The sequence below is a fragment of the Achromobacter sp. 77 genome (assembly GCF_020541125.1).
In the GTDB taxonomy this organism is placed as follows: Bacteria; Pseudomonadota; Gammaproteobacteria; order Burkholderiales; family Burkholderiaceae_B; genus Achromobacter; species Achromobacter mucicolens.
Window position 1 is genome coordinate 3,504,073 of record NZ_CP059848.1, and the last position, 55,988, is coordinate 3,560,060.

Consider the following 55,988-nt stretch of genomic DNA (forward strand, 5'->3'; position numbering starts at 1 on the left):
TGCACGGCATCGGCCAGCGGCGTGTTGCCATGCGGCTCCGCGGCGTCGCCATCGACCGGCGCCCCCAGGGCCAGCAGGCGCCGCACCGTCTGCGCATCGCCGCGCTGTGCGGCCAGGTTCATGATGGGCCGGTTGCCCATCTCGGGTTTGGCGAAGAGCAGACCGTCTGAGCCCACCTGCGGGCCGCGTTGCGCAAAGGGCATGTCCGCGCGCAGCAGCAACCCGGCGGCCTCCGGGTGCCCGCCTTCGACCGCCGCCTGCGCCGCGTCCAGCCACACATCGCGTTCCCCGCTCTCGCCCCACCCCGTGGCGGGGATCGTGCGCGGTCCCTGCTCCATTAAGAACGACACCGCCTGCGCATCACCCCGGTAGGCGGCGAACGCCAGCGCGGTCAGCTCCTCTTCATAAGCGGGACGGCTGCCCGAGGCGGCCAACGCGCGCAGCGCTTCTGCCCCTTCGGTCAATTCCACCAACGGGAGCCAGCACAGGAAGTCGGCCGCCGGCCGCACCCGGCCTTGTCCGTCCGTTATCGCGCTCGACGCGGCGGCCTTGTCCGCGGCGTCCAGCGCCGCATAGGGACGGCTGGCGCCGGCGCCGAACAAGGCAACCACCATCCGCGTCATGTTCTTGCGATCGACAAGGCGCGGCAGGTAGGTCATGCGCACCGCATATTCGAAATCGCGGTTCAGCAGGAATTCCAGGGGCGTGTCGTTGGCGTCGCCGCGCTGGTCCGGGTTGGCGCCCGCGGCCAGCAGCGCCTCCATCGTCTCTGGCGAGCCGTACAGCAGGGCCAGGTGCAGCGGCGGGCGCCGCGACTCGTACGTGATGTCATCCAGCGCGGGTTTGGTGGCCAGCAATGCCGCCAGCATCCGCGCGCGGGCCGGCAGGCCGGCCTCGTGAGTCTGACGCAGTCGCGCGGAATCTTCCGGCGTCAGGTCCCAATACACGTACTGCGATCGCAGGCCGCGGGGCGGCATCAGCAAAGCGTGCAGCAACGGCACGCCGTTCAAGGCATAGTCGCCAGGGCGATCCACCTGCGCCAGCGCGGCCAGAAACGCCGCCTCATCGTTGCGGCTGACTGCCGCGAACAGCGCCTCGGTCTGCGGGGTGTCGGCGTTTTTATACTCGCGGTACGGCGACGCACAGTTGCAATCGGCGGCTGCGGCTGCGGGCGGCGTGACCGAAGGCGCGGTGGCTGCGGGCGCTGCCGCCGCCGCCACGGAGCCAACCCCCGTTGCCCATATCGCCGCGGCCAGACCGGTAGCCGCCCATTTCAGATTTCTGTCTTGGAACATCCTGCCGCCAGGGTTTGCGTGGAAAGGATTTGCGGCGCGGAAAGATCAGCTTGGGTCGCGCGTGGAACGCGTGGATTGCACCTGGACCTGCGCGCCGCCCTGCGCGAAGTTCAGGTCCAGCGGCTGGCCCGCCGATAGCGCGGCCGCGTCGCGAACAATGCGGCCCTGCTCGTCTCGGGCAATCGCGTATCCGCGCGCCAGCGTGTTCCCCGGATCCAACGCGCGCAACTGCGCGGATGCGGCGGCAAGCCGGTTGCGACGCTCGACGAGCAATCGCGCCTGGGCCTGGCCCAGACGGCGCACGGCGCCGGCCAGGCGTTCCGCCGCCCGGCCCGTGTCGGGCACGCGATGAGTGAGGCGCTGGGCCAGCAGATTGACCCGCGCGGTGCGCCGTCCTTGCGGCGCCGACCAGGCCGAGGCCAGGCGGTACTGCAGGCTGTTCAAGCGTTCGCGCTGGTGCTGCAAGCGCTGCGCCGGGGAAACGAGCTGCGCGGTGGCGCGATCCAGGCGCTGCGCCGCCCGCTCCAGCCGCCGTTGCTGGCCCCGCACCATCGTTTGCAGGGTCTGCATGACGCGGCCGAGCAATTCGGCGCGCGGCGCGCATGCCAATTCGGCCGCGGCAGTGGGCGTGGGCGCCCGCAGGTCGGATACGAAGTCCACGATGGTGAAGTCGGTCTCGTGGCCCACGCCGCTGATGACGGGGATCTCGCTGACCGCCACCTGGCGCGCCAGGTCCTCGTCGTTGAAGCTCCAGAGGTCTTCGATGCTGCCGCCGCCGCGCACGAGCAGCAGCGTGTCCACTTCGGCTCGTTCATTGGCCAGACGCAATTGGGCGGCCAGCTTGCTCGCCGCGTCCGCACCCTGAACCGGGGCCGGATAGATGATGACCGGAACCTGCGGCGCCCGCCGGGCCAGCGCCGAGAGCACGTCGCGCAGGGCCGCCGCATGCAGCGAGGTGATCACGCCGATCGCGCGGGGCAGCCGGACCGGCTCGCGCTTGCGGGCCGGATCGAACAGCCCCTCGGAAGCAAGCTGCTCTTTCAGTCGCAAAAAGGCCTCGTACAGATTGCCTAATCCTGCCCGTCGCATGGCGTCAGCCTGCAGCTGATAGTCGCCCCGCGGCTCGTACAGGGAAACCCGGGCGCGGATCTCGACCTGGTCGCCCGCCCGGGGCACGAAACCCACGGCGCTGGCGCGGCTGCGGAACATGACCGCCCGCACGGCGGCCCGGCTGTCCTTGAGCGTGAAGTACCAATGCCCGGATGCCGCCTGCGTGAAGTTGGAAATCTCTCCACGCACCCACAGCGCCGGGATGCTGCGCTCCAACAACTGCCCCACCGCTTGGTTCAACTGGGCAACTGTAAGGATTTCCCGCGCAAATGCGTTGTTTGTGACTGGGAGTTCAATTGTCATGGGGCTTTCCGATGCGAACCTGTCCACAGGGCAGGCGGAGCGGGCCGCAATGATACCGCGTCCCCAGGAATTTGCAGCAACGGCCCAGAAACGCAGCAAATTCGGAGTAAGTGCATGATTTATATATTCTTTTATGCGATAAGACGCTGCGCTCAATTGAAGCAAACAAGCGCAAGCCCTGTGCCCATAAGCCTTCTGGCTGAGTTCTACACAGAATTATCCACAGATTCTGTGGATAGTTTGGGATCGCCCCGCCTTGCCACAGGCGCGCCGCGCCGTTACAGTTTCGGCTTGTTCAGACGCCACGACGCGCCCCATCCGGCGCCTTCGGCTTCTCAGGAGTTGACGCTTTGCTTTCCATTCTGCGCGAGGCCGGCTGGCCCATCTGGCCCCTGCTGGCGACATCCGTGCTGGGCTTGGCGCTGATCTTCGAGCGCTTCCTGTCCCTGCGCCGAAGCCTGGTGATGCCGCGCGGCCTGAACGATCAGGTCGCCGATATGCTGCGCAATCACCAGGACACACCCGAATCGATCCACCGGCTGGAACGCAATTCGCCGCTGGGCCGCGTGCTGGCCGAAGTGATGCGTCATCGTCACCTGCCCCGCGAAGAGCTGCGCAACGTGGTCGAAGACACGGGCCGCGCCGTCGCGCATGATCTCTCCCGCTACATTTCCGCCATCGGCACCATCGCCGTGGTCGCGCCGCTGATGGGCCTGTTCGGCACCGTCGTCGGCATGATCGAAATCTTCGGCTCCTACACCCCCGGCGGCGGCGATCCGGCCCAATTGGCGCGCGGCATCTCGATCGCCCTGTACAACACCGGTTTCGGCATTCTTATCGCCATTCCCGCCATGATCGCGCACCGCTACCTGCGCGGCCGCGTCGACAACTACCTCAATGCGATGGAACAGGCCGCCTCGCGCCTGATCCGCGCCCTCGCGCCGGCGCGCGCCCCCCGCGAGGCCCGTCCATGAATTTCCGCGGATCCCGGGGCGATCGCGATGAGCTGGACATCAACCTGATCCCGCTCATCGACGTCCTGCTGGTCATCCTGATCTTCCTGGCGGCCACCACCTCGTTCACGCGCTTCACGCAGTTGAAGGTGACGCTGCCGCAGGCGTCCTCCGAACAGGACACGCCGCCCGCGCTGGAAGTCGCGGTCAGCCAGGATGGCCGCTACGCCCTGAACGGCACCCTGATCGACGTCTCGACCCCGCCCGAAATCGCCGAGGCCCTGCGCCAGGCCGCGGCCGGCAAGACCGAGCCGCTCATCATCATCAACGCCGACGCCCAGGCCACCCACCAGTCCGTGATCAACATCATGGAAGCCGCCCGCCTCGCCGGCATCGGCCGCGTCAATTTCGCTGCCCAGACCAACCGTTGAAAACCAGACGCGCATCACTGCTGGCCCGCCAATGGCAGCGCGGCGGCTGGCTGTCCACCGCCCTGCGGCCCCTATCCGCGCTGACCGCCTGGGCGGTGACGCGCAAGCGCGAACGCTACACCAGCGGCGCCAAGGTGGCGTACCGCGCCCCTGTGCCGGTGGTCGTGATCGGCAACATCTACGTCGGCGGCACGGGCAAGACGCCGATGGTGATCGCCACGGTCGAGAACCTGCGGGCGCGCGGCTACACGCCGGGCGTGGTCAGCCGGGGCTACGGGGTCAAGGTCGGCCCCCACCCCCGCGTGGGACTGGGCGACCTGGAAGCCGCCCGCTTCGGCGACGAACCGGCGTTGATCGCCCGCGCCACGGGTGCGCCGGTGTCCATCCACCCCAGGCGCGCCCTTGCCGCGCAGGCCTTGCTCGACGCCCATCCACGGGTGGACGTCATCGTCTCGGACGACGGCCTGCAACACCTGGCGCTGGCGCGCGACATCGAAATCGTGGTGCAGGACCAGCGCGGGGTGGGCAACCGGCGCCTGCTGCCCGCCGGCCCGCTGCGCGAGCCCGCCAGCCGGCTGGCCGACGTGGACGCCGTGGTGACCAATATCGGCACGCCCGACGCCGGTCCTGCGGTGTCCCTATCGGTGTCAGACACCGACAGCCCCCTCCCGCGCCAGGTCCAGATGTGGCTCGAACCCGGCCTGGCGCGCCATATCGGGGGACGCGACACGCAGCCGCTGTCCGCCTTTGCCGGCCAGCCCCGCGTCGCGGCCGCTGCCGGTATCGGGAATCCGGAGCGCTTTTTCACCACGCTGCGGGCAGCCGGCATCACGCTGTCCGCGACGCTCGCGCTACCCGACCACCACGACTACGCCACGTCGCCGTTCCAGGCGCTGGACGCCGACGTCATCCTCGTCACCGCCAAGGACGCCATCAAATGCGGCGCCCTGAACGATCCCCGGTTGTGGGAAGTGCCCGTGCAAGCCGCGTTCTCCGACCCGGCGCTCTTTGACTGGCTGGCCGACGCGCTGCGCGCCCGAAAAGCGCGCCCAGGCGGCGGCCAGAACGGCGGGGCCAAAAACCGGGGCCACAACCCAACGGCGTAACCGGCGGCTTGCCGCAAGCCCGACGAACCGCGCGCTGTCCGGCGGCAAAACTGTTTTAGAATCCCGGTCATGGAATCCCGCCTTCTCGACATCCTCGTTTGCCCCTTGTGCAAGGGCCGCCTCGAACACGACCGCCAGCAGGCCGAGCTGATCTGCCGTGCGGATCGCCTGGCCTTCCCGATCCGCGACGGCATTCCGGTCATGCTGGAGTCCGAAGCGCGCGCGCTGGACGACGCCGCAGCCCCCCGCTGACCGCCGCATCGTGAGCTTCATCGCCATCATTCCGGCGCGCGCCGCCTCGACCCGCCTGCCCGACAAGCCGCTTGCCGACATCGCCGGCAAACCCATGGTCGTGCGCACCGCGGATCGCGCCGCGCTGTCGGGCGCCTCGCAGATCTTCATCGCGACCGATGACCTGCGCGTGCAGCAGGCGGTGCAGGCGCACGGGCTGCGCGCCCTGATGACCCGCGGCGACCACCCCACCGGCACGGACCGATTGGCCGAGGCGGTCGAGCAACTGGCCCTGCCCGACGATGCGATCGTCGTGAACGTGCAAGGCGACGAGCCCCTCATCGAACCCGAACTCATCGACGCAGTCGCCGCCAAGCTGCAGGCCTATCCGCAGGCGGACATCGCCACCTGCGCGTGCCCGCTGGCCGACGCCGAGGCGCTGTTCAATCCCAACGTCGTCAAGCTCGTCTGCGCCGCGGACGATCGCGCGCTGTACTTTTCGCGCGCCCCCATTCCGTGGGCGCGCGACGCGCTGGCCGGCGGCGCACGCGTGCTGGCCGACGGCCTGCCCGCGTGGCATCACATCGGCCTGTACGCCTACCGCGCCTCGTTCCTGCGCCGGTTCCCCACGCTGCCGCAAGGCACGCTGGAACGCTTCGAATCGCTGGAACAACTGCGCGCCATGGAGCATGGGCACACGATCGTCGTCCATCGGGCGTCGACGCCTCCTGCGGGCGGGGTAGATACCCCGGCCGACCTGGAGCGCGTCCGCTTGATCTACAGCAAACCGATATAAGGGTTATTTCGCATGGCGCAGCCCCGCATTGGCTGCTGCGTTGCGGCATAATCCCCCGGATCACAAAAAATAAACCCCTTCAGGAGCACTCATGCGTCTCATCTTGCTCGGACCCCCCGGCGCCGGCAAAGGCACCCAGGCTGCGTTTCTAACGCAGCACTTCGGCATTCCCCAAATTTCCACCGGCGACATGCTGCGCGCCGCCGTGAAAGCGGGCACCCCGCTGGGTATTGAAGCCAAGAAGGTCATGGACGCCGGCGGCCTGGTTTCCGACGAGATCATCATCGGCCTGGTGCAAGACCGCCTGACGCAGCCCGACTGCGCCAACGGTTACCTGTTCGACGGTTTCCCCCGCACGATCCCGCAGGCCGACGCGCTCAAGAGCGCCGGCGTCAAGCTGGACTACGTCGTGGAAATCGCCGTTCCCGAAGAAGACATCATCGAACGCATGAGCGGCCGCCGCGTGCACCAGCCCAGCGGCCGCAGCTACCACGTGCGCTTCAACCCGCCCAAGACCGAAGGCAAGGACGACGTCACTGGTGAAGACCTGGTCCAGCGCGACGACGACCGCGAGGAAACCGTGCGCCACCGCCTGTCGGTCTATCGCGAACAGACCCGTCCCCTGGTCGACTACTACTCGGCCTGGGCGCAGCAGGATCCCGCCGCCGCCCCCAAGTACCGCAAGATCTCCGGCGTGGGCGCGGTCGATGAAATCAAGTCGCGCCTGTTCGAAGCCGTTCAAAGCTGATCGGCGCCTCGACGGCCCAAAGGCCTTCGGCGCCGGCCGGACGCACCGCGTTCCGGCCCTGGCCCGAAGGCCTTGTCGCATCCGGCGCCCGGCGCGCCGCCTTCCTTCCCTTGAACTGATCTGGTGGTACACACATGGAAATCGCGAACAAGGTATTCATCGTTACCGGCGGCGCATCCGGCCTGGGCGCCGGCACCGCCCGCATGCTGGTTGAAAACGGCGCCAAGGTCGTCATTGCCGACCTGCAGGACGAGCCCGGCGAAGCCCTCGCCAAGGAACTCGGCCAGCGCTACGTGCATTGCGACGTGACGCAGGAAGCCGACGGCAAGAAGGTCGTGGCCGCCGCGCTGGAACTGGGCTCGCTGTTCGGTCTGGTGAACTGCGCGGGCGTTGCCCCCGCCGCCAAGATCGTCGGCAAGAACGGCGCGCATCCGCTGGACCTGTTCCAGAAGGTCGTGTCGATCAACCTGATCGGCAGCTTCAACATGATGCGCCTGGCCGCCGAGGCCATGAGCGCCAATACGCCCGAACCCACCGGCGAGCGCGGCGTGATGATCAACACGGCGTCGGTCGCCGCGTTTGACGGCCAGATCGGTCAGGCGGCCTATGCCGCCTCCAAGGCGGGCGTGGCCGGCATGACGCTGCCCATCGCGCGCGACCTGGCCAAGACCGGCATCCGCTGCATGACCATCGCCCCGGGCATTTTCGGCACCCCGATGATCTTCGGCATGCCGCAGGACGTGCAGGATTCGCTGGCCGCCAGCATCCCCTTCCCCGCACGCCTGGGCCGGCCCGAAGACTACGCCAAGCTGGTCCACAGCATCATCACCAACGACATGCTCAACGGCGAAACGATCCGTCTGGACGGCGCCATCCGCATGCCGCCGAAGTAATCCAGCGCAATGGCCGGCCCGCCTGGGCCGGCCGTGCTGGCGGCCGGCATTCCGTCCCCATCCTCCGCGGCGATCCGGCCCGCATTCTCTTCAGTAGTCATCCATGAGCCTGTTCCGTTCGGCCGCCACGGTCAGCAGTTTCACGTTGCTGTCCCGCATTTCCGGCCTGGTCCGCGACATCCTGGTGGCCCGCGCCTTTGGCGCCGGCCCCATTACCGACGCGTTCTGGGTTGCCTTCCGCATTCCCAACCTGCTGCGCCGCCTGTTCGCCGAAGGCGCCTTCGCCCAGGCGTTCGTGCCCATCCTGGGCGCCGCGCGCAACAACCGCTCCGAAGAAGAAGTCCGCACGCTGCTGGACCGCGTCGCCCTGCTGCTGACCGCCGCATTGATGCTGGTCACGCTGATCGGCATCATCGCGGCGCCCTGGGTGGTGTCGGCGATGGCCAGCGGCCTGCGCGGCGCGGCGCGCGACACCGAATTCGGCGCGGCGGTCTGGATGACGCGGATGATGTTCCCCTACATCCTCTGCATGTCCCTGATCGCCTTCGCGTCGGGCGTGCTCAACACGTGGCGCCGCTTCGCGGTCCCGGCCTTCACGCCCGTGCTGCTGAATCTGTCCATGATCGGCGCCTGCATCTGGCTTGCGCCGCGCATGGACGTGCCGGTGTATGCGCTGGCGGTCGGCGTCATGATCGGCGGCGTGGCGCAACTGGCCGTTCAGTGGGTGGCGCTGGCGCGCCTGGGACTCACGCCGCGGTTTTCGCTGCGCTTTGGCCAGGCCTGGGCCGATCCCACCGTGCAGCGCATCCTCAAGCAGATGGCGCCCGCCACGCTGGGCGTATCCGTCGCGCAGATCTCGCTGCTCATCAACACCAATATCGCGACGTGGCTGACGCCCGGCAGCGTGACGTGGCTGTCGTTCGCCGACCGCCTGATGGAATTTCCCACGGCGCTCCTGGGCGTGGCGTTGGGCACCGTCCTGTTGCCAAGCCTGTCCGCCGCGCACGCCCGCGACGATCACGGCGGCTACAGCGCGCTGCTCGACTGGGGACTGCGCCTGGTCCTGCTCTTGGGCCTGCCCGCCGCCGTCGGCATGGCGCTGCTGTCCGATGGGCTGGTCGCCACGCTGTTCCATTACGGCGCCTTCGACGCGCAGGACGTCTTGCAGACGCGCTTGGCGGTGATCTCCTACTCGGCGGGATTGATCGGCCTGCTTGCGGTCAAGATCCTGGCCCCCGGGTTTTACGCCAAACAGGACATCCGCACGCCCGTGAAGATCGCCATCGCCGTGCTGGTGGTAACGCAGCTGCTGAACGTGGCGCTGGTCCCCACGCTGGCACATGCCGGACTTGCCCTGGCGATCGGCCTGGGCGCGTGCCTGAATGCCCTGGCGCTGTTGATCGGCCTTCGCCGCCGCGGCGTCTACCAGCCGGGCGCCGGCTGGACGGCGTTTGCCCTGCGCCTGGTGCCCGCCCTGGCGGGGCTGGCCGCGCTGCTCTGGTATGCGGACACCCGAATCGATTGGATCGCCCTGCAGGCGCATGCCGGCCAGCGCGCGCTCCTTTTGGCCGGCGTTCTGGCGGCCAGCGGCGTCGTGTATTTCGGCATGTTGTTACTGTTTGGATTTCGTCCCAGGGACTTCGGACGACGCCCGAAGCCGTAATTCCCCCTGTTTGGGCTACATTGCCATCCAAAAGCCGGCCAAACGCCGGCTTTTCGCACTAAATTCGTCAAGAATTGACAAGCCGGCCGTAATCTTTGGTAAAAAACCTTTATGATTTAAAAATTGCGACTGAGAGGACCCCCTGCTGGCCCCGGCTGGCGGGAATATGAAGTGAAGTACGCCCAAGGACAACCCATGGCGGACCAGGTGATCAATTGGCTGTTACTGCTGCGCTCTGGCAAAGCAACGGCCCAGGACTACAACGACTTCCTGGCGTGGCGAGCGGCCGACCCTGTCCATGAGAACGCCTGGCAGCAATTGACGGGCACCCTGGCGGGATCGTCGTTCGGCCGGCTTGGCGATGTTTACGCCACCGGCAGCGGCGGCGGCGTCTCGGGCGCTGCCCCCTCGCTGATCCCTCCCCCGCCCGCGGCCATCATGCCGCCCCGCCGCCGATTCCTGACTGGTGCGCTTGCGCTCGCCGGTACGGGCGCGGCCGCCGCTTACGTCGGCAACGCCTTCTACCCGCTGAACAACGTCGCCGCCGACGCAGCCACGGCAACCGGTGAACGCCGCCGCTACCTGCTGTCCGACGGCAGCCAGCTTCTGCTCGACGCCCGCAGCCGCGTCGACCTGGATTTCACAGCCGCGTACCGCCAGGTCCGTCTTCTCGATGGCGCGGTCACCGTGTCCGTCGCGCCGGACGCCCGCCGTCCGTTCCTGGTCCAGACGGCGCAGGGCACAGTCCGCGCACTGGGCACCCGCTACATGGTGCGCCAGCAGGCGCAGCGCACGGTCGTGGTCGTGCACGAGCACGAAGTCGAAGTCGAGACCATGTCGGGCGCTCACGGCACCATCCGCGCCGGCACCGGCGCCCGCTTCGACAATGCCCGCATGGACACCCCGCGCGCCGAGCTGATGGCCGAAGCCGCCTGGGAGTCCGGGTGGGTCGAAGCCCGCGGCCGCCCGCTGGCGGAAGTCATCGCCGCGCTGCGCCCCTATCGCAGCGGCACCCTGCGCGTGTCGATGGCCGCCGGGGGCCTGCCCGTGTCGGGCCACTTCCCCCTGGACGACACCGACGCCGCGCTGGACAGCCTGCAGGACCTGATGCCGATCCAGGTGCGCCGGTTCACGCCCTGGTTCGTGTCCATCAGCGTCGCGGCCTGACAACGACGGCCACGAAGGTCTGCCGGGCGCGGCGCTTTCCGTTGTATACTACGCACCGTGTTTTTATCCAGTAGGCGCCGCGAATTTTCCTCGCGTTTTCAAGAGGATCACTCGCAAGGGTTCTCCAACCCGGGAATTCTTCCCAGCAGCGCCCTCCCGCCCGGTTGACGGGCGCTCCATCGGTTAAAGCGACATTAAAAGCTTGCATTCCCCACGGGGCTTGCTACAATGTTCGACTTTGCCGAATTCAACTTACAAAGCAACATGGCCAATACCGCCCAAGCCCGCAAGCGCGCTCGCCAATCCGTTGAGCGCAACAAGCACAATTCCAGCCTGCGCTCGATGCTGCGCACCGCCATCAAGCGCGTTCGCCAATCCATCGCCGCTGGCGACAAGGCTGCGGCTGGCGAAGTGTTCCAGAAGGCCACCAGCGTGATCGATCGCGTGGCTGACAAGAACATCATCCACAAGAACAAGGCCGCTCGCCACAAGAGCCGCCTGGCTGCCGCCATCAAGGCGCTGGCCTAAGCCATTCTGCCGCCCCGGTTTTCGGGGCGTCACGAATACGGCAAATGAAGAAGGATGCCCGCGGGCATCCTTTTTTGTTGGCTGCCGGTTTTCGCGGCGGCAAGACGCCACAGGCCACTGTCCCTGTTACGCGCCCTGCGCGGCAGCCAGCTTGGCCTCGATGGCGGCCGCGGCGTCGCGCAGCGTTTCCATGAAGGCGCCGACCAGCGGATTGCCGGGACGATGCTCCGGAAACACCACGTTGACGCGGAACGGAAACGACCGCGTCAGCGGCCGGATGTGCAGCCCCCGCCCCACGAAGTCCAGCGCCGTCAGCGGATTGACGATGGCCACGCCCAGCCCCTGACGCACGAACGTGCAAACCGACACCGCCGTGGGCGTTTCCACGATGGACCGGGGCAGCACGCCCGCCTGGGCGAATGCGTCGTCGATCTGGACGCGGTAGGGATCGTTGGCGGACAGGCTGACGAAGGACTGCCCTTCGAAATCGGCCAGGCCGAGGGCCGCGCGGGCCAGCAGCGGATGGCCGTCAGGCAGCACGCAGACCTCATCGACCTGAGTCAGCAATTCCAGCCGCGTGCCGGCGGGAGCCGAATCCTGCTCGGTCAGGCCCAGATCGTAGCGCTGCGCGGTCAGCCATTCTTCCAGCAGCGGCGACTCCTGCGTTTCGACCGATAGGCTCACCCCGGGGTGGCGGCCGTGAAAGCGCAGAAACGCATCGGGCAGGATCGAATGCGAGAACGCCGGCAGCGAAATCACCGAGAGCTGCCCTTCCCGGAACGCCCGCAGACGCGCGGCGGCGGACGCCACGCGCTCCAGGCCGGCGTAGGACTGCCGCACCTCTTCGAAGAGCGCCAGCGCGGGCCTGGTGGCGCGCAGACGCCCCGCGACGCGTTCAAACAGCGCGAAGCCGATGGTCTGTTCCATCCGCGCCAGCTCGCGGCTGACGGTTGGCTGCGACGTATTCAGAAATTCCGCCGCGCGGGTCACACTGCCGGCGATCATCACGGCACGGAAGACTTCGATGTGGCGATGCGTCAGCATCCCAACTCCATATCAGGAATGAATCGATCCCGAAAATCAAAGCATTTTACTGGATGACGTAGGGCAGGCATCATGCCGCCTTCGATTCACTTTCCTCACGGTTCCGCTTCCATCATGACCTTCGATCCGCGCCAGCTCACCCAACTTGCCGCCGAACACGGCACGCCGCTCTGGGTGTACGACGCCGCCGTCATCCGCGAACGCATTGCGCAATTGCGCCGCTTCGACACGATCCGCTACGCCCAGAAGGCGTGCTCCAACCTGCACGTCCTGCGCCTCATGCGCGAGCAAGGCGTGGTGGTGGACGCGGTGTCCCTGGGCGAGATCGAGCGCAGCCTGGCCGCCGGTTTTGATCCGCGCAGCGAACCCGAAGGCATCGTCTTCACGGCGGACCTCATCGACCACGCCACGCTGGCTACCGCGCTCAAGCACGGCATCACGGTCAACGCCGGGTCGCTGGACATGCTGGACCGCGTGGGCAAGGCGTCGCCGGGCCATCGCGTCTGGCTGCGCATCAACCCCGGCTTTGGCCACGGCCATAGCAACAAGACCAATACCGGCGGCCCGCAAAGCAAGCACGGCATCTGGATCGGCGACGTGGCCGAGGCTATTTCCATCGTGCGCCGCCACGGCCTGAAGCTGGTGGGCGTGCACATGCACATCGGCTCGGGCGTCGACTACGGCCATCTGTCCAGCGTGTGCGATGCCATGGTGGACGTGGTGAAGTCGCTGGATCACGACATCGAGGCCATCTCGGCCGGCGGCGGGCTGTCGATCCCCTACCGCGATGGCGAGCCGCGCATCGACTGCGATCACTACTTCGCGCAATGGGATGCAGCGCGCCAGCGCATCGCGGCGTATCTGGGCCACGGGATCCGCCTGGAGATCGAGCCGGGGCGCTTCCTGATCGCCGAATCCGGCGTGCTGGTCGCCGAGGTGCATGCCATCAACCGCCGTCCCGAGCGCGATTTCGCGCTGGTCGACGCGGGCTTTAACGACCTGATGCGCCCGGCCATGTATGGCAGCTATCACCGGATCTCCGTGCACGCGCCGGACGGCACGCCCCCGCAGGACGCGCCCGAAACGCGCATCGCGGTGGCCGGTCCGCTGTGCGAATCGGGCGATGTGTTCACGCAGAACGAAGGCGGCGTCATGTCCGACCAGTTGCTACCGCGTCCGCGCATCGGCGACTTCATGGTCTTTCACAACGCCGGCGCATACGGCTCGTCGATGTCATCGAACTACAACAGCCGTCCGCTGGCGCCCGAAGTCCTGCTGGACAAGGGCGAGGCGCGCCTGATCCGCCGGCGCCAGACCGTCGCGGAGCTGCTGGCGCTGGAAGCTTGAGCGAACCTGGGCTTCAGGTGGGGAACGCCTCGCGCAACGCGAAGGTCGCCTGCTTGAACACGCCCAGGTCGGTGCCCACGGCCACGAAATGCATGCCCATGTCCAGGTAGCGCCGCGCGTCGGCATGCACGGGCGCCAGAATGCCCACGGCCTTGCCCTGCGCGGTCACCCGCTGGTACAGATGGCGGATCGCCTCCTGCACCTCGGGGTGGCCGGGATTGCCCAGATGGCCTAGCGCCGCTGCCAGATCCGACGGGCCGATGAACACGCCGTCCACCCCCTCGACGGCGGCGATTTCATCCACGGCCTCGATGCCAGGACGGCTTTCGATCTGCAACAGCACGCAGATGTTGTCGTTGATCGTGTGCAGGTAGTCGGGCACCGTGCCATACCGGTTGCTGCGCTGCGCGCCCGCCACGCCACGGATGCCTTGCGGCGGATAACGCGTGGCGGCCACCGCGCGGCGCGCGTCCTCTTCGGATTCGATGAAGGGAATCAGCAGGTTGTAGAAGCCGATATCCAGCAGGCGCTTGATCTCGACCGGATCATTCCAGGACGGACGGCCGACGGCCGCGCTGGCGCTGCCCTGCAGGGCCTGGAGCTGCTGCAGGAACATCGGCACCTCGTTGGGCGAATGCTCGCCATCCAGAAGCAGCCAGTCGAAATCGGCCAGGCCGACGAGCTCGGCGGTGATGTGGCTGGACATGCACATCCAGAATCCGATAAGCCGTTCGCGGGCCAGGATGCGTTGCCGGAAACGATTGGGAAGAGGTGAGTTCATTGCCGCCTTCATGTCAGAAAAAAATGCCGTGTCGCCGGGACGATCGGCATCAATGGATCTCGGGCTCGCCCGCGGACGCGGCGCGCGCCTCGGACTGCAGGAAATCGAAGTCGCAGCCGGTGTCGGCCTGGCCGATGTGCTTGAGATACAGCACGCCGTAGCCGCGCTCGAAGCGGGGCGGCGGCGCTTGCCAGGCCGCACGCCGCTCGGCCAGTTCCGCGTCCGGAATCAAGAGGTCCAGCCGGCGGTTCGGCACGTCCAGCGTGATGCGGTCGCCATCTTTCACCAGCGCGAGCGGTCCGCCCACATACGATTCGGGTGCGACGTGCAACACACAGGCGCCATAGCTGGTGCCGCTCATGCGCGCATCGGAAATGCGCACCATGTCGCGCACGCCTTGCTTGAGCAGCTTTTGCGGGATGGGAAGCTGCCCCCATTCCGGCATGCCCGGCGCGCCTTGCGGTCCGGCGTTCTGCAGCACGATGACGCTATCGGCATCCACATCCAGATCCGGATCGTCGATGCGCGCGGCCATGTCGTTGTAGTCCTTGAAGACGACGGCGCGGCCGGTGTGCACCTGCAGGCGCGCCTCCATCGCGGGCGGCTTGATCACCGCGCCATCGGGCGCAAGATTGCCGCGCAGCACCGCCAGGCCATCGCGTTCGATAAGCGCCTGCGCCCGCGGACGGATCACGTCTTCATTGAAGATGCGCGCCCCCGCGATGTTCTCGCCCAGCGTGCGGCCATCCACCGTGCGCTGCGCGGTGTCCAGCAGGTCGCCCAGCTGCACCAGCATCGCCCGCAGGCCCCCGGCGTAGTAGAAGTCTTCCATCAGGTACTTGCCCGCCGGCCGCAGATTGGCCAGGACGGGCGTGGTGCGCGCCAGGTGATCGAAGCGGTCCAGGTCGAGCCCGAAGCCGCTGCGGCGCGCCATGGCGATCAGGTGCACCACGGCATTGGTCGAGCCCGACAACGCCAGCACGGTGCGCACGGCGTTGTCATAGGAGGCCGCGGTCAGCAGGTCCGAGGGCTTCAGGTCTTCCCAGACCATGTCGACGATGCGCTTGCCCGTCAGGCTGGCCATCTGCGCATGGCGTGAATCCGGCGCGGGGATCGACGATGCGCCCGACAGGCACAAGCCCAGGGCCTCGACCGCGCCCGTCATGGTGGACGCCGTGCCCATCGTCATGCAATGGCCGGGCGAACGCGCGATGCCGTCTTCCACGCCCTGCCAGTCTTCCTCGGTGATGTTGCCCGCGCGCAGTTCCGCCCAATACTTCCAGGTGTCGGACCCCGAGCCCAGCGTGTTGCCATTCCAGTTGCCGCGCAGCATCGGCCCGGCCGGCACGAAGATGGTGGGCAGGTCCATCGACACGGCGCCCATGATGAGCGCCGGTGTGGTCTTGTCGCAGCCGCCCATCAGCACGCAGCCATCGGCGGGATACGAGCGCAGCAGCTCCTCGGTCTCCATCGCCAGCAGGTTGCGGTAGAGCATCGTCGTGGGCTTCTGGAAGGGCTCGGACAGGCTCATGGCCGGCATCTCCACCGGAAATCCTCCGGCCTGCCAGATGCCGCGCTTGACCTCTTCGACGCGCTGCTTGAAGTGGCTGTGACAGGGGTTGATGTCGCTCCAGGTGTTGATGATGGCAATCACCGGCTTGCCGGCGTAATCGGAGCGGTGATAGCCCATCTGCGCGGTCCGCGACCGGTGGCCGAAGGACCGCAGGTCCTTCACGCCGTACCAGCGGTGGCTGCGCAGGTCTTCGGGTTTCTTGCGATTGTTGGAATGGCTCATGTCTCGCTTCCTCTGCTCTGTGGCGGGGTCAATGCGTGTTCATACCATAAGACGCCCCGTCGGGGCGCGATCGCCAAGACGGACTCAGGCGGGATCCAGCAGGTATGGCGTGCCGGCGCGCTCGCAGATGCCGCGCAGGCGTTCGGCCAGCGCCGCAGAAATCGGAATGCCTTCGCGCAACCGGCGCACGCGCTCGGCCGCTTCGGGCTCGCCGGCCACCAGCACCGGTTCGGACGGGTCGGCCGGCGGCGTGTCGTGCATGGCGTCGATCATGTCGTCCATGTCCGACTCGAACGACCCCGCCGCGCGGAAGGCGTCGGGATTGAGCGCGAGAAAGAAGTGCCCGACGTCGTCGGGTTCGCCGGGACGGCGCGTGGCGGCGCGACGGGCCGCGAACGCGCTGCCGCTGAGCGTGCCGCCCAGGATCTGCGCCATCATCGCCAGGCCATAGCCTTTGTGGCTGCTCATGGCGGTTGTGCCGCCGAGCGGCGTGAGGCCGCCTTCCGGGCGCTTGAAGATGAACTGCATCGCGTCGTCCGCGTCCGTGACCGGCGCGCCCTGCCCGTCCACCGCCCAGCCCGGCGGCAAGGGCTTGTCCAGGAAGTCGTAGACCTTGACCTTGTTGGCCGCCACGGTGGTCGTGGCCATGTCGAGCACGAAGGGCTCGTTATAGGCCGCGGGCGCGCCGAACGCGATGGGATTGGTGCCCAGCATCGGCATCGCGCCGCGCGTGGGGACCATGATGACGCCGTTGGCGCTGCTGGTGACCAGCCCGACCACGCCGCGTTCGACCGCGATGCGCGCGTAGACGCCCGCCGCGCCGAAGTGATGCGAGTTGCAGACCGAGACCGCGCCCACGCCATGCTCCAGCGCCTTGTCCACGGCCAGGTTCATGGCCTGCGCCGCAACCGGATAGCCCAGCCCGCCCATGCCGTCGATCAGCGCGCTGGCGCCGCTGTCGCGCACGACGCGCGCGCGAGCGTCCAGCCGCAGCGTGCCGGCGCGCCATTTTTCCTCGTAGGCGGGCAGCATGGAGATGCCGTGCGAATCGATGCCGAAGAGGTCCGTGCGCGCCATCAGGCCCGCCGTGGTGTGGGCCAGATCCTCGGCCATGCCCCACGCCATCAGCACCTGCAAGATCTGCTCACGCACTTCTTCCACCGGCACGGCCGTGGCGTTTGCTCCGTTCCCTGACACTGTCTGTCTCCTGTTGTCTTGTTGTGTGGCGGGCGGCGCTGGCGGCGTCAGTCCCGGTCCCGGTCGACCAACCGGTGACGGGCCTGGCCCAGATGGAACTGCATCGCGACGCGCGCGCGTTCGCCGTCCTGTTCGCGGATCGCTTCCAGGATGGTCGCGTGCTCGTCCACGACGCGCTGCGCGCGCTGGCGCGAACCCGTGCGCGTCAGATTGAGCGTCAGGCGCATGAAGCCGCTGATGGATTCATGGATGCTTTCCAGCACGCCCAGATAGAAGTCGTTGCCGCTGGCCTCGGCGATGCTGGCGTGAAACGCCAGGTCCGCTTCCGCCGACACCTGGCCCTTGGCAAGCGTATCGGCAAATGCCGCATGCGCGTCGGCGATCTTGCCCAACTGCTCGTCGGTGCGCCGCAAGGCCGCCAGGCGCGCGGCGTCGCCTTCAAGCGCCACGCGCACCTCTTGCGCGCGCAGATAGGCGCCGACATTCTGCACATCGTTGAACGCCTTCAGGCGCGGTGCGGGCTGGTGGCTCACGAAGGTGCCCAAGCCCTGGTGCGCGGTAATGAGGCCGTCGGCGCGCAGCCGCAGCAACGCTTCGCGCACGACCGGCCGCGACACGCCGTAGCGTTCGGAAATTTCGTTTTCGGAGGGCAGTTTGTCGCCGACGTTCAGTCCGCCAGAGACGATCTGTTCGAAGATCTGGCCGTAAAGCTGGTCCGCCAGCCGTACCCGGTGCCCGCGTTCCAGCACCGGCGCGGCGGACGCCTCCGGATCGCCGGACGCAGTCGGCGCGGGTTGGGGGGATGCTTTGGGTCGAGCCACGTAACCTCCTGGTAGTAGGGCCTGTCCACGCGCGGGGAACAGGCCCTGACAGACTGCTGCGACACGCGGACGGCGCTCATCGTACCCGCAATGCGGGTCCGGCGCGCCGCGGCCGTCACGCCGTGGCGGTCTCGCGGTCCCAGGCGGCCAGCGCGCGGGCCACGGGCGCCACGCGTTCACGCTCGGCGCTGGAGATGCCGGTCAAGAGCGGCAGCATGGGACCCATGTCCGCCACGCCCGACAGCGTCACGGCGTCGTGCAGCACGCGGATGGGACTGATGCTGTCGCGGCAGTCTTCCAGCCCGAGGTACTGTTCGCGCACGGCTTCGGCCTCATCGTAGCGGCCTTCCTGCAGCAGATGCAGCAGGCGCATCGACCCGCGCGGCGCCACGCAGACCGATCCGGACGTAAAGCTCTTGAGCCCGAATTCGCGGTAGTGGACGATGGCCGGGCGCTCGCCGATGCCGCTGACGACCCAGCGCGAATCCACGGCCTGCAGCAGCGCCGACAGGTAGGCGTCTTCGGACGGATCATCGCGCACGACGGCGTACTTGAAGGCGACCAGGCGGCCTTCCTCGATCAGGCGCGCCGCGGTTTCCGGCGCCAGGTAGTCCGCCGACTTGATGTAGACCACCGCCGGCTTGCCCAGCGCATCCGTGAAACGGCGCACGCCGTCGGCAAGCCCCGCGTCGGTGTAAGGAAAGGACATGGGCAGCAGCATCGCCGTCGGGAAGGCGCGCGAACGCAGGATGGCGGCCTGGTCCATCATCTTGCCGTAGTCGGGGCCCACCGACGGCAGGATCCAGGTGTCAGGGCCCGCCAAGCTTGCCAGCATGTCCACGATGCGGGCATATTCGCTCACACCCACGTTGTAGAAGTTGGCATTGCCGCCATACATGACGTTGCGCACGCCGCCCGCTTCCAGGTGGCCGAGCAACGCCTTGTTGGCCGATTCGTTCAGCGACAGATCGGCATTGCGGGCCAGCGGCGGCACGGCGATGACCGAGCGCTGCAGATCCTGGGCGGTGACCGGGGTGGTTTTCATGGAAGGGCTCCTGGCGGGTGCGGTTGTCAGAGAAGTAGGGTCGAAAAAGTATACTTGGTTGACAAGCTATAGCTCAATACCTATATTTGTTTTACAAGTTGAACGGCAGCACGCAAGGCGCATGAGGCGCGGGCCGCATGCGTCTTCGAGTTCCCGGCTTGCCGGGAGCGGAATACCCCCAGAAACGATGCGCGGCCACGCGCACACCGAGGAGACGAATTCCATGTATGCAGCCCCTGCGCGAGGCCGGCTTCTTGCCGCCGCCCTCCTGACGGCCACCGCCTTTGCCCTGCCGGCCTCGCCGGCCTTCGCCGACTACCCCGAGCGGGAAGTCAAGATCATCGTCCCCTTCCCTGCCGGCGGCACCGCCGACATCGCCGCGCGCGTGGTGGCGGCCGAATTGGGCAAAAGCTGGAACAAGCCCGTGGTGGTGGACAACAAGGCGGGCGCCGGCGGCAACGTCGGCTCGGCCGAAGCTGCGCGCGCCACGCCCGACGGCTACACCTTTTTGATGGGCACCGTCAGCACGCACGCCATCAACCAGTCCGTGTACGCCAAGCTGCCGTATGACCCGGTCAAGGACTTCGTGCCCGTCACGCTGGTGATTCCGGTGCCCAATATCCTTGAGCTCAACCCCAAGTTCGCCGACAAGCACGGCATCCGCACCGTGGCCGACCTGATCAAGTACCTGAAGGCCAATCCCGACAGCGTCAACATGGCGTCCACGGGCAACGGCACTTCCACGCACCTGTCGGGCGAACTCTTCCAGAGCATGACCGGCACGCGCATGACGCATGTGCCCTACAAGGGCAGCAGCCCCGCGCTGACGGACGTGATGGCCGGATCGGCGGACCTGATCTTCGACAACCTGCCCTCGTCCATGGGATTTCTGAAGGCCGGCAAGCTTCGTCCCCTGGCCGTTACGACGTCCAATCGCTCGCCTGCCCTGCCCGACGTGCCCACGATGGCCGAAGCCGGCGTGAAGGGGTACGAGGCATCGAGCTGGTTCGGGCTGCTGGCGCCGGCCGGCACACCGCCCGAGATCGTCGAGAAGGTCCAGCGCGACGTGGCCGCCGCCTTGCAGCAGGAGCCCGTGCGCGCACAGCTTCAGGCGCAAGGCGCGACGCCGTCCGGCAACACGCCCGCCCAGTTCAAGCAGTTCATGGCCCAGGAAACCGTCAAGTGGGCCGACGTTGTGAAGAAATCCGGCGCCAAGGTCGACTGACCCTGCACCGATCCGGGGCCTGCCCGCAACGCGTGAGCGGCGGGCTCTTCATCATCACGCGAACCAGGAGACACCATGAACAAACTGATCAGCGCCGTATTCGCGGCGGGCGCCGTTGTGCTTGGGTCGCCGGCGGCCCATGCCGCCGGTTACCCCGAAAAGCCCGTCACCATGATCGTGCCCTTCGTGCCCGGCGGGTCCTCCGACATCACCGCGCGTTCGGTCACGCCGGCGCTGTCCAAGACCCTGGGACAGACCTTCGTCGTCGAGAACAAGCCGGGCGCGAACAGCGCCATCGGCGCCCAGGCGTTGGCCCGGTCCACGCCGGACGGCTACACCATGATGGTCGGCTCCATCGGCACCTTCGCCATCAACGAAGCCCTTTACAAGAACCTGTCGTACAACCCCAGCAAGGATTTCACCTACCTGACGCAGGCAGTGCGCAATCCCAACGTGCTGGTCGCGGCGCCTTCGTTCCCGGCCAGCACGGTCGCCGAGCTGGTTGACTACGCGAAGAAGAATCCGAATCGCGTGTCGTACGCCTCGTCGGGCACGGGCTCGTCGGATCACCTGTCGGCCGTGCTGTTCCGCCAGCGCACGCAAAGCACCGGCGTGGACGTGCCTTACAAGGGCGGCGGCGCGGCCATCGCGGACCTCATCGGCGGACAGGTCAACGTGTCCTTCCAGAACCTGGGCGCGGTGCAGAACCACATCAAGGCAGGCAAGCTCAAGGCGCTAGCCATCACGGGCGACGCCCGCACGCCGGACCTGCCCGATGTGCCGACGCTGACGGAGGCCGGCATCAAGGACATGGTGGTGTATTCCTGGCAGGGCTTTGCCGTGCCCAAGGGCACGCCGCAGCCCGTCGTCGACAAGCTGGCCGAGGCGCTGCGCACCGCACTGCGAGAGCCCCAGACCCAGAAAACGCTGCAAGGCATGGGCTTCGAAGTCGTCGCCAACACGCCGCAGCAGTTCGCCGATTTCCAGCAGGCTGAAGTCAAGCGCTGGAAGGACGTGATCCAGAAGGCCAACATCCAGCTGGAGTAACGCTTCGCGGGATGCCTGCGTGCGGGCGTCCCGCAGCGGGTGCGCAGCCGCGCCTTGGCTGCGCACCTGGCCCGCAAGGTCCCCGCTTGAATCAAGTAGCATGAAACCTTCGCCACCCAACCGTACGACAACATGACCACCAAGCAACGCATCATCCAGGTCGGCTCGCTGGCCGGCTCCCCTTCCGCCAACCAGCGCCTGGCCGATGGCTATGACGTCATCGAATTGTGGAAGTACCCGGACCGCAAGGCTGCGCTGGCCGAGCACGGCAAGGGCATCACCGCCGTCGTCACGTCCGCCAATTTCGGCGCCAACGCCGATCTCATCAACGCGCTGCCGGACCTGAAGGCCATCTGCAGCTGGGGCGTGGGCTACGAAACGATCGACGTCGAGGCCGCGCGCAAGCGTGGCGTGCTGGTCAGCAATACGCCCGACGTGCTGACCGATTGCGTGGCGGACCTGGCCTGGGGCCTGCTCATCGCCGGCGCGCGCCGCATGGGTCAGGGCGAACGCTTCGTGCGGGCCGGCCAATGGGGCCAGGTGCATGGCAGCATCCCGCTGGGCCTGCGCGTCAGCGGCAAAAAGCTGGGCATCGTCGGCCTGGGCCGCATCGGCGAAGCGATCGCCAAGCGCGGCACGGGCTTTGACATGGACGTGCGGTATCACAACCGCAGAAAGCGCGACGACGTGGCCTACGGCTACGAGGCGTCGCTGACGGATCTGGCCAAGTGGGCCGATTTCCTGATCGTGGCCACCGTGGGCGGCCCCAGCACGCGCCACCTTGTGAACCGCGACGTGCTGGAAGCCCTGGGCCCGAAGGGCATCGTCGTCAACATCGCGCGCGGCCCGGTCATCGACGAAACCGCGCTGGTCGCAGCCCTGCAAGACGGCAAGCTGGGCTGCGCGGCGCTCGACGTCTTCGAGCACGAACCCAAGGTGCCCGAAGCGCTGATGAAGAGCGACAAGGCCGTGCTGCTGCCGCACATCGGCAGCGCCACCGAGGAAACGCGCCTGGCCATGGAAAACATGATGCTGGAAAACCTGCAGTCGTTCTTTGAGACCGGCCGCGTGATCACGCCGGTGGAATAACCGGCATTGTTCGTCCGGGGCCGCCTGCGCGGCGCCCGGCCAGGCCTCAGACACAAAAAAGCCTCTCGGCGCCCATACCGAGAGGCTTTCGACTTTCCGGCCCCCGCGTGTCCGGTCAGTCTTTGTCGCGCAAAGGAACGTGGGCGTTGCCGCCCGGCGCGGTTACTTCGTCGGCGTCGTGGCGCCAGACTTGTGCGTGTTTGCTGCGCCTGCCGAATGCTTGGCGGACGACTTGTCAGCCTTGTGATGCTTGTGATGCGCCTGGGTCTTGGTGTCGCCGGTCTTGCTGGCGCCGGCCGCAAACGCCGACGGTGCGGCGGCGAGGCCCAGGCACAGGGCCGAGGTGGAAAGAAACGCAGCAATGCGGGAGTGAGTCGTCATTTGTGGTACTCCTGGTTGGTGAAGGCCGAAGGCCTTTTGCCGTTACGGGGCGGCACGATGCCGCAAGTCCCGTATGCGGTTTGAAGCCCGCCCCTTCAGAAGGTTCAACGAAGAACCACAATTTTTCCGTCACTCAAGAATTGTTGCCCCCACGCCGCACTCGCTTTGCTCGCTTGCTGCCCCCCGAGGGGGCTGCCCCGCCTTCGGGCGGCCGGGCGGCGGGGCGGCTGTTCTACTGCAGGCGTTACGCCGCACTCGCTTTGCTATCCCTCGAACGCCAGCAACGCCACAGTGGCGAACAGCATCAGCGCGAAGCAGGCTCTCAGCTTGCGTTCAGGAAGCCGGTAGGCCAGCCGCACGCCAATGGGCACGAAGATCAGGCTGCCGATGGCTAGCGGCGCGCCGACCATCCAGTTCGCCTGTCCCGCCCACGTGTAGGTGATGAGCGCGATGGTGGAACCCGGGATCACCATGCTGAGCGCGAGCGCCTGTGCGGTGGTCTGCGGCAGGCGAAAGACCGTGGTGATGATGGGCACGGCCAGCACGGCGCCGCCGACGCCAAAGAATCCGCCCAGCGTTCCGCACAGGATGCCCAGCACACTTGCGCGGCGCGGCGTGAAGACCGGCGCGGGGCGCTTTGGCGGTGGCGCGCGGCGCGCCGCCGGACGCGAGGCGCGCCAGGTCTGCCAGACGTAGAACAGCGCGATGAAGAACAGGAACACCGCGAAGCTCTGGCGCAGCAAGGTCGAGTCGATGCCCAGCGCCATCCGCGCGCCCACCCACGTGAACACCACGGCGCCCGCCGCGCCCGCCAGCGCGACGCGCTTGTCGATGCGGGTCTGCTGGTTGTACTTGCGCACTGCCATCATGATGGTCGGCAACACCATGATGAGCGCCGTGCCCTGCGCAAGCTGTTGGGACATTCCCATCAGGAGGACGAGGGCAGGAATGGCGATCAGTCCGCCCCCGATGCCCAGCACGCCGCCCATGAAACCGATCAGGCCGCCGGCTGCCAGGCAGGCGGCGATGACGAACAGACTCACGTGTTGCTCCAACAGACGTCGCGACGCATCAACGCAGCTTTTCCAGTGCCGCGTCCAGGCGATCGACCGCCCAGATCTCCAGGCCTTCGATGGGCTGGCGCGGCGCGTTGGCCTTGGGAATGAGCGCCACCGAGAAACCCAGTTTGGCGGCTTCGCGCAGGCGTTCCTGGCCGCGCGGGGCGGGCCGGATCTCGCCGGCCAGGCCCACCTCGCCGAATGCGATCAACCCGCGCGGCAGCGGCCGGTCGCGCAGCGACGACATGATGGCCAGCAGCACCGGCAGGTCGGCCGCGGGTTCGGTGATGCGCACGCCGCCGACCGCATTGACGAAGACGTCCTGGTCGAAGGTCGACACGCCCGCGTGCCGGTGCAGCACGGCCAGCAGCATGGCCAGACGGTTGCCTTCCAGGCCGACCGTCAGCCGGCGCGGATTGGGCGCGTGGGAACTGTCGACCAGCGCCTGGATCTCGACGAGGAGCGGACGCGTGCCTTCCTGCGTGGCCATGACGCACGAACCGGCGACTTGCTGCTCGTGCTGCGACAGGAACAGTGCGGACGGATTGGCCACGCCGCGCAGGCCGCGGTCGGTCATGGCGAACACGCCAAGCTCGTTGACGGCGCCGAAGCGGTTCTTGAAGGCGCGCACCAGGCGGAACGACGAATGCGTGTCCCCCTCGAAATACAGCACGGTATCCACGATGTGCTCGAGCACGCGCGGTCCGGCCAGCGCGCCGTCCTTGGTGACGTGGCCGATCATGACGATGGCAATGCCCGTCTGCTTGGCCAGCCGCGTGAGCTGCGCCGCGCACTCGCGCACCTGCGACACCGATCCCGGCGCCGCCGTGAGTTCGCCGCTGTAGAGCGTCTGGATGGAGTCGATGACGGCGACGGTGGGCTTTTGTTCCGACACCGCGGCCTGGATGGCTTCGAGGCGGATTTCGGCCAGCAGGTTGACGTTGCCGGTTTGCAGGCCCAGCCGGCGCGCGCGCAACGCGACCTGTTCGGCGGACTCTTCGCCCGTCACGTACAGCACGTTGGTGGTTTCGGACAGCGAGGCCAGCGCCTGCAAGAGCAGCGTCGACTTGCCGATGCCGGGATCGCCGCCGATCAGCACCACGGCGCCGGCCACCAGGCCGCCGCCGAGCACGCGATCGAATTCGTCCAGGCCGGTGGGCTGGCGCGGCGTTTCGCGGGCCTCGATTTCGGACAGGCTGCGCACCGGGCTGGACGAGGCCAGCGGCGCATAGCGGTGCGAGGCCGCCGCGGGCGCGGACGACTCCACCGTTTCTTCAAGCGTGTTCCAGGCGTTGCAATGCGGGCATTTGCCCTGCCACTTCGGGGTGGTGCCGCCACAGTCGGCGCACACATAAACGGTACGGGTTTTTGCCATGCGCGAAAGTGTACCCGGCAACGCGCCCGCGCCGCGCGAGAACAATGACCGGAATGTCACGCCTCGAGACGTGGCCCGAAGGTCATTTCTTTCAGGCAGCATTCACAAAAAGGGACACACAGCAGTTACATGATGCAAACACAAGAAATTTACTGCCCGATCCTTTTCAAATCGCGCATAATCGCCAAGTGCAGCGCATCTTGTCGAACCGTCCAGACCGGACGGCATCCGGCACGATGGACGTCCTCTGGACGCACTTCGTGGCCAATCGCGGCGCAATCACCCGCAGCCTCCCCAGAGGCCGCTCAAACCGGAACACGACCCCAGCACGACTAGACGCCGGACCACCGGCGCGGCGCACGCAAAGGTCAAACGCGGATACGTCGTGCCACCCGGCGTATATGCGAGGAGTACGCGCATGAGCATTACCTATCGCCCCCCATTTGACGAAGACGATGAACGGGATCTGCGCGCCCTGTACCGCAAGCCGGGTCCCGGCGCCAATCCGGAACTGGATGCGGCGGTACGACGCAGATGGCACCCTGGCCATAGCTGGCACCCCGGTTGGGGCGCAGCCGCCTGCGCCGTGATGGTGGCAGGCTTGTTCGCCTGGACCGACATGCGCGAGGCCATCGACGACACCGAACCCCAGATGCAGCTGGTCGCCGTGCAGGCAAACGAGGCAAAGCAAGAGGCCGCCGCGGCGTCGGCCGCGCCGGCCAGCGACGCGCCGCCCCTGCGCCGCGTCGTCGCCTTGCAGCCGGAACCGGCGGTTCCCGCCCAACCGGCCGCGGCGCAGCCCGCCCTGGCCGTGACTGCCGCGGCTCCCGCCGCGCCCGCCCCGGCAGCGGCTGAAACGGCGGCCACCGAGACTGCGGCCCAGGAAGCGGCGCCGGCCGCTGCCCAGGAAGCCCCCGCGGAATCGCAACAGGTCGCCGCCTTCACCGAGCAGGACATCGAGGCCCGGGTGGCCCAGATTCGGGGCCTGATCGTGGACGACCGCGAAGAAGACGCCGTTCACGCATTGCGCGAGTTGCAGCGCGGCGCACCGGATTTCGCGCTGCCGGACGACCTGCAGGAGCTGTCCCGCCAGAACCCGGCGTGACCCACCGGGCCGGCCCCTGCGCCGGCCCGCCCCCGCGCTGGCGCGGGCCGCCCCCAGGCCCGAAGAATTGAGCAATTTTTGGGCGGCTTCTTGCTAACATAGCCGCCATGAGTCCGAGCTTCCACCACCGCAATCTTCCCCATTTGCTGCTCTATGCGCGCGAAACGCTGATGGCGCATTTCCGTCCCGTGCTGCACGCGGCGGGCGTCACCGAACAGCAATGGCGGGTATTGCGCACGCTGAGCGAGGTGGGCTCCCTGGAACCCAACCAGATCGCCCGCGCCTGTCAGATCCTGAGCCCCAGCCTGACGCGCATGCTGGCCGGCATGGAAGAGCAAGGACTCATCAAGCGCACGCGCTCCAGCGCCGACCAGCGCCGTCAGGAAATTTCCCTGACCGTCAAAAGCAACAAGCTCATCGACCGCATGCGTCCCATGGTTGACGCCAAGTACCAGGAAATCGAAGAAAGGATCGGCAAGGAATTGCTCGATCGCCTGTACCGCGACGTGGACGCGATGGTCGATCTCATCAAGCGCGACGGCCCCACGCGCGATGCCGGCACGCCCTGACGCCCTTCCCCCTTTCCCTCTTAGGCAATCCAACGTCCATGGACCTTCTGACGAATTCGTTCAAGCAAGCCCTGCGCGACCGCAAACCTCAGATCGGCCTGTGGGCCGGCCTGGCCAGCGCGTACACCTCGGAAATTCTTGCGGGCGCCGGCTTCGACTGGTTGCTGATCGACGGCGAACACGCGCCCAACACGCTGGACTCCACCTTGGCCCAATTGCAATCCGTGGCGGCCTACCCGGTGGCGCCCGTGGTGCGCCCGGCCTGGAACGACCCGGTCCAGATCAAGCAGATCCTGGACACCGGCGCGCAGACGGTGCTGGTGCCCATGATCCAGTCCGCCGAGGAAGCGGCCGACGCGGTGGCCGCCGTGCGCTATCCGCCACAAGGCATCCGCGGCGTGGGCAGCGCGCTGGCGCGCGCGTCGCGCTGGAACCGCATCCCGAACTACCTTGAACGCGCCAACGACGAAATGTGCGTGCTGGTGCAGATCGAGACGCCCGCCGGCATCGAGGCGCTGGACGCCATCCTGGCCGTGGACGGCGTGGATGGCGTCTTCATCGGACCTGCCGATCTGTCGGCCAGCATGGGATATCTGGGCCAGCCCGAGCATCCGGAAGTCGAAAAGACCATCGATGACGCGATCACGCGCATCGTGCGGTCCGGCAAGGCCGCGGGCATCCTGCACAGCGGCGTGGCGCAGGCCAAGCATTATCTGTCCTTGGGCGCTACGTTCGTGGCGGTGGGCGTGGACGCGGTGCTGCTGGCACGCGCGGCCGAAGCGCTGGCGGGCGAGTTCAAGGAAGTGGCGGCAGTGGCCGCGGGCAAGGGCCCGTACTGACGGGCGCGGCGGCGCGTCCACCACAACCAGACGCCGGTCAGGCTAAGCACCAGCGTGACGACGCCGACCAGCGCCACCGCCATCTGCAAGGGCCAGCCCCATAGCGCCGCCATGTGCAGGCTGGTCAGCCAATGCTTGACCGTGTCGCCCGCCGCCCGGCCCGTCGGCAGATGGCTGCCCACCAGTTGCCCATTCACGGCATCGAACACCACCGACGTGGCCCCGCTTCGTGTGCGCAGATCGCGGCTGCTGCGCACACTGTAGCGGTACAGGTTGCGGCGCGCATCCAGCGCCAACCAGTGTTCGCCCAGCACCGCAAACCCCTCGCGGGCGGCCAGCTGCGCCATCAATTGCCGGCCCGCGTCGCGCGCGCGCTCGGGGGACATCGGGTCGCCGGCCGTGGCGGCTGCGCCGCGCCGGGGATCGGGTTGATAACTCAAGCCAGCGCGCATCACCGGGTCATAGACCGCCGGCAGATTGAGCGCCACACTGCTCCATGCCATTAGCGTCAAGGCCGCCCACAGCCACAGCCCACCGGCGCGGTGCACATCGAAATTGCGTTTGTGGGGACCGCCCTGCCAACGGATGCGCCAGGCGGGCGCCCAGCGCTGCCACACCGATGAGGACGGGGCCTGCCTGCGCGAGCGGTTTCGCGGCGGCAGCGTGAGCCAGGCGCCGACAAAACCATCGAGCGTCCAGGCCAATGCGACGATGCCGAGCAACAGTTCGCCGATGCCCTCGAACAGCAGCGCCGTATGGATGCGATGCAGAAACGGCATCAGGTTGCGCAGCCCTTCGCGCAGATCGCCCCAGCGGCGCTGGCCCAGAATGGCGCCATCGTACGGATCGACAAATATCTCGTGCAGCACGGGTCCTGCGGCGCCGTCCTCGCGCAGCCACACCGGGAACGCCACGCTGCGTCCGGCCTGTCCGCCAAGCGGCGTGGCGGGCATTACTGCCGCCGGCACAAAGCGGGCCACGCGCTCGCGCAGCGCCAAGGCGTCAAGCCGCGCGGCGCCGCCCGTTGGCTGCGGCACGCCGTGCAACGCGGGAGCTGCCGCGGCGTCCAGCGCGTCATACCACGCGAGCGGGATGCCAGTCAGCGCCACCAGGCAGAGAAAGCCGGCCAGCACCAGGCCGGTCCAGCGATGCAGGCTTAGCAGCGCCGCGCGCACGTTCACCAGCGGTAGCTCACCGTGCCGATGATGCGGCGCGGCTCGCCGTAGTTGCACGCGCCGTTGTAGCAAATGGACGGGATGTAGGTCTTGTCCGTCAGGTTGGTGACGTTGAGCGCATACAGCCACGGGCCGCTTTCATAACTGACCCGCGCATCGATCAACGTGTAGCCCGCGCCCCCCAGCGAACCGCTGGACGGCCGGTCGGGACGCGCCGACACATAGCGCAGGCCGGCGCCCGCCTTCAGGCCCATCAACACCCATTCCGACAGGTTCACGTCGGTCCATATGGAAGCGGCATGCCGCGGCGTGTTGAAGCGCTCGCCCTCCTCGCCCGGCAGATTGCTCTGGACCACACGGGCGTCGGTCCAGGTGTAGGCGGCGATCACGTCGACCTGCGGCGTGACGCGCGCACGCGCTTCGAGTTCCAGGCCGCGCGAGCGCACCTTGCCGGTCTGCACCAGAAAGGTCGGATCGACCGGATCCGGCGTGAGCACGTTCTTGCGCTCCAGGTTGAAGAGCGCGGCGCTCAGCATCACGTCTTCACCCGCGGGCTGGTATCGGATGCCGACTTCGTACTGCGTCCCGCGGCTGGGCTCGAAGCTGCCGTCGTTGCGATCGCGGCCGCTGGTGGGTTCGAACGACTGGCTGAAACTGGCATACGGCGCCAGGCCGTTGTCGGCCAGGTACACGACACCCGCGCGGCCCGTGAATGCCGAGTCCTTGTCGTTCGAATTGGTGGACGGCGCATGCAGGGCGCGATTCTCCGCGCGCACGTTGTCATGCCGCCCGCCCAGCAGCACCACGACCTTGTCCGCAATCTTGATCTGATCTTGCAGGTAGATGCCAAGGCGATGCTCGGTGTTGCGGCGCTGCTGCCAAGGCAAGGCCACGACGTCGCCGGGCAGGTACACCGGATCGAAGACATCGATGGGCGGCAGATTGCCGCGCAGGCGGTCGCTGTTGTAGGTCGAACGCGTGTAGTCGAAGCCTGCAAGAAACGTCTGCGTGACGGGGCCGGTCTCGAAGCGCTTCTCGATGTTGGTGTCGATCGTCTGCACCGTGGTGCGGTCGTTAAAGCCGCGTGCGGAGCGGGCCACCCGGCGCTGCGTCGCCGCATCCACGTCGCCCTGCAACAGGACATAGCGCATGTTGAGGTCTGCGTCGTAATAGCGCATCGATTGGCGGAACTTCAGCGTGTCGTCGAACGCGTGCTCGATCAGCACGGCCAGCGAGGTCGATTCGATATCGAATCGATTGTGGTTGGGCTCGCCCAGAAAGCGCGACCGCGGGATCTGGCCGTTCGGGTTGGTCCAGAGCGAACCGGTGACCGGCACTTCCGGCGGATTGAACGTCTTGCTGCGCTGATAGTTGGCCAGGAGCGTGACCGAAGTGGCCGCCGTCGGACGCCACGTCAGGGCGGGCGCGAAGTAGGTGCGATCATCGGAGCCGTAATCGACGAACTGCTTGCTTTCGCGGAACAGGCCGGTCAGACGATAGGACCACACGCCAGCCTCATCGATGGGGCCGCCGATGTCCGCGGAAATCTGCCGGCGGTCGAAGCTGCCGCCGTCCACATTGATTTCACCCATCGATTCGCCGGGCGGGCGCTTGGTCACGGTGTTGACGATGCCGCCCGGCGCCGCGGCGCCGTACAGCACCGATGACGGGCCCCGCAACACCTCCACGCGTTCCAGGCCGTACGGCTCCTGCTTGCCGTTGTACTGATTGATCATGTAGCGCATGCCGTCGCGGTAGTAGCTGCCGGTCTGCGGGTTGGCCTCGAAGCCGCGGATGAACATCGTGTCTTCGAAGACCGAGCTCTTGGCGACGAGGCCGGGCATGATGCCGGGGGTGTAGCCCAGCGCCTCTTGCAGGCTCTGCGCCTTTTGATCACTGATCTGCGCTGCGCTCACCACGGAAATCGATTGCGGCGTTTCGATGATCGGCGTGTCGGTCTTGGTGGCCGTCGCGCTGCGCGTGGCCGCGATGCCCAGCACCGGGCCGTCCGGACGTTCGATCTGGGCGGTGACCGCGATGGGCTCCAGCAAAGTCACGTCCCGACGCCCCTGGCGCAGCACAAAACCGCCGTCGGGCAAGCGTTCGGCCACGAGGCCCGTGCCGGTCAGCAGCGCCGCCATGCCGGCTTCGGGCGTATAGCGGCCGCGCACACCGGGGCTATGGCGGCCGGCGCTCAGGTCGCCGTGGCCGCTGACGAACAGACCGGCTTCGGCGGAGTACAGATTGAGCACCTGGCTCAATGGGCCGGGTGGAATGTCGAACTGGCGGACCTGGGTTTCGGCCGCCTGCGCGCGGACGGCGCTGACGGGCGCCGCGACGCCCAGCGCCACGCCGATCGCGAGCGCCAGCGGGAGGATGCGCGCACGGCGGATCGGACGGAGGGGAAAAACAATCAGGGGGTTGGTCATGCCACGAATCCGCGATATGGGTGTTGAATTGCCCATAGGCCGGATGAGCGCGGCAAAAGCGGCAAACTAATTTGTAACGGCGGGGTCTCAGCGTGGCTGCAGGGTCGTCCACCACGGCATCGGCTGACTGATCCGTAGCGGCAAGGCCTCGCTCAGCAGGCGCAGCGCGCGATCGCTGTCATGCAGAGGGAACGTGCCCGTCACGCGCAGCGCGGCCACGTCGTCGGCGCAGCCCAGATGCCCGCGGCGGTATCGCGCCAGTTCCGCCACGACCTGCGCCAGCGGCGCCTCTTCGAATTGCACGATGCCGCGCGTCCAGTTGTGGTCGGCGGCTCGCAGCGCCGCGGGCGCCTCGATGCCTTGCGCGCCGCCACGCATGCGCATGCCGGCGTCGACCCGATAGCCCGCCGGCGGCGCGCCCGTGAAATGCGCCTGCACCGCGCCCTCCAGCACCGCCAGCGTGGTTTCTCCATCGAGGCTGCGCACGTTGAACCGCGTGCCCAGCGCCTGCATCCGGCCTTCAGGTGTGTCCACCACGAAGGTGCGCCCCGGGTCGGCCGCGGTGGCGATCATGATCTCGCCGCGCAGCAGCACCAGGCGGCGCTGGTCGCGGGTGTAGTCCACCTTCAAAGCGGTATCGGTATTGAGCCGGACCCGGGTGCCGTCGGCAAGCTGGGCCTCATGTGAGCCGCCCACCGGCGTGACCAGGTCAGCCTGCCAGGCCGCCCACGTGCGGCGCCCCACTGGCGACTGCGCGGCGCCCAGTCCCAACAATCCTGCCGCGCCGCCGATCAGCGCAACCGTCAACAACCTGCGGCGCTCACGCCGGCCCTGCGCCGCGGCGTTCAGGCTTGCCACGCTGGCTTCACGGTCCATCGGCTGCGCGATCAACGCATCGAAGTGCGCGCCAACGTCCTCCACGCGCTGCCAAGCCCGGCGATGCGCCGTATCGGCGTCCAGCCAAGCCTGCCAGCGCTCGCGTTCTTCTGCGCTGGCCGCACCCGAGGTGAGCAGCGCATACCAATGCGCGGCCGCTTCCAGGATGCGTGAGTCGACGGCGGCGGCGCTCATCGGCTGCCCGCCGTGCCGCGGCACAAGCCGTCCGGCTGCAGGTCGGTGTCGAGCAAAAAGCACAGCATGGCCTGCGCAATGTCGTTGCGCACGGTCCGTTCGGACACACGCAACTGCGCCGCGATCGCCTCGTGTGTCATCCCGTGGATGCGATGCATCAGGAAGGCTGCGCGCGCGCGCACGCCCAGACGATGAAGCTTGCGATCGATCTCGACCAGCGCCTGGAGCGCCTGGACCTGCACTTCGGGGGATGGGTGGGTGACTTCAGGACGCGCCGCCAGGGTCTCGGCCCATGCGTGCTCGATGTCGCGGCGGCGCCAGAAATCGACCAGCAGGCCACGCGCGATGGTGGTCAGGAATGCGCGCGGCTCGCGCACGTCGGCCAGCGCATGGCGTCGCACCAGCAAGGTCACGAAGGTGTCTTGCGTCAGGTCGGCGGCCTGATGATTGTCCTGAAGACGGCGATTCAGCCATTTCTGCAACCAGCCGCAATGCGCGGTGTACAGGGCAGAAAGCGATGCGGCAACTGCTTGCTCTCGGTCCGACACGGCGAGCATCCAAAATGGAAATGATAGTTATTATTATACAAACAACGGCTGGGCGGGTTGGTCGGGATCTCCCTTTGCGGCAGGCAAAAAAAACGCACCCGAAGGTGCGTGGGTTCATGCGGGCAGTGCCGGGTTCATGAACGGCCGGCCAGGCTGCCGCCGCCGTCCACGCCCAGCACCTGCCCGGTAATGAAGCCCGCGTCGTCCGACAGCAGGAAGGCAATGGCGGCCGCCACTTCGGCCGGGGTGCCCAGCCGCTTCATGGGCACCGATGCCAGCGCCCGCTTTTCGTTGTCGCTGCCGGCGGGCCGGGTGGCGCGGAACATTTCGGTTTCGATGGGGCCCGGCGCAACCGCATTGGCGGTGATGCCGTATTCGGCCAGTTCCAGTGCCCAGGTGCGCGTGCAGCCCACCAGCGCGCTCTTGGCCGCGGAATAGGCGGTGCGGTCCAGTGCGCCGTGGATGGAACGGCTGACCACGTTGACGATGCGCCCGGCGCGGCGGGCCTTCATGGATTCGATGAACGCCTGCGTCACCTGCACCGCCACGCGCACGTTCAAGTCCAGCACGTTGTACAGCGTGGCCAGGTCGATTTCGCCCAGGGGCTGCGGCGACACGATGCCCACATTGTTGACGACGGCGTCGACCGGGAATTTTTCGCGGATTTCGCGCAGGACTTCTTCGGTACGGCCGGCGTCGGCCAGATCACAGGCGTACAGGTACCCCGGAAAATCGACGTCGGCCGTGTTGCGCGCGATGCCCACCACATGACAGCCCATGTCGGACAACCGCTGAGTAAGCGCCCAGCCTATGCCTTTGGTGGCGCCCGTAATGAGCACACATTTGTCCTTCATGGGATGAAACCTCGCAGTCTGTTTTCTTGGTCAAAAACGGGCGCCTGAGCGCCCGGTTTTCAAAGTAGACACCATCCGGCGTCGTGTGTCTTGTAATTTGCGTAGCAATTCTTGCCCACCGGACGCGTCAGGCATCCCGGGTGACGGGCACCCGCGGGGCCAGGGCGCAGAGCAATTCGTAGCCGATGGTGCCGGCCGCGCTGGCGACCTCATCCACCGAGGGGCCGTCTTCGCCCCATAGGCAAACCGGCGAGCCGACGCCTGCGGACGGCACGGGCCCCAGGTCCACGACCAGCATGTCCATCGACACCCGGCCCAGCAATTGGGTACGGATGCCGGCGACCACGACCGGCGTGCCGGTGGAGGCGTGACGGGGGTAGCCGTCAGCGTAGCCGCAGGCCACGATGCCGATGCGCATGGCGCGTTCCGCGCGGAACAAGGCGCCATAGCCCACCGAGTCCCCGGCCTTGATTTCCTGGACGGCGATGATTTCCGAATTGAGCGACATGGCGGGCTTGAGCCCGAACGACGCGGCTTCGGCGTCCGCAAAGGGCGACGCGCCGTAGAGGCAGATGCCCGGGCGCACCCAGTGCGACTGGCTCTCGGAGCCGACGGCGATGTCGGCAAAGCGCAAGGCGGCGGCCGAGTTGCAGACGCTGATCGCGCCCGGCAGCTTATGTGTCACCGAATTGAAGACGCTGAGTTGTTCGTTCACGCCCTGCGGCCCGTCCGCGCAGGCGAAATGGGTCATCTTGCCGACCGAGCCCAGCGTGCCCTGCTGCTGAAGCAGCATGGCGCGTTCGAAGGCGGCGGGAAAGGCCGCCGGGGTGAAACCGAGGCGGTTCATGCCGCTGTTGAGCTTGAGCATGATGTCCACGCGGCGCGACAGGCGGGCGCGGGCCAGCATGTCGAGCTGATCGCGTTGATGGACGGTGGTGCTGAGGTGGTAGCGGTCGACGATGTCCAGGTCGGATGGGTTGAAGAACCCTTCGAGCAGCAGGATCGGCCCGCCCCAGCCGGCCTCGCGGCAGCGCACGGCCTCTTCGAGGTCGAGCATGGCCAGGCCCTGCGCCTTGGAAAAGCCGGCCACCGCCTGTTCGATGCCGTGTCCGTAGGCGTTGGCCTTGATGACGGCCCAGATCGATGGCGGCACCCCGCCGGCAGCGGCGGCGGTCTGGTCCAGGTGGCGGCGCACGGCGTCAAGGTTGTGCGCAAGGGCAGAAACGGAAACGGTAGCGGAGATTGGGCGCGGCATGGTGTGAGATCCTGTGGCGTCCAAGTCTAACTGATCCGGCGCCCCCGACGGCAGGCGGTCAGATCAAGCGCGGGCGACTACTCTAAAATGAGACCGTTTTCCGCTTTGCGCCGTCTTTGCAGACCTGGTCTGTTCACAGGCTACTTTCCATGTCCATCGATCACTACGAGAATTTTCCCGTTGCCTCGCTGCTGCTGCCGCGCAGGCTTCGCGGCGCCGTGACCGATATCTACCGGTTCGCCCGCGCCGCGGACGACATTGCCGACGAAGGCAGCGCGACCGACGAGGAGCGCCTGGCCCAACTGGCCGCGTTCCGCACCGAGTTGCACCGCATCGGCGCCGAACCCGGCACGCCCCCGGCGCCCGGCCTGCCGCCCCTGTCCGACATCTTCGCGCCGCTGGCCCAGACGATCGCCCGGCACCAGTTACCGATCACGCCCTTCTACGACCTGCTGTCCGCCTTCGAGCAGGACCTGACCGTCAAGCGCTACGACGACTACCCTGCCCTCATGGACTACTGCAGCCGCTCGGCCAATCCGGTCGGGCGCCTGATGCTGCACCTTTTCGAGGCCAGCACGCCGCAGAACATCACCGAGTCCGACGCCATCTGCACGGGCCTGCAGCAGGTGAACTTCTGGCAGGACGTGCGGGTGGACTGGCACAAACACCGCGTCTATCTGCCGCAGGAAGACCTGCGCCGCCACGGCGTCTCGGACGAAGACCTGGCCGCCTGCCGCCTTACGCCCGCCTGGCGCGAGCTGATGGCCTTCCAGGTCGAACGCACGCGGGCGCTGCTACACTTCGGCGCTCCGCTGGCGCGCCGCCTGCCCGGCCGCATCGGCCTGGAGCTGCGCCTGGTGGTGCAAGGCGGGCTGCGCGTCCTGGAGCGGATCGAGGCGAGCGGCTACGATGTTTTCATGAATCGCCCCGAATTGGGCGCCAAAGACTGGGCCATCATGTTGTGGCGCTCCATCAAGTAACAGGCCGTGCCTAATGACCCCTGACGAGTATTGCCAGGAAAAAGCCGCCAAAAGCGGTTCCAGCTTCTACTATTCCTTCCTGTTCCTGCCTCCCGAGCGCCGGCGCGCCATCACGGCCCTGTACGCGTACTGCCGCGAAGTGGATGACGTGGTCGACGAATGCACCGATCCGTCGCTGGCGCGCATCAAGCTCGCCTGGTGGCGCACGCAGGTCGACCAGATGTTCGACGGCAAGCCCGATCACCCCGTGACGCGCGCACTTCAGCCGCATCTGGAGACCTGTTCGATCACCCGCGCCCGCCTGCTGGCCGTGATCGACGGCATGGAAATGGACCTGGACCAGACCCGCTACCTGGACTGGCCCGGCCTGCGCAAGTATTGCTGGCATGCCGCCGGCGTGGTGGGCGAGCTGTCCGCCGGCGTGTTCGGCTATTCCGACCCTAAGACGCTGGTGTACGCCGAAAAGCTGGGCCTGGCGTTCCAGATGACCAACATCATCCGCGACGTGGGCGACGACGCGCGCCGCGGCCGCATCTATATCCCGGTCAACGACATGCAGCAGTTCGAGGTCAAGGCCTCGGACATCCTGAATGGCGAGTATTCCGACCGCTTCAGCGCGCTGATGAAGTTCCAGGCCGACCGCGCCCGCGAGCTGTACCGCGAGGCGATGAGCAACCTGCCCGAGGCGGACCGCCGCGCGCAGCGGCCCGGACTCATGATGGCCGCCATCTACCACGCGCTGCTCGACGAGATCGAGCGCGACAACTGGCAGGTGCTGCACCAGCGCATTTCGCTCACGCCCCTGCGCAAACTCTGGCTTGCCTGGAAAACCTGGGTGGGCGGCGGACGCGGCCTGGTCCGCCGGTTGGCGCGGTGAAGGCGGCAGTCATTGGCGCAGGCTGGGCCGGGCTGGCGGCCAGCGTCGCCCTGCGTGAAGCCGGCGCGAAAGTCACGGTGTTCGAGGCCGGGCACACCCCGGGCGGACGCGCGCGGCGCGTCTTTCACGGAGAATTCGAAGCGCCGCTGGACAACGGCCAGCACCTCTTGTGCGGCGCCTACAAGGAAACCCTGGCGCTGATGCGCCGCGTGGGCCGCAACCCGGACGCCCTGCTGATGCGGCGTCCCTTGCGGCTTGCCAGCCTGGATGGGCGCTTTAACCTGTCCGCTCCCCGCATTCCGGCGCCGCTGAACATGGCCGTGGCCGTGTTGCGTGCGCGCGGCCTTTCGTGGGGCGACCGGTTTGCGATGCTGCGCCTGATGCGCGGCTTGAAGACCATGTCCTGGATGCCGCCGCGCGACTGGACGGTGCTGCATCTCTTGCACTATCACGCGCAGTCCGACGTGCTGATCCAGCAGGTATGGGAACCGCTATGCCTGGCCGCGCTGAACACGCCGATCGCCACGGCCAGCGCCGTGCTGTTCGCCCGGGTGCTGCGCGACAGCCTGGCCGGCGCGCGCGAAGACAGCGATCTGCTTCTGCCCTGCACCGACCTGTCGGCGCTGTGGCCGGACGCCGCCGCCCGCCAGGTCACCATGCGGTATGGCAGCACGGTGCGCCAGCTGCATCCGTCAGCCGATGGCATCGACATCAACCAGGAACGCTTTGACGCCGCCGTGCTGGCCGTGCCGCCCACCTTCGCCGCGCGGCTGCTGGACGGCCCGCTACGCAAGGCCGGCGCCCCCGGGCTGCTCGATGCGCTCAAGGCCTTCGACTACCTGCCCATCGCGACGCTGAACATCCGCCTGGCAAGCCCGTGGCGCTTGCCCGAGCCGATGATGATGCTGCGTGAGGACGCGGCCCGCGGTCATGCCGGCCAGTGGGTGTTCGACCGCGCCCAGCTTGCCGGCGACACCAAGGCCGGCGAACTGGCGCTCGTGGCCAGCGCCGCGGTCGGCATGGGCGAACGCAACCGGCGGCAGGTGATCGAAGCCCTGATCGACCAGGTGGCCGAACAGGCCGCCGCGCATCCGCTCAGGCTGCCGCCGATGCCGGACGTGTCGGCCGCCGAACTCTTCATTGAAAAGCGCGCGACGTTCGCCGCGGTGCCAGGACTTATCCGCCCGCTGAACTCCACGCCGTGGCCCACGCTGGCGCTGGCCGGCGACTGGACCGACACGGGCTACCCCGGGGTGCTGGAAGGCGCCGTGCGCAGCGGCTTGCTGGCCGCCCGCGTGCTAAACCCCCGCGCGGACTGACAAGGCCGGGCGAATCGCGCGTCGCCCTTGCCTCAAAAGGGCCGGACAGCGGGCCTGCTAGTCGAACAGGTCGGCCTGGCGCGGGTCCGCCGGGGCCAATTCATGGCCGATCTGCGCGGCGACATCGCGCAGGATGTTCTGCGCAAGATTGAAGGCGGTATTGGCCGCCGGCACGCCTGCATAGATGGCGTTCTGCAGCAGCACTTCCTTGAGTTCGTCGGGTGTCAGGCGCGAGGCATCCTGCGCCGTCAGCGCGGCGCGCACGTGCAGCTCGAATTCTTCCCATCGGCCCAGCGACAACGTCACCGCCAGCACCATCATGCGCCGCGCCTTGTGCGGCAGGCCGGGGCGGCTCCAGATGTCGTGCCACGCGTAGCGCGTGATCATGTTCTGGTAGTCGGCAGTGAACGTGGTGGCGCGATCGAGCGATCGCTGCACCCATTCATCGCCCAGCACGGCGCGGCGGTTCGCCAGGCCGCGTTCGAAATCGTCTTGCCGGCTCATCAGGTCAATCTCCATTCAGATCGGGGGCTGGCGCGTGCAAACGATGCCGCGCCCGCCCCCGGAGGATCAATTCACCTGGATGTTATTGGTTTTCACGACCTCGGCCCAGCGGGTCTGTTCCGCGTCGACAAACTTGGCAAAGTCGGCGGCGCTGCTGCCGACCGGCGTCAGGCCCAGCTTGGCGAGCTTCTCGCGGGTATCGGGACGCGTCAGCGCCTTTTGCACGAGTTCCTGCAGCTTGGCCACCACTTCCGGGCTGGTGCCAGCCGGCAGGAAGAAGCCGTTCCACTCGACCACGTTGAAGTTCTTGATGCCGGCTTCGCCCACCGTCGCCACATTGGGCAGTTCGGGCATGCGCTTGTCCGACGAGACCGCCAGCGCCTTCAACTTGCCGCCGCTGACGTAGTTCAGGCTGGACGCGGCGTTGGCGAAGTAGACGTCGACCTGACCGCCCATGACGTCCACGATGGCCGGTGCGCCGCCCTTGTAGGGCACGTGCACCATATCCAGGCCCGCATCCTTCTTGAGCAGCTCGGCGGCCATCTGCGCAAGGCTGCCCGGTCCATAGGACGCAAACGTCAGACGGCCGGGCTTGGCGCGCGCGGCATCGATGAAGTCCTGCAGGTTGTTGAAGCTGGAGCCCGGAGCGGCCACCAGAATGTTGGGCACGCTGATGGCCTGCGAGACCGGGATGAAGTCTTTCTTGGCGTCGTAGGGCAGCTTGCGCAGCACCGGATTGATCGCGAAGGACGACGCGTCGAACAGCACCGTGTAGCCGTCGGGTTTGGCCCGCGCCACGAACGCCGCGCCGATGGAACCGCTGGCGCCGCCCTTGTTCTCGATCACCACGCTCTGGCCGGCGACTTCGCCCATGCCTTGCGCGATGATGCGCGCGGCGTTGTCCGCGCCGCCACCGGCGGAATACGGCACCACCACGGTGATGGGCTGCTCCGGATAACCGGCGGCGTTCGCGGTGCCAAACGTGGCGCCAAATGCGGTGGCCAGGCCGATGGCGGCTGCCAGCGGGCGAATGGCGGCCAGGGCCGTGCGACGGGTTTTCTTCATGTGTGCTCCTCGGATCTCCCCTGCGGGGATGTTCAATCGTTCAAGGGTCGTGGCGCGATCCGTCGTCAGACGGTCGCGATGGGGTTGACCGGCGCGCCCACCAGACCGGGCACGTACATGGGCGCCGCGGTCAGGAAGAAGGCATGCCGGCCGTGCTGGCGCAACCATTGCGCCAGCGGGGTCAGGTGCCAGAGCTCGCCCAAGGGCAGGCCCAGCTTGAAAAGACATTGCTCGTGCAAGGGCAGCAGCGCGCCCTTGCCCGCGTCCAGGTGATGGTTGCGCAGCTCGACCGCATGGTTGTCGGCGGCAATGGCCGCGATGCGGCTGTCCTTGATCCACGCCAGCAGGTCCGCATCCGCGCCGTCCAGCACGCAGCAGCTGGTCTTCAGCCGCTCCTGCTCGTCATCGCCCAGCGTCAACGCCAGGTCGGCCAGGCCGGTATGCAGGCACAGCACATCGCCGGGCCGGACCTCGACGCCATCGGCGCGCATCACGTCCATCAGTTCGCGGTGGGATACCTTGCGCTGCGCATCGCCAAAATGCGCGCGCAGGTCCACCATGACGCCGCGTCCCTGGATGCCGTGGCGCGCCATCGGCGCAATCGACAGGTCGCGCGTGCCGGTAAAGCCTTCGGCGGCGGGCTCGCTGACCGCGAAGCCGTTGTAGCCGGTGGGCTGCGGCTGGCCCGTGCCGTGCGCGTCATACATGGAACCCACGTGGCCCAGCGCGTCCCATTGCGTGGAATATTGCGGCGACAGGGTGACGCGGTCATCGCTGATGACGTCGGTGGCGCCCGGCACGTCGCGGTCCAGCGGATAGCGGTAGACCGGCACGCCGTTTTTCTCGGCCGGCAAGATCACCGGCCCCTTGCGGCGCGGATTGAGCACCGGCGCGCGCGGCACGGTCAGCGGCAGGCTCAGCGAAAACGACATGCCCGTGCGGATCTCGGCGACGGCGGCCAGGCGCGCCTGGCTGTCCAGATGGTTCAGCGTGCCAAGCTGGTCTTCGCTGCCAAAATCGCCCCAGTTCGATCCATCCGGACGGCGCAGATACCGTTGCGCTGCATTCATGATTTGTGTCTCCTCGCCCTTTTCGCCGGACGATGCCTGTCTTTGTTTGTTACGGCTTATTGCACCACGGAGGCGTGCAGCAAGTGGTCGATTTCGTCCGCTGTGTATCCCAGGGCGGACAGAATTGTGCGGCTGTGCTCGCCCAACGCCGGTGCGGCGCGTCGGGCGGCGTCTTGTCCGGCTTCATGGGCGGCTGCTTGCGCGCCATCCTGCACGGCGCCGCCGAAGTGCGCCCATTGCGCCAGCCCGAGATAGTTGCCCGCCTGCTCGCTGCGATAGGGGCGCATGAATCCCATCGCCTCCACCTGCGGGTGGTCGAACATGTCTTCAACAGGCCGGACCTCCGCGCACGGCACGCTCTGGCCGAAACGCTCGGCCCATTCGCGTGCCGACGCCCGCGCCAAGGCCTGGCGTACCAGCGGCACCAGCACTGCCGCCTGCGCGGCGCGCTTTTTCACCGTGTCGTAATCGGGATGATCGGCCAGATCGGGCAGGTCCAGATGGCCGCACAGCGCGCGCCAGAAATGCGGCGTATTGGCCGAGATGTAGAGATGGCCTTCGCGCGTGGGATGGATGCCCGTGATCCCGCCCGAGCGCATGTCGCGTTCGATGCGGCGCGGCTCGCCCTCGGCCCACACCAGACGGGCCGATTGCATCGCCAGCGCGCTGCCCAGCAGCGACACTTCGATGGCCTGCCCCCGCCCGGTCTTCTCGCGCTGATAGAGCGCGGCGGACACACTGTTGGAGATCAGCGCGGCGCCGTAGTAGTCGACCACCGATCCGTACAGCACTTCGGGCGGGCCGTCGGGCTTGGCTTGCGCCGCGCACATCCCCGTCATGGACTGCAGCACCTGGTCGTAGCCGGCGTGGCGCGCCATCGGACCGGCTGCGCCGTAGCCCGTCATCGCGCAGTAGATCAGGCGCGGGTTGATGGCGGCCAGCGTCGCGAAGTCGATGCGCAGGCGTTCCGGAACGCCTGGCCGGAAGTTGTGGACCAGCACGTCGGCCTCGCGCACCAGCCGGACCAGCACCTCGTAGCCTGCCGGGTCCTTCAGGTTCAGGCACAGGCCGCGTTTGTTGCGATTGATGCCCAGAAACGCGCGGCTCTCGGCCGGCAGCGTCGACGGGTACTTGCGCAGATTGTCACCTTCGGGCGGCTCGACCTTGATGACGTCCGCGCCCATGTCGCCCAGCAGCGCGCAACCGTAGGGGCCCGCGATGTAGGCACTCAGATCCAGGACCTTGACGCCGGCCAGCGGCAGTTGACCCGGGGTTTCAAATTCCATCATGCAATTCATCCGATAAATGGCTCGGCCGCGCGTCGCGCAGACCGGTTCAGGCGGCCCGCCCGGCCGCCAGCAACACGTCGCGGGCGCGGCGCACGAAAGGCGCATCGATCATCTTGCCGTCCAGCAAAAAGGCGCCCACGCCCGCCTGGGCCTCGCTTGCCGCAACGATGCGTTCGGCCGCGCCGATCTCTTCGGCGCTGAACCCGAACACCTCGTTGGCGATGGCGACCTGGCTGGGATGCACGCAGGATTTGCCCAGGAAACCGAGGGATCGCGCCAGCTGCGCCTCAGCGCGAAAGCCTTCGCCATCGCGCACCCGGGCGTAGGCGGCGTCCATGGCGTACTTGCCCGCACAACCGGCGCCAAGGCGCAACGCCAGCATCACCGCGCGCAGCGTTTCGGGCTGGTAGCGGTCGATGCCCAGCGGTTCGAACAGATCGGCCAGCCCCAGTTGCAGGCCGGCAACGCGCGGATGCGCCGCGGCCAGCTCGGCCGCACGCGCCAGCGCCTGCGGCGTTTCCACGGTGACCAGCAATTCGCCCTCGAAGCCGGCCTGCGCGGCGCGCGCCGCAGCCTCGCGGAGCGCATCGGCGGACTCGACCTTGGGCAGATTCACCATGTCGATCGGCAAGCCGCCCAGTGCATCCACGTCTTCGGGGAAATACGACGTGTCCGCCGCATTGACGCGGACGATAATTTTCTTGGGATGTTCCGATTGCGCCGCCCGGAAGGCCGGTGAGCCCAGCCAGTCGGCCAGCGCTTGGCGCGCCGCGGGCTTGCGCGAGGGCGCGACGGCATCTTCCAGATCGAAAGACAGCGCATCCGCTTCGCTAGCCAGGGCTTTGTCGAATAGTTCCGGGCGCGACGCCGGCACAAAAAGCTTGCTTCTCATTGTGGTCTCCTGGGCGCATTGTGATCGCGCGGGCGCTTGCCAGGGGAAAGCGGGCATACGATAAAAAGATAGAATTCCTATCATCATGAATACCGACTTCCTGCACACGCTATCCGCCGTCGCCCAGCACGGCTCCATGGCCGAGGCCGCGCGCCGCCTTGGCTTGACGCACGGCGCCGTGGCGCAGCAGGTGCGCAAACTGGAACAGGAGCTGGGGGTGCCGCTGGTTGCGCGCGCCGGGCGCACCGTGCACCTGACGGCCAAGGCGATCGAGCTGATCGGACCGATGCGCGAGGTCCTGGAACGCATCGAAAAGATCCGGTACCTGGCGCGCTCCGGCGAGATGATGGGCGAGCTTCGGCTGGGCGCCGGCAACACGGCGCTGAACTCGATGGTGCCGGCCATTCTGGAACATCTGGTCGGACGCCATCCGCTCATCAGCGTGGAGATCCAGCCCGGGCATTCCGCCCGCTTCTATCCGGCCATCGAAAGCGGCGAGCTGGACGCCGCCATCGCGCTGGAGGCGCCCTACCCCCTGTCCAAGAGCCTGGGCTGGCAGTTGCTGCGCGAAGAACCCTATGTGTTGGCGGCCGCCCCGCGCCATGCGGGCCGGCACCCGCACAGCCTGCTGACCGCGGAGCCGTTCATCCGCTACCAGCGCAGCGACTGGAGCGGACGCCATGTCGACGACTACCTGCGCCGCGTCGGCATCACGCCGCGCGACCGGTTCGAATTGAACGCGATTGAATCGATCGCGGTCATGGTGAGCCGGGATCTTGGTGTGGCGATCCTGCCCCAATCGACCAATGGCACGATCGAACGGCTGGGCCTCTTGGCCTTGCCGCTGCCCGAGCACTGCGAGCCGCGCCGCTTTGGCCTGATCTGGTCGCGCGTGTCGCCGCGCCTGGCGCTGATCCAGGCTTTCCGGGACATTGCCATCATGGAATACGCCAAGGCGCCAGGAACGGGCAACGCGCCCGTGCAATGACCGCAGGTAGGGCAAACGCGCTGGCGCGCCCCGTGCAGTCTTCCTATACTTGTATTGTCCTCAATACAACATATCAGGAGACAACTCATGCCGGGACTGCATCGAATCGCCGCGGGTTGCGCGCTATTGGCCGCATGCGCCATGCCGCTGGCCCCCGCCCTTGCCCAGAACGACGCCATCAGGCTGGTGGTGGGCGCGCCGCCGGGGGGCACCACCGACACCGTGGCGCGCAGCATTGCACAGCACATGGCGCTGGACCTGAAACGCCCCGTGGTGGTCGAAAACAAACCGGGCGCAGGCGGCAACATTGCCGCGGACTACGTGGCCAAGAGCAATCCCGACGGGAACACCTTGCTGGTCACGTTCACCAGCTTCTCCATCAACGCGACGCTCTACCGGAACCTGCCCTTCGACCCCGTGGCCGATTTCACGCCCATCAGCATGCTGGCCAACGTGCCCAGCGTGCTGGTCGTGCGCAAGGACTTCCCGGCGCGCACCATGCCGGAGTTCGTCACGCTGGTGAAGGCCAGCCCCGGCAAGTACACGATGGCGCTGGGCGCGATCGGGTCGTCTCTGCACATGGCCGGCGAGCGCATGAAGATGATGGCGGGCCTGGACATCCTGAACGTGCCGTACAAGGGCACGGCGCCCGCCATCACCGACCTCTTGGGCGGGCAGGTGGACATGATGTTCGCCAGTTCGCTCAATGCGCTGCCGCACATGAAGAGCGGTGCATTGCGCGCGCTGGGGGTATCCAGCCCGAAGCCGCTGCCGCAGTTTCCCGGCGTCCCGCCCATCGGCGATACCATCACGGGTTTCGAATCGAACGCGTGGTTCGCGCTCTTTGGTCCCGCGAAGCTCCCGGCCGACAAGCTGGCGGCGCTGAACGCGGCCGCGCGCAAGGCCGTCGATACGCCGTCGTTCCGCAAACTGCTCGAAGGCGAGGCCGCCACTGCCGTGAGCAGCAGCCCGCAGGAACTGGACAAGTTCGTGCGCCAGGACATCGCGCGCTACGCCGAAATCGTCAAGTTCACCGGCGCGACCGTCGACTGAACCTCAACCAGGAGTCCCCTCGTGCCCGCCAGCCCGTTGCCGCTTTATCACAAGGTCTATCTGCTGCTGAAGCAACGGCTGGAAGCGGGCGGATTCGCCACGGACAGCGCCATGCCGGGCGAAAACGCGCTGGCCGCCGAATACGGCGTGTCGCGCCTGACGATCCGGCGCTCGCTCGACGCGCTGGCGTCCGATGGCCTCATCGAGCGGCGTCAGGGGCGCGGCACCTTTGCCCTCGCGCCCGCCACGTTCGGGGCGCCGCAGCACGGCGCGGGCATCGACGCACTGATGGCACACCTGGCCCGCATGGGCATGCACACCCAGGTGCGCCTTTTGGAACTGGACAACGCGCCGGCCACGCCGCTGGTGGCCGCGCGCCTGGAACTGCCGCCGGGCGCGCTTGTGCAGCGCGCCGTGCGCGTGCGCAGCCACGAAGGACAGCCGTTCTCGTACCTGACCACGTTCGTGCCGGACGACATCGGCCGGCGCATCCGCCACAAGGACCTGGGCGCCAAACCCCTGCTCGCCATCTTCCGCGATCTGGGCGTGCACGTGGCGCGGGCCGAGCAATCGATTTCGGCCGTGCTGGCCGAACCCGGCATCGCCGAGCTTCTGGACGTGCCGGTGGGATCGGCTTTGCTCAGCCTGCATCGCGTGGTGCGCGATGCGTCCGGCCGGCCGGTGGAATGGCTGCATGCGCGCTATCGGCCGGACCGCTACGAATACCGCATGGACATGCAAGCGCACGACATGCCCGGCCAGCCCACGTGGCTGCCCGCGCCCGTTGCCACGCCTTCGGACGGCGCCTGAGCGCCGCAGGTGGTGCCGGCTAGCGCAGCAGGCTGACCGTGGCCAGGCCCGCCGCCGTCAGCGCCAGCGACCCGGCCAGGCTGAATCCGGCGTAGCTCAGCGCGCTGACGTACGCCCCGCGTTCCAGCATCGCCACGGTTTCCGCCGAAAAGGTCGAGAACGTGGTCAGTCCACCCATGAAACCCGTGATGGCCCCCAGCCGCACCCAGGCCGGCCATTCCGGGTGCCCGGCCACCAGCGCCAGCGCCACGCCCACCAGGTAGCCGCCCGCAAGATTCACCGCCATCGTGCCCCACGGCCAGGAGCCGGCATTGAGCCACAGGCCCATCAGCCAGCGGGCCCACGCGCCCAACATGGCGCCCAGGCCCACGGCCAGGAAATTCAGGGGAACCAGCGTTTGATAAGCGGACATGGAGCTCAGGCGTTGCCGTGTTGTTTGAGGCGCAGGGAAAAGACCAGCAGCAGTATGCCGAAAAACACGGCGTAGATGCCGATGACCCACACCAGCGCCAGCGCGCCGGCGCCCGGCTGCATGATCAGCATGGCGCCGAAGATCACCGAAACCAGCCCGGACAGGCCCAGCAGCCATTCGTTGCGGATGGCCTTGCGAAAGCGCACGGCCGCGATGATCTGGAACACGCCCGCCACGATCGCCCAGATGGCGATGATGTAGAGCAGGATCAGTGCGGTAAGGCCCGGCCACAGAAAGGTGACGATGCCGGCCGCCACGCCCAGCAGGCCCACGACGATCAGCGCCCACAACGGCTTGCCGTTGTCCCGGATGCGGAACCCGGCAATCAGCGCCAGCACGCCGTCGACCAGCGCAAAGGCGCCCCACACCAGCACCAGCGCCGACAAGGTGATGGCCGGCATGAACATGGCCATGAACCCGAACAGGATGGCGACGACGCCGCGAAGCGCCACCCACCCCCAATGACGACCGATTTGATCCACGACTTGCTGTTGCAGCATGACGACCTCCGGTGTTTGCAAAGGGTGGCCTATCTTAGCCCCGCCGGGCGGCGGGCGCACCGGGTGACACGCGTTCAGCTGTCGTTCAGACTCGGCGCGACAGGCATTTCGGCCCGAAATCGATTGAAATTTTCGCGCGCGCAAAGGCCGGGCTTTTTTAAGAGTAATTCTCATTAAATGTTAGAATCCGCCCGCTTCCCGCCTCATATTCCATGGACACCCAACCCGTTCCCCGACGCCGCGCCTACTGGCTCAAGACCCTGCATCAGTGGCACTGGATCAGCGCTGCGCTCTGCATGGTGGCGATGCTGCTCTTCGCCGTGACGGGGCTGACCCTGAACAACGCGTCGCACATCGAATCGAAGGCCGTGGTGACCAGCCGCGAGGTCCGCCTTCCCGACACCGCGCTCCAGCAGCTTGCCGCCACGCCCACGCAAAAGAAGGCGCCCCTGCCCGCCGCCGTCGCCGCCTGGCTGGACGACGCGCTGGACGCCTCGACGGCCGGCAGGCCCGCCGAATGGTCGGATGGCGAGGTCTATCTGTCGCTGCCCCGCGCGGGCGGCGATGCCTGGCTGTCCATCGACCGCGCCAGCGGCGACGTGGAATACGAGCGCACCGATCGCGGCTGGATCTCGTACCTGAACGACCTGCACAAGGGCCGCAACACGGGCCTTGCCTGGAGCTGGTTCCTGGACATCTTTGCCGTCGCCTGTCTGGTGTTTTCGCTAACCGGGCTGGTGCTGCTCAAGATGCACGCCGGCAACCGCAGCGCGACCTGGCCGATGGTGGGCCTGGGTCTCGTGATTCCACTGGTGCTGGCGCTGCTTTTCATCCATTGATTCCATCGATACGCCCTGGAGATTTCCATGCGGAAGTTGCTGTTGCCGGCGCTGCTCGCCGGCCTGATCGCCCGAACCGCCCACGCGGCAGACATCGGCCTGTCCATCGAGGTGCCGCGTCTGGACGTGGCCGAATACCACCGCCCTTACGTGGCGATCTGGATCGAGAACCCCGACCAGAGCGTGGCGGCCGACCTGGCGGTCTGGTACGACGTGGCCAAGAAGAACAACGAAGGCACCGAATGGCTCAAGGACATGCGCCAGTGGTGGCGTCGCAGCGGACGCAACCAGCAGTTCCCGGTGGACGGGGTCAGCGGCGCGACCAAGCCCGTGGGCAAGCACGCGCTGTCCTTTGACGCGGCCAGCAAGCCCCTGGCGCAGCTAAAGCCGGGACAGTACGCCGTGGTGGTCGAAGCCGCGCGCGAAGTGGGCGGCCGCGAACTGGTGCGCATCCCCTTCCAGTGGCCGCCGCAAAAGGCCGAGCAACTGGTCGCGCGCGGCGAACACGAACTGGGCGCCATCGCGCTCGACCTCAAACCCTGACCCCGTCCTAAAGGAACGCAACGATGAAAACCGCCGCCAAACTGGCCGCCGCGCTGGCGCTGTGCCTGCCCTTTGCCGCCCACGCGCATGACGTCTGGATCGTGCCGTCCTCCACCGTGCTGTCGGGGACCGATAGCTGGATCACCGTGGACGCCGCGGTCGGCAACGACAAGTTCTACTTCAACCACGCGCCGCTGCGCCTGGACGGCCTGACCGTGACCGCGCCGGACGGCAATGCCGCCGAAGCCGAGAACATCAACCGCGGCAAGCTGCGCAGCACCTTCGACCTGCAGCTCAAGCAGGCCGGCACCTACCGCGTGGCCGTGGTCAACGACGGCGTGTTCGCGCGCTGGAAGGAAGACGGCAAGAACAAGCGCTATTTCGGCAAGGCCGACGGACTGGCGCAGGCCGTCCCGGCCAAAGCCGATGAGCTTGAAGTGTCGCAAAGCCTGGGCCGCGTCGAAACCTTCGTGACCGCGGGCAAGCCGTCGGCAGTCAAGCCCGTGGGCCGTGGCCTGGAGCTGGCGCCGGTGACACACCCGAACGACCTCTTCACGGACGAAGCCGCCACGTTCCAGATGCTGCTGGACGGCCAGCCCGCCGCGGACCTGGACGTGACCGTCGTGCCCGGCGGCAGCCGCTATCGCGACAAGGTCGGCGAGATCGCGGTCAAGACCGGCAAGGACGGCAAGTTCTCGGTCAAGTGGCCACAGCCCGGCCTTTATTGGATCGAAGCCGGCATGGAAGACGCCAAGGTCACCGTGCCGCAGGCCAAGAAGCGCCGCCTGTCGTACGCGGGCACCGTCGAAGTGCTGCAACCGTAAGGCAGCGGCGCGCGTGGCCAATGCCCCTTCCTATGCACCGCGCGGCGCGGCGGCGCCCGCCGTTCGCATCGCCTATGGCGTGATGCCCGCGCGCCCGGCCGCATTGGCCGGCGCCACCATGGGCACCACGTGGTCCGCGCGCATGGCGTTGCCCGCAGGCGTGGCCGACGCGGCGGCGCGGCAGGCCATCCAGGCCGCGCTGGACGAAGTGGTCGCGCAGATGAGCACGTGGGAGGCGGACGCCGACATCAGCCGCTACAACCGCGCCGCGCCTGGCTGGCAGACGCTGCCGGCCGAGTTCTTCCATGTGCTGCGCCATGCGCTGATGCTGGCCCAAGACAGCGGCGGCGCCTACGACCCCACCGTGGGGCCGCTGGTCAATGCGTGGGGTTTCGGTCCGCATCAGCGCGCCTTCGAACCGCCCTCGCCCGCCGCCATCCAGGCGGCGCGCGAGCGCTGCGGCTGGCAGCGCGTGCCGCTGGACGACGACCGCCGCGCGGCCTGGCAGCCCGGCGGCGTGTATCTGGACCTGTCGTCCATCGCCAAGGGGTTCGGTGTGGACCGCGCCGCGATGGCGCTCGATGCCTTGGGTATCACGGATTACCTGGTCGAAGTCGGCGGCGAATTGCGCGCGCGCGGCAAACGTCCCGACGGACAGCCGTGGCGCGTGGCCATCGAGGTGCCGGACGCCAGCGACGACCATGCGCTGGCCTTGCCGCTGGAGAACTGCAGCATCGCCACGTCCGGCGACTACCGGCGCCACGCGGGCGACGGCGATGCGCGCTACGCCCATACCATCGACCCGCGCACCGGCCGGCCGGTGCGCAATCCGGTGGCGTCCGTGACGGTGCTGCATCCTGTCTGCATGCAGGCCGACGCGCTGGCCACCGTGCTGACGGTGCTGGGCGACACCGATGGACTGGCCTACGCGCGCCGCCATGGCCTCGCGGCGCTTTTCATTTTGCGCGGGCATGACGCCTGGCGCGTCGTCGCCACGAGGCAGTTCGAGGCTCTGGCCCTTGCGCCCTGAATGCTGATGCCTCATACCCGGTTGATTGCAGCGGCGTGCGTGGTGCTGGCCTGGCTACTGCTGTGCCTGTGGGCCTGGCGGCGCGCCCGCCGCCAACACGCGCAACATGCGCTGGCGCTACAGGCCCTTGGCGCCCCCGCGCCCGAAGACGCCCTGCTGGTTGCCTATGCCAGCCAGACCGGCTATGCCGAATCCCTGGCCACGCAGACCGCGGAATCGCTGCGCGCCGGCGGCCTGACCGTGCGCGTCGCCTCGCTGGACCAATTGAACATTGCACGGTTGGCGGCGTACCGGCGCATGCTGTTTGTCGTCAGTACCTACGGCGAAGGCGATCCGCCTGACGCGGCCGCCGCCTTTGCCGGCATGATGCAAGCCACGCCGCACGGCGCCGCGCTGGCGGGCGCGCATTACGCCGTGCTGGCGCTGGGCGATAGTGAATACGCGCAGTTCTGCGGTTTCGGCCACCGTCTGGACGACTGGCTTCACGCGCAGGGCGCGGCGCCGCTCTTCGACCTGGTCGAAGTGGACAACGACGACGCGGCCGCGCTGCGTCATTGGCAGCATCACCTGGGATTGCTGGCGGGCCGCAGCGACCTGCCCGACTGGGAAGCGCCGGCATACGACACCTGGCGCCTGACCGGCCGGACGTTGCTCAATCCCGATAGCCAGGGCGGCCCCTGCTACCTGCTGACGCTGACGCCGCCTGCCGGCAGCCCCGCGGCATGGCAGGCGGGCGACATCGCCGAGATCGGCCCCCGGCGCGAACGCGGCGGCGAACTGCAGGCGCATCGCGAATACTCCATCGCTTCATTGCCCGCTGACGGCGCCATCGAACTGCTGGTGCGCCAGATGCGCGGCGCGGACGGCGCGCCGGGGCTGGGCAGCGGTTGGCTCACGCACATTGCGCAGCCCGGCGACGACATCGCGCTGCGCGTGCGCGCCAACCGCAATTTCCATCCGCCCGAGGACGGCCGTCCGCTGATCCTGATCGGCAATGGCACGGGCCTGGCCGGCCTGCGCGCGCTCATCAAGGCGCGCCGCGCGGCCGGTCACCTTCGCAATTGGCTGGTTTTTGGCGAGCGCAATGCCGCCCACGACCGGTTCTGCGGCGACGAAATCGACGCGTGGCGGCAAGACGGGACGTTGGCGCGCGTGGATTGGGTGTTTTCGCGCGACCAGGCCGAACGCCGCTACGTGCAGCATTGCCTGCGCGAACAGGCCGGCGCCCTGCGCGACTGGGTGAACGCAGGGGCCGCCGTGTACGTCTGCGGCAGTCTGCAAGGCATGGCGGGCGGCGTGGATGCCGCGCTGCGCGAGATCCTGGGCGAGGACCGCCTGCAGGCGCTGCAGCATGCCGGGGGCTACCGGCGCGACGTGTACTGAACGTGCGCCGGATTGCCCGGCCCGGTTACTGCAGCTTGATCTGCGCGCGGTCGATCACCGTCTTCCAGCGATCGCGTTCGGCGCTGATCTGCTCGCCAAACTGCGCCGGCGTGTTGCCCAGCGGAAACGCGCCCGTCTCTTCCATCTTTGCGGCGGTCGCCGGGTCGCGCACCGCACGGGCAAAGGCATCGGCCAGCTTGTCGCGCACGTCGGCCGGCATGTTGGCCGGACCCACCACGCCGTACCAGGCCGTCACGTCGTAATCCTTGTAGCCTTGCTCGGCAAAGGTCGGCACGTCCGGCAGGCGCGGGTTGCGCGCCGTGCCGGTGATCGCCAGCGCCTTTAGGTGATTGCTCTTGACGTAGGGCAGCGACGACGGGAAATTGTCGAAGATCACCGGCACCACGCCGCCCACCGTGTCGGTCAGCGCAGGCGCCGAACCGCGGTACGAAATGCTGTTCATCTTGCCGCCGATGATCTGCAGGAACCAGATCATGCCCAGGTCGTTCACGCCGCCCGCGCCCGCATTGGCGTAGCCGTCCTTGCCGGGATTGGCGCGCACGTGGGTCACGAATTCGGCCAGCGTCTTGGCCGGAAAATTCGGATTCACGCTGAGGATGTTGGGGCTGGTCACCAGGTTGCTGATGGGCGTGAAGTCCTTGACCGGGTCATAGGCCAGGTTGGGAAACAGGTGGGGCGCCGTGCCGTGCGTGCTGACGGTGGCCAGCCCCACGGTGTAGCCGTCCGGCTTGGCGCGCGCCGTGGCCGTCATGCCGATGGTGCCGGACGCGCCGGTGCGGTTTTCGACCACGATCTGCTGGCCCAGGATCTCGCCCGCCTTGGCGGCGGCCACGCGGCCGACGATATCCGTGGGGCCGCCGGCCGGGAACGGCACGATCAGGGTGATCGGGCGGTCAGGAAAGGCGGCGTGGGCGGCCGGCAGCGCGGCGGCCAGCGCCAGGGCGGCGCAAGTCTTGCGGAACATGATGGTGGATCTCCTGGAACGGCTGTTGTTATGAAAGGGGTTGCGCCGCGGCCGGATCGCGGCGAAGGATGCGGCCAGGCCGCGGCATGTTTGCCGCGGCCGGAAACACGGGTGTGCCATTGACCAGCACGTGCGCCACGCCATCGGATGCCAGCGTCGGCGCCTCCCACGTGGCGCGGTCGATCACCGTCTCGGCATCGAACACCACGATGTCGGCCCATGCGCCCACGGCGATCCGGCCACGGTCCGTCAGGCCGAAAACGCGTGCGGGCAACGCGGTCATCTTGGCCACGGCCGCCTCCAGCGTCACCAGCCGGGCCTCGCGCACATATCTGCCCAAGACCCGCGTGAAGCTGCCCCACAGCCGGGGATGCGGATGCGCGTCGTTCGGCAGGCCGTCGGAGCCCACCATGCAGCACTCATGCTGGAAGATGCGGCGCACTTCGTTCTCGTCCATTGCGAAATAGATCGCGCCCGCCGGGCACAAGCGTTCGGCCGCCGTCGTCTTGTCGCACCCCCAGCGCGCCGCGATATCGCTCAGATATTCGCCGTTGCACTCGGGGTGGGGGGTCGACCACGTGATGCGAATGTCGTCGATGGTGTCGGCACGCTCAGGGATCAGGATGGTCGAGCTGCCGGGATACGGGTAGATGTCCAGCGCCACGTCCACGCCCTCGGCACGGGCGCGGTCGATGTTGGCAAGCGTGGCGGCGCTTTTGCCCCAATTGCGCGGCATCATGCACTTGTGATGCGACAGCACGGTGGCGCAGCCGGTGTTGCGGCCGATGCTCAGCACCTCGTCCACGGCGGCCTCGACCGCGTCGCCCTCGTTGCGGATATGGCTGGTGTGCATCGCGCCCCGTGCCGCCGCCACGCGGGCCAGGCCTTCCAGTTCGGGCGGTTGCGCCACGCCCCCTGGCTGATAGGCCAGGCCGGTGCTAAAGCCCACCGCGCCGGCGTCCAGCGCGTCGGCCAGCATGCGCTGCATGGATTCCTGTTCGGCAGGGGTCGGTTGCGCCGCCGGGTCGCGCATCGCGGCAAGGCGCAGGTTCGCGTGCCCCACCAGCGCGGCCACATTGATCACCGGCTGGCGCTCGCGCAATTCGTCGAAGTAGGCCTGCATGCTGGCGAATAACGGCGTCTCGCCCAGCAGCGCCAGCGCGGCCGCGGTATTGCCGGGCAGCGGTGCGGGCGCGCCGCTTACCCCACAGTTGCCCACCACCACCGACGTGACGCCCTGGCTGGTTTTCCAGGCAAGGTCCGGTTTTTCCACGAACATCAGGTCGTCATGCCCGTGCACGTCAATGAAGCCAGGCGCCACGATCTTGCCGGCAGCGTCCACGCGCCGGGCGGCCTTGACTGCCGACAGGTCGCCGATGGCCGCGATGCGTTCACCCGCCACGCCCACGTCGGCGCGCTGGCGCAAACCGCCCAGCCCGTCGATGAGCCAGCCGCCTTCGATGATCAGATCCAGAGTGCCCTGCATGGTGTTCCTGCCTTGATGAAGGCCCTAGTATCGTCGGCGCGATCAATCTGGAAAAATTGTTTTTATTGATCCATCTATCGCGTTTTGAAATGCATCGTCTACCCAAGCACGTCACGTTGAAGCACCTGACCGCGTTCGTCGCGGTGGCGCAGGAATCCAGTTTCACGCACGCCGCCAAACGCCTGTTCCAGACGCAGTCGTCGGTTACCAGCCTGGTGCGCCAGCTTGAAGACGCGCTCGGCACGCAGCTCTTCGCGCGCACCAGCCGGCGCGTGCTGCTGACCCCGGCCGGCGAGGAATTCCTGCCGCGCGTCATGCGGCTGCTGGCCGATTTTGATGGCGTGATCGAGGACGTGGTGCGCTTTGGCGCGCTGGAACGCGGGCGGGTGGGCGTGGCGGCGGCGCCGTCCGCCATCACGCAACTCATCGCACCGGCGGCCGCCGTGTTCGCCGCGCAGTATCCGGCGGTGCGCGTGTATCTCAGCGACGACAACTCCGGCCGCATCCAGCGCAAGGTGGCCGCGCGCGAGGTCGATTTTGGCCTGACCAGCCGCTGGGCCGACGCCCCCGGCCTGCAGTTCGACGCCTTGCTGGAGGACCGCTTTGGCGTGCTCTACCGGCAGGACGACGCCAGCCTGCGCCCGGGCCGCGACGGCGCGATGCGCTGGTCCGATCTGGCCGGCCGCAAGCTGGTGGGCGTGGTGGATGAAACAGGGATCATGGCGCTGTTGCGCGCCCGCGCGGACCTGCCGATAGAGGCCGCGGCGCCGTTCTATGAAGCGTCCAGCACCACGTCGCAGGCGGCCCTGGTCAAGGCGGGAATGGGGGTGGCGCTGCTGCCGGCATTGGCTGCGCAGCGCGTGATGGAACCTGGCCTGGCCTACGCACTGCTGGCGCGCCCGACCGTGGTGCGCACGCTGTGCATCATCCGCAACAAGGAATACCCATTGAGTCCGGCGGCACAGGCATTGATCGCGGCCATCCACGACTACCTGCGAACGGCCCCACTCCCCCCGGGCTGCCGCCGACTATCCGCGGCGCGGCAGAAGCACTAATCGCGCCAATAGGTGTCTGACACCCTCACTTCGCGCTCAGCTTTTCATCCAGCGCAGCCAATCCGGCCGCGAACACGTTCTGTCCCACGGCCTCAGCCACATCGCTGAGCCGCGCGCCTTCCACGCGGAAGTCGGCCCACCACTGCACCAACGTGCCGCCCCCCTCGGTGACGGGATGCAGCGATATGCCCGCCACGTAGTCGCGCATGGGCAGGTCGGTCTCGATGATGGCGTAACGCAGCGCGGTGTTGGGATCGTCCAGCATCAGCAGCTGTTCGCGCACGAAGCCGGACGGCTTGAGCGTCAGGTGCCGCACCGAGCCCACGGCGTCGTGGCGGCCACCCTCTTCCAGGCGGCTTTGCGCCACGCCGGGATGCCAGCCTCCAAGACCATTGAAGTCGCGGAACAACGGCCAGACCTTGTCCAGCGGCGCGTTGACGATGGCGGTGATGTGTACGGTGTGCGGCATACGGGCTCCGGCGGACGCGATGCGCGTCGAATCAAGGGGAAACTGCGGCTATGCGAATCAGAAGGTCAGGTTCTTGAATTCACGCGTGGCGGCCGTCAGGGCCTGTTCGGTTGGCAGGCGCTCCATCGAGCTGGCGCCGTAGAAGCCGTGGCAATGCTTGCAGGCGCGCAGCACGTACGCGGCATCCTCGGGCATTGCAATCGGACCGCCATGGCAAAGCACGATGATATCCGGGCGCACGGCCAGCGCGGCCTCGGCAATACGGTCGATGGCGCCCACGC

At 67.6% G+C, this 55,988-nt stretch carries 56 protein-coding genes and 1 pseudogene (2 of these 57 only partly in view); 29 read left to right on the forward strand and 28 right to left on the reverse strand.

Annotated features, from left to right (window positions below; genetic code table 11):
- Positions 1–1,295, reverse strand: the 5' end (the start) of a protein-coding gene (locus H4P35_RS16145; protein WP_226846223.1) for an ankyrin repeat domain-containing protein. It extends 1,915 nt beyond the left edge of the window; 1,295 of the gene's 3,210 nt are visible here — the first part of the coding sequence; it begins with the start codon at positions 1,293–1,295; its stop codon lies beyond the left edge, outside the window.
- Positions 1,296–1,340: 45 nt separating this feature from the next.
- On the reverse strand, positions 1,341–2,708 hold the full coding sequence (xseA, locus tag H4P35_RS16150) for an exodeoxyribonuclease VII large subunit (protein ID WP_226846224.1): 1,368 nt from the start codon (positions 2,706–2,708) through the stop codon (positions 1,341–1,343).
- 350 nt (positions 2,709–3,058) lie between these two features.
- Between xseA and H4P35_RS16155 the strand changes: the two genes are divergently transcribed.
- The 10 genes from H4P35_RS16155 to rpsT all read left to right on the forward strand — a co-directional run bounded on the left by H4P35_RS16155 (position 3,059) and on the right by rpsT (position 11,224).
- Positions 3,059–3,682, forward strand: a complete 624-nt coding sequence (locus tag H4P35_RS16155; protein WP_056324265.1) for a MotA/TolQ/ExbB proton channel family protein — start codon at positions 3,059–3,061, stop codon at positions 3,680–3,682.
- The gene (locus H4P35_RS16160; protein WP_056562648.1) at positions 3,679–4,092 is read left to right on the forward strand and encodes a biopolymer transporter ExbD; all 414 of its coding nucleotides are present in this window, start codon (positions 3,679–3,681) and stop codon (positions 4,090–4,092) included. Before H4P35_RS16155 ends, H4P35_RS16160 begins: the two co-directional genes overlap by 4 nt.
- A complete protein-coding gene (gene lpxK, locus H4P35_RS16165) occupies positions 4,089–5,198 on the forward strand; it encodes a tetraacyldisaccharide 4'-kinase (RefSeq protein WP_226846225.1) in 1,110 nt (369 codons plus the stop codon). The genes H4P35_RS16160 and lpxK overlap by 4 nt, the downstream gene beginning before the upstream one ends.
- A 69-nt stretch (positions 5,199–5,267) precedes the next feature.
- A complete protein-coding gene (locus H4P35_RS16170) occupies positions 5,268–5,450 on the forward strand; it encodes a Trm112 family protein (RefSeq protein WP_056324258.1) in 183 nt (60 codons plus the stop codon).
- A 10-nt stretch (positions 5,451–5,460) separates the two neighbouring features.
- Complete coding sequence (gene kdsB, locus H4P35_RS16175; protein WP_226846226.1) at positions 5,461–6,225, forward strand: 3-deoxy-manno-octulosonate cytidylyltransferase; 765 nt, start codon at positions 5,461–5,463, stop codon at positions 6,223–6,225.
- Between the two features lie 91 nt (positions 6,226–6,316).
- Positions 6,317–6,973 carry an adenylate kinase gene (adk, locus tag H4P35_RS16180; protein WP_056324253.1) on the forward strand — a complete coding sequence of 219 codons (657 nt, stop codon included), beginning with the start codon at positions 6,317–6,319 and terminating at the stop codon, positions 6,971–6,973.
- Positions 6,974–7,107: 134 nt separating this feature from the next.
- Positions 7,108–7,866, forward strand: coding sequence for a 3-hydroxyacyl-CoA dehydrogenase (locus H4P35_RS16185; protein WP_226846227.1), 759 nt, complete (start codon positions 7,108–7,110; stop codon positions 7,864–7,866).
- A 103-nt stretch (positions 7,867–7,969) separates the two neighbouring features.
- A complete protein-coding gene (gene murJ / locus H4P35_RS16190; RefSeq protein ID WP_226846228.1) occupies positions 7,970–9,529 on the forward strand; it encodes a murein biosynthesis integral membrane protein MurJ in 1,560 nt (519 codons plus the stop codon).
- 195 nt (positions 9,530–9,724) lie between these two features.
- On the forward strand, positions 9,725–10,696 hold the full coding sequence (locus H4P35_RS16195; RefSeq protein WP_180098814.1) for a FecR domain-containing protein: 972 nt from the start codon (positions 9,725–9,727) through the stop codon (positions 10,694–10,696).
- Between the two features lie 264 nt (positions 10,697–10,960).
- A complete protein-coding gene (gene rpsT / locus H4P35_RS16200; RefSeq protein ID WP_043542310.1) occupies positions 10,961–11,224 on the forward strand; it encodes a 30S ribosomal protein S20 in 264 nt (87 codons plus the stop codon).
- A gap of 126 nt (positions 11,225–11,350) precedes the next feature.
- Here the strand turns inward: rpsT and H4P35_RS16205 are convergent, their stop codons facing one another.
- Entirely contained in the window at positions 11,351–12,268 is a 918-nt protein-coding gene (locus tag H4P35_RS16205; protein ID WP_180098425.1) for a LysR family transcriptional regulator, read from the reverse strand.
- Between the two features lie 114 nt (positions 12,269–12,382).
- On the opposite strand from H4P35_RS16205, the gene lysA reads away from it, so the two are divergent.
- Positions 12,383–13,615 (forward strand): diaminopimelate decarboxylase, encoded by a 1,233-nt coding sequence (gene lysA / locus H4P35_RS16210; protein ID WP_226849480.1) that lies wholly within the window; start codon positions 12,383–12,385, stop codon positions 13,613–13,615.
- Positions 13,616–13,628: 13 nt separating this feature from the next.
- Here the strand turns inward: lysA and garL are convergent, their stop codons facing one another.
- The 5 genes from garL to H4P35_RS16235 all read right to left on the reverse strand — a co-directional run bounded on the left by garL (position 13,629) and on the right by H4P35_RS16235 (position 19,254).
- A complete protein-coding gene (garL, locus tag H4P35_RS16215) occupies positions 13,629–14,396 on the reverse strand; it encodes a 2-dehydro-3-deoxyglucarate aldolase (RefSeq protein WP_142054657.1) in 768 nt (255 codons plus the stop codon).
- Between the two features lie 49 nt (positions 14,397–14,445).
- Entirely contained in the window at positions 14,446–16,191 is a 1,746-nt protein-coding gene (araD, locus tag H4P35_RS16220) for an L-arabinonate dehydratase (protein WP_226846229.1), read from the reverse strand.
- A gap of 84 nt (positions 16,192–16,275) precedes the next feature.
- A complete protein-coding gene (locus H4P35_RS16225; protein WP_255616290.1) occupies positions 16,276–17,316 on the reverse strand; it encodes an Ldh family oxidoreductase in 1,041 nt (346 codons plus the stop codon).
- Positions 17,317–17,435: 119 nt separating this feature from the next.
- Positions 17,436–18,209: a FadR/GntR family transcriptional regulator gene (locus tag H4P35_RS16230; protein ID WP_142054650.1), complete on the reverse strand. Its 774-nt coding sequence runs from the start codon at positions 18,207–18,209 to the stop codon at positions 17,436–17,438.
- Between the two features lie 115 nt (positions 18,210–18,324).
- The gene (locus H4P35_RS16235; RefSeq protein WP_056324227.1) at positions 18,325–19,254 is read right to left on the reverse strand and encodes a dihydrodipicolinate synthase family protein; all 930 of its coding nucleotides are present in this window, start codon (positions 19,252–19,254) and stop codon (positions 18,325–18,327) included.
- 223 nt (positions 19,255–19,477) lie between these two features.
- Between H4P35_RS16235 and H4P35_RS16240 the strand changes: the two genes are divergently transcribed.
- From H4P35_RS16240 to H4P35_RS16250, 3 genes are all read left to right on the forward strand, one after another.
- Positions 19,478–20,479, forward strand: coding sequence for a tripartite tricarboxylate transporter substrate binding protein (locus H4P35_RS16240; RefSeq protein ID WP_180098422.1), 1,002 nt, complete (start codon positions 19,478–19,480; stop codon positions 20,477–20,479).
- Between the two features lie 75 nt (positions 20,480–20,554).
- The gene (locus tag H4P35_RS16245) at positions 20,555–21,526 is read left to right on the forward strand and encodes a tripartite tricarboxylate transporter substrate binding protein (protein WP_056324225.1); all 972 of its coding nucleotides are present in this window, start codon (positions 20,555–20,557) and stop codon (positions 21,524–21,526) included.
- 132 nt (positions 21,527–21,658) lie between these two features.
- A complete protein-coding gene (locus tag H4P35_RS16250) occupies positions 21,659–22,615 on the forward strand; it encodes a 2-hydroxyacid dehydrogenase (protein WP_226846231.1) in 957 nt (318 codons plus the stop codon).
- Positions 22,616–22,777: 162 nt separating this feature from the next.
- Here H4P35_RS16250 and H4P35_RS16255 read toward each other — a convergent pair whose 3' ends face one another.
- The 3 genes from H4P35_RS16255 to radA form a co-directional block, all read right to left on the reverse strand.
- Complete coding sequence (locus H4P35_RS16255; RefSeq protein ID WP_056324221.1) at positions 22,778–22,996, reverse strand: hypothetical protein; 219 nt, start codon at positions 22,994–22,996, stop codon at positions 22,778–22,780.
- 263 nt (positions 22,997–23,259) lie between these two features.
- Positions 23,260–24,039 carry a sulfite exporter TauE/SafE family protein gene (locus H4P35_RS16260; protein WP_056324218.1) on the reverse strand — a complete coding sequence of 260 codons (780 nt, stop codon included), beginning with the start codon at positions 24,037–24,039 and terminating at the stop codon, positions 23,260–23,262.
- 28 nt (positions 24,040–24,067) lie between these two features.
- Entirely contained in the window at positions 24,068–25,429 is a 1,362-nt protein-coding gene (gene radA / locus H4P35_RS16265; RefSeq protein WP_180098420.1) for a DNA repair protein RadA, read from the reverse strand.
- Between the two features lie 418 nt (positions 25,430–25,847).
- Between radA and H4P35_RS16270 the strand changes: the two genes are divergently transcribed.
- The 3 genes from H4P35_RS16270 (at position 25,848) to hpaI (ending at position 27,942) form a co-directional block, all read left to right on the forward strand.
- Positions 25,848–26,534 carry a hypothetical protein gene (locus H4P35_RS16270; protein ID WP_226846232.1) on the forward strand — a complete coding sequence of 229 codons (687 nt, stop codon included), beginning with the start codon at positions 25,848–25,850 and terminating at the stop codon, positions 26,532–26,534.
- A gap of 107 nt (positions 26,535–26,641) precedes the next feature.
- Positions 26,642–27,103 carry a homoprotocatechuate degradation operon regulator HpaR gene (gene hpaR, locus H4P35_RS16275; protein ID WP_056324211.1) on the forward strand — a complete coding sequence of 154 codons (462 nt, stop codon included), beginning with the start codon at positions 26,642–26,644 and terminating at the stop codon, positions 27,101–27,103.
- A gap of 38 nt (positions 27,104–27,141) precedes the next feature.
- Positions 27,142–27,942 carry a 4-hydroxy-2-oxoheptanedioate aldolase gene (gene hpaI / locus H4P35_RS16280; protein ID WP_180098418.1) on the forward strand — a complete coding sequence of 267 codons (801 nt, stop codon included), beginning with the start codon at positions 27,142–27,144 and terminating at the stop codon, positions 27,940–27,942.
- Positions 27,943–28,013: 71 nt separating this feature from the next.
- On the opposite strand, the pseudogene H4P35_RS16285 reads toward hpaI, so the two are convergent.
- The 6 genes and pseudogenes from H4P35_RS16285 to alr form a co-directional block, all read right to left on the reverse strand.
- Positions 28,014–29,174, reverse strand: a pseudogene (locus tag H4P35_RS16285) (PepSY-associated TM helix domain-containing protein); the annotation flags it as partial.
- Complete coding sequence (locus H4P35_RS16290; protein WP_226846233.1) at positions 29,120–31,546, reverse strand: TonB-dependent siderophore receptor; 2,427 nt, start codon at positions 31,544–31,546, stop codon at positions 29,120–29,122. The gene H4P35_RS16290 and the pseudogene H4P35_RS16285, both read right to left, overlap by 55 nt.
- A gap of 87 nt (positions 31,547–31,633) precedes the next feature.
- Positions 31,634–32,617 (reverse strand): FecR domain-containing protein, encoded by a 984-nt coding sequence (locus tag H4P35_RS16295; protein ID WP_226846234.1) that lies wholly within the window; start codon positions 32,615–32,617, stop codon positions 31,634–31,636.
- A complete protein-coding gene (locus H4P35_RS16300; protein ID WP_226846235.1) occupies positions 32,614–33,165 on the reverse strand; it encodes a sigma-70 family RNA polymerase sigma factor in 552 nt (183 codons plus the stop codon). The genes H4P35_RS16295 and H4P35_RS16300 overlap by 4 nt, the downstream gene beginning before the upstream one ends.
- A gap of 134 nt (positions 33,166–33,299) precedes the next feature.
- The gene (locus H4P35_RS16305) at positions 33,300–34,019 is read right to left on the reverse strand and encodes an SDR family oxidoreductase (RefSeq protein WP_056324199.1); all 720 of its coding nucleotides are present in this window, start codon (positions 34,017–34,019) and stop codon (positions 33,300–33,302) included.
- 127 nt (positions 34,020–34,146) lie between these two features.
- The gene (gene alr, locus H4P35_RS16310; protein WP_056324196.1) at positions 34,147–35,274 is read right to left on the reverse strand and encodes an alanine racemase; all 1,128 of its coding nucleotides are present in this window, start codon (positions 35,272–35,274) and stop codon (positions 34,147–34,149) included.
- 149 nt (positions 35,275–35,423) lie between these two features.
- Between alr and hpnC the strand changes: the two genes are divergently transcribed.
- The 3 genes from hpnC to hpnE are packed head-to-tail and all read left to right on the forward strand — an operon-like array spanning position 35,424 to position 38,450.
- The gene (gene hpnC / locus H4P35_RS16315; protein ID WP_175155808.1) at positions 35,424–36,254 is read left to right on the forward strand and encodes a squalene synthase HpnC; all 831 of its coding nucleotides are present in this window, start codon (positions 35,424–35,426) and stop codon (positions 36,252–36,254) included.
- A gap of 13 nt (positions 36,255–36,267) precedes the next feature.
- Positions 36,268–37,131 carry a presqualene diphosphate synthase HpnD gene (gene hpnD / locus H4P35_RS16320; RefSeq protein WP_056324191.1) on the forward strand — a complete coding sequence of 288 codons (864 nt, stop codon included), beginning with the start codon at positions 36,268–36,270 and terminating at the stop codon, positions 37,129–37,131.
- Complete coding sequence (gene hpnE / locus H4P35_RS16325) at positions 37,128–38,450, forward strand: hydroxysqualene dehydroxylase HpnE (protein ID WP_226846236.1); 1,323 nt, start codon at positions 37,128–37,130, stop codon at positions 38,448–38,450. Before hpnD ends, hpnE begins: the two co-directional genes overlap by 4 nt.
- Before the next feature lie 57 nt (positions 38,451–38,507).
- Here hpnE and H4P35_RS16330 read toward each other — a convergent pair whose 3' ends face one another.
- The 5 genes from H4P35_RS16330 to H4P35_RS16350 form a co-directional block, all read right to left on the reverse strand.
- A complete protein-coding gene (locus H4P35_RS16330) occupies positions 38,508–38,954 on the reverse strand; it encodes a carboxymuconolactone decarboxylase family protein (protein WP_226846237.1) in 447 nt (148 codons plus the stop codon).
- 66 nt (positions 38,955–39,020) lie between these two features.
- Positions 39,021–40,019 carry a tripartite tricarboxylate transporter substrate binding protein gene (locus tag H4P35_RS16335; RefSeq protein WP_056324186.1) on the reverse strand — a complete coding sequence of 333 codons (999 nt, stop codon included), beginning with the start codon at positions 40,017–40,019 and terminating at the stop codon, positions 39,021–39,023.
- Positions 40,020–40,084: 65 nt separating this feature from the next.
- Complete coding sequence (locus H4P35_RS16340; protein WP_142054628.1) at positions 40,085–41,089, reverse strand: cyclase family protein; 1,005 nt, start codon at positions 41,087–41,089, stop codon at positions 40,085–40,087.
- A 56-nt stretch (positions 41,090–41,145) separates the two neighbouring features.
- Positions 41,146–42,375: a CaiB/BaiF CoA-transferase family protein gene (locus tag H4P35_RS16345; RefSeq protein ID WP_226849481.1), complete on the reverse strand. Its 1,230-nt coding sequence runs from the start codon at positions 42,373–42,375 to the stop codon at positions 41,146–41,148.
- A 49-nt stretch (positions 42,376–42,424) separates the two neighbouring features.
- The gene (locus H4P35_RS16350) at positions 42,425–43,270 is read right to left on the reverse strand and encodes a CoA ester lyase (protein ID WP_226846238.1); all 846 of its coding nucleotides are present in this window, start codon (positions 43,268–43,270) and stop codon (positions 42,425–42,427) included.
- Between the two features lie 85 nt (positions 43,271–43,355).
- Between H4P35_RS16350 and H4P35_RS16355 the strand changes: the two genes are divergently transcribed.
- The 3 genes from H4P35_RS16355 (at position 43,356) to H4P35_RS16365 (ending at position 46,121) form a co-directional block, all read left to right on the forward strand.
- Complete coding sequence (locus H4P35_RS16355) at positions 43,356–44,258, forward strand: LysR family transcriptional regulator (RefSeq protein ID WP_226846239.1); 903 nt, start codon at positions 43,356–43,358, stop codon at positions 44,256–44,258.
- Between the two features lie 87 nt (positions 44,259–44,345).
- The gene (locus H4P35_RS16360; protein WP_226846240.1) at positions 44,346–45,311 is read left to right on the forward strand and encodes a tripartite tricarboxylate transporter substrate binding protein; all 966 of its coding nucleotides are present in this window, start codon (positions 44,346–44,348) and stop codon (positions 45,309–45,311) included.
- 21 nt (positions 45,312–45,332) lie between these two features.
- Positions 45,333–46,121 carry a GntR family transcriptional regulator gene (locus tag H4P35_RS16365; RefSeq protein ID WP_226846241.1) on the forward strand — a complete coding sequence of 263 codons (789 nt, stop codon included), beginning with the start codon at positions 45,333–45,335 and terminating at the stop codon, positions 46,119–46,121.
- A 19-nt stretch (positions 46,122–46,140) separates the two neighbouring features.
- Here H4P35_RS16365 and crcB read toward each other — a convergent pair whose 3' ends face one another.
- Positions 46,141–46,533, reverse strand: coding sequence for a fluoride efflux transporter CrcB (crcB, locus tag H4P35_RS16370; protein WP_056324169.1), 393 nt, complete (start codon positions 46,531–46,533; stop codon positions 46,141–46,143).
- Between the two features lie 5 nt (positions 46,534–46,538).
- On the reverse strand, positions 46,539–47,093 hold the full coding sequence (locus H4P35_RS16375; protein WP_142054618.1) for an HdeD family acid-resistance protein: 555 nt from the start codon (positions 47,091–47,093) through the stop codon (positions 46,539–46,541).
- 212 nt (positions 47,094–47,305) lie between these two features.
- Between H4P35_RS16375 and H4P35_RS16380 the strand changes: the two genes are divergently transcribed.
- From H4P35_RS16380 to H4P35_RS16400, 5 genes are read left to right on the forward strand one after another with little or no spacing between them, the layout of a single operon-like run.
- Positions 47,306–47,932 (forward strand): PepSY-associated TM helix domain-containing protein, encoded by a 627-nt coding sequence (locus tag H4P35_RS16380; RefSeq protein ID WP_175155814.1) that lies wholly within the window; start codon positions 47,306–47,308, stop codon positions 47,930–47,932.
- 27 nt (positions 47,933–47,959) lie between these two features.
- The gene (locus H4P35_RS16385; RefSeq protein WP_180098410.1) at positions 47,960–48,475 is read left to right on the forward strand and encodes a DUF2271 domain-containing protein; all 516 of its coding nucleotides are present in this window, start codon (positions 47,960–47,962) and stop codon (positions 48,473–48,475) included.
- A gap of 23 nt (positions 48,476–48,498) precedes the next feature.
- Entirely contained in the window at positions 48,499–49,299 is an 801-nt protein-coding gene (locus H4P35_RS16390) for a DUF4198 domain-containing protein (RefSeq protein ID WP_142054614.1), read from the forward strand.
- 13 nt (positions 49,300–49,312) lie between these two features.
- Complete coding sequence (locus H4P35_RS16395; protein WP_370638927.1) at positions 49,313–50,329, forward strand: FAD:protein FMN transferase; 1,017 nt, start codon at positions 49,313–49,315, stop codon at positions 50,327–50,329.
- 6 nt (positions 50,330–50,335) lie between these two features.
- A complete protein-coding gene (locus H4P35_RS16400; RefSeq protein ID WP_226846242.1) occupies positions 50,336–51,712 on the forward strand; it encodes a sulfite reductase subunit alpha in 1,377 nt (458 codons plus the stop codon).
- Between the two features lie 25 nt (positions 51,713–51,737).
- Here H4P35_RS16400 and H4P35_RS16405 read toward each other — a convergent pair whose 3' ends face one another.
- Both H4P35_RS16405 and H4P35_RS16410 read right to left on the reverse strand, forming a co-directional pair.
- On the reverse strand, positions 51,738–52,697 hold the full coding sequence (locus H4P35_RS16405) for a tripartite tricarboxylate transporter substrate binding protein BugE (RefSeq protein ID WP_226846243.1): 960 nt from the start codon (positions 52,695–52,697) through the stop codon (positions 51,738–51,740).
- A 28-nt stretch (positions 52,698–52,725) separates the two neighbouring features.
- Positions 52,726–54,183: an amidohydrolase family protein gene (locus H4P35_RS16410; RefSeq protein ID WP_226846244.1), complete on the reverse strand. Its 1,458-nt coding sequence runs from the start codon at positions 54,181–54,183 to the stop codon at positions 52,726–52,728.
- Between the two features lie 89 nt (positions 54,184–54,272).
- Between H4P35_RS16410 and H4P35_RS16415 the strand changes: the two genes are divergently transcribed.
- On the forward strand, positions 54,273–55,238 hold the full coding sequence (locus tag H4P35_RS16415; RefSeq protein ID WP_175155819.1) for a LysR family transcriptional regulator: 966 nt from the start codon (positions 54,273–54,275) through the stop codon (positions 55,236–55,238).
- Between the two features lie 25 nt (positions 55,239–55,263).
- On the opposite strand, the gene H4P35_RS16420 is transcribed toward H4P35_RS16415, so the two are convergent.
- Positions 55,264–55,707 (reverse strand): SRPBCC family protein, encoded by a 444-nt coding sequence (locus H4P35_RS16420; protein WP_175155820.1) that lies wholly within the window; start codon positions 55,705–55,707, stop codon positions 55,264–55,266.
- Positions 55,708–55,764: 57 nt separating this feature from the next.
- On the reverse strand, positions 55,765–55,988 hold the 3' end of the coding sequence (locus H4P35_RS16425; protein ID WP_056324151.1) for a phosphoenolpyruvate hydrolase family protein. It continues 607 nt past the right edge of the window; the window shows 224 of its 831 coding nt (coding positions 608–831); the start codon falls outside the window, past its right edge; the stop codon is at positions 55,765–55,767.

Coding starts and splice junctions, on each gene's coding strand:
- xseA (WP_226846224.1), bottom strand. CDS start 2,708: ATGACAATTGAACTCCCAGTCACAAACAACGCATTTGCGCGGGAAATC.
- H4P35_RS16160 (WP_056562648.1), top strand. CDS start 3,679: ATGAATTTCCGCGGATCCCGGGGCGATCGCGATGAGCTGGACATCAAC.
- H4P35_RS16170 (WP_056324258.1), top strand. CDS start 5,268: ATGGAATCCCGCCTTCTCGACATCCTCGTTTGCCCCTTGTGCAAGGGC.
- adk (WP_056324253.1), top strand. CDS start 6,317: ATGCGTCTCATCTTGCTCGGACCCCCCGGCGCCGGCAAAGGCACCCAG.
- H4P35_RS16185 (WP_226846227.1), top strand. CDS start 7,108: ATGGAAATCGCGAACAAGGTATTCATCGTTACCGGCGGCGCATCCGGC.
- murJ (WP_226846228.1), top strand. CDS start 7,970: ATGAGCCTGTTCCGTTCGGCCGCCACGGTCAGCAGTTTCACGTTGCTG.
- H4P35_RS16195 (WP_180098814.1), top strand. CDS start 9,725: ATGGCGGACCAGGTGATCAATTGGCTGTTACTGCTGCGCTCTGGCAAA.
- rpsT (WP_043542310.1), top strand. CDS start 10,961: ATGGCCAATACCGCCCAAGCCCGCAAGCGCGCTCGCCAATCCGTTGAG.
- H4P35_RS16205 (WP_180098425.1), bottom strand. CDS start 12,268: ATGCTGACGCATCGCCACATCGAAGTCTTCCGTGCCGTGATGATCGCC.
- lysA (WP_226849480.1), top strand. CDS start 12,383: ATGACCTTCGATCCGCGCCAGCTCACCCAACTTGCCGCCGAACACGGC.
- garL (WP_142054657.1), bottom strand. CDS start 14,396: ATGAACTCACCTCTTCCCAATCGTTTCCGGCAACGCATCCTGGCCCGC.
- araD (WP_226846229.1), bottom strand. CDS start 16,191: ATGAGCCATTCCAACAATCGCAAGAAACCCGAAGACCTGCGCAGCCAC.
- H4P35_RS16225 (WP_255616290.1), bottom strand. CDS start 17,316: ATGGCGTGGGGCATGGCCGAGGATCTGGCCCACACCACGGCGGGCCTG.
- H4P35_RS16235 (WP_056324227.1), bottom strand. CDS start 19,254: ATGAAAACCACCCCGGTCACCGCCCAGGATCTGCAGCGCTCGGTCATC.
- H4P35_RS16240 (WP_180098422.1), top strand. CDS start 19,478: ATGTATGCAGCCCCTGCGCGAGGCCGGCTTCTTGCCGCCGCCCTCCTG.
- H4P35_RS16245 (WP_056324225.1), top strand. CDS start 20,555: ATGAACAAACTGATCAGCGCCGTATTCGCGGCGGGCGCCGTTGTGCTT.
- H4P35_RS16250 (WP_226846231.1), top strand. CDS start 21,659: ATGACCACCAAGCAACGCATCATCCAGGTCGGCTCGCTGGCCGGCTCC.
- H4P35_RS16255 (WP_056324221.1), bottom strand. CDS start 22,996: ATGACGACTCACTCCCGCATTGCTGCGTTTCTTTCCACCTCGGCCCTG.
- radA (WP_180098420.1), bottom strand. CDS start 25,429: ATGGCAAAAACCCGTACCGTTTATGTGTGCGCCGACTGTGGCGGCACC.
- H4P35_RS16270 (WP_226846232.1), top strand. CDS start 25,848: ATGAGCATTACCTATCGCCCCCCATTTGACGAAGACGATGAACGGGAT.
- hpaR (WP_056324211.1), top strand. CDS start 26,642: ATGAGTCCGAGCTTCCACCACCGCAATCTTCCCCATTTGCTGCTCTAT.
- hpaI (WP_180098418.1), top strand. CDS start 27,142: ATGGACCTTCTGACGAATTCGTTCAAGCAAGCCCTGCGCGACCGCAAA.
- H4P35_RS16290 (WP_226846233.1), bottom strand. CDS start 31,546: ATGACCAACCCCCTGATTGTTTTTCCCCTCCGTCCGATCCGCCGTGCG.
- H4P35_RS16295 (WP_226846234.1), bottom strand. CDS start 32,617: ATGAGCGCCGCCGCCGTCGACTCACGCATCCTGGAAGCGGCCGCGCAT.
- H4P35_RS16305 (WP_056324199.1), bottom strand. CDS start 34,019: ATGAAGGACAAATGTGTGCTCATTACGGGCGCCACCAAAGGCATAGGC.
- alr (WP_056324196.1), bottom strand. CDS start 35,274: ATGCCGCGCCCAATCTCCGCTACCGTTTCCGTTTCTGCCCTTGCGCAC.
- hpnC (WP_175155808.1), top strand. CDS start 35,424: ATGTCCATCGATCACTACGAGAATTTTCCCGTTGCCTCGCTGCTGCTG.
- hpnD (WP_056324191.1), top strand. CDS start 36,268: ATGACCCCTGACGAGTATTGCCAGGAAAAAGCCGCCAAAAGCGGTTCC.
- H4P35_RS16330 (WP_226846237.1), bottom strand. CDS start 38,954: ATGAGCCGGCAAGACGATTTCGAACGCGGCCTGGCGAACCGCCGCGCC.
- H4P35_RS16335 (WP_056324186.1), bottom strand. CDS start 40,019: ATGAAGAAAACCCGTCGCACGGCCCTGGCCGCCATTCGCCCGCTGGCA.
- H4P35_RS16340 (WP_142054628.1), bottom strand. CDS start 41,089: ATGAATGCAGCGCAACGGTATCTGCGCCGTCCGGATGGATCGAACTGG.
- H4P35_RS16345 (WP_226849481.1), bottom strand. CDS start 42,375: ATGGAATTTGAAACCCCGGGTCAACTGCCGCTGGCCGGCGTCAAGGTC.
- H4P35_RS16350 (WP_226846238.1), bottom strand. CDS start 43,270: ATGAGAAGCAAGCTTTTTGTGCCGGCGTCGCGCCCGGAACTATTCGAC.
- H4P35_RS16355 (WP_226846239.1), top strand. CDS start 43,356: ATGAATACCGACTTCCTGCACACGCTATCCGCCGTCGCCCAGCACGGC.
- H4P35_RS16360 (WP_226846240.1), top strand. CDS start 44,346: ATGCCGGGACTGCATCGAATCGCCGCGGGTTGCGCGCTATTGGCCGCA.
- crcB (WP_056324169.1), bottom strand. CDS start 46,533: ATGTCCGCTTATCAAACGCTGGTTCCCCTGAATTTCCTGGCCGTGGGC.
- H4P35_RS16375 (WP_142054618.1), bottom strand. CDS start 47,093: ATGCTGCAACAGCAAGTCGTGGATCAAATCGGTCGTCATTGGGGGTGG.
- H4P35_RS16380 (WP_175155814.1), top strand. CDS start 47,306: ATGGACACCCAACCCGTTCCCCGACGCCGCGCCTACTGGCTCAAGACC.
- H4P35_RS16385 (WP_180098410.1), top strand. CDS start 47,960: ATGCGGAAGTTGCTGTTGCCGGCGCTGCTCGCCGGCCTGATCGCCCGA.
- H4P35_RS16390 (WP_142054614.1), top strand. CDS start 48,499: ATGAAAACCGCCGCCAAACTGGCCGCCGCGCTGGCGCTGTGCCTGCCC.
- H4P35_RS16400 (WP_226846242.1), top strand. CDS start 50,336: ATGCCTCATACCCGGTTGATTGCAGCGGCGTGCGTGGTGCTGGCCTGG.
- H4P35_RS16405 (WP_226846243.1), bottom strand. CDS start 52,697: ATGTTCCGCAAGACTTGCGCCGCCCTGGCGCTGGCCGCCGCGCTGCCG.
- H4P35_RS16410 (WP_226846244.1), bottom strand. CDS start 54,183: ATGCAGGGCACTCTGGATCTGATCATCGAAGGCGGCTGGCTCATCGAC.
- H4P35_RS16415 (WP_175155819.1), top strand. CDS start 54,273: ATGCATCGTCTACCCAAGCACGTCACGTTGAAGCACCTGACCGCGTTC.
- H4P35_RS16420 (WP_175155820.1), bottom strand. CDS start 55,707: ATGCCGCACACCGTACACATCACCGCCATCGTCAACGCGCCGCTGGAC.